Below are 57324 nucleotides of genomic sequence, written 5' to 3'. Positions count from 1 at the left end.
ACGCGGCAGCCGGTTTCATATATTCTGAGTCCTCAAACATATCACCAAGTACTGTTGCAATTTTAGCCATAATGCTTACCACTCCTTATGTGATGTTCTGTAAATACTATTCCACATTATAAAGAGTCTAAACATCATCACCCGTGATCTAGTTATTCTATAATTAGTTATTGGATATATTTGTTGCTAAGTGGAATTCTTCCCTATCCGTATAATTCTGTCTGCATTAGGGTTACTATATAATAGTGTTGCATGTAGACAAGCCCCTCTTAAAAACATGAATAGGAATGTTTTTAAGCTGTAAATACTAAATAAAGGTGATGAATGCTGTGGGAGTACACCAATACTTTAAAAGCTTATCTGATTTAGAACTAATTATTCGTTGTCCTGGAAAGTTCAAATTTCAGGAGCATTCTGTCGCTAGCCATTCATTTAAAGTAACAAAAATTGCTCAGTTCCTCGGGACAGTTGAAGAGGAATCTGGACAGAATGTGGATTGGAAAAGCCTATATGAAAAGGCTTTGAACCATGATTACGCAGAACTATTTACAGGGGATATTAAGACACCTGTAAAATACGCTTCGAAAGAATTGAAAAAACTATTCGGTGAAGTAGAAGAAGAAATGACAAGAAGTTTTATAGAAAAAGAATTTCCTACTGAGTTTCAAGCTATATATTTGGAGCGGTTAAAAGAAGGAAAGGATGAAACATTGGAGGGGCGCATTTTATCCGTTGCTGATAAAGTTGATTTGCTTTATGAATCATTTGGCGAGATCCAAAAGGATAACCCAGAGCCATTGTTTATAGAAATCTATGAAGAAGCATTAAGAACCATACTGATTTATCAAGATATGAACTGTGTAGAATACTTTCTAAAACATATACTTACAGATATGCTCAGTGAACGTTTTACTGAGCATGATGAATTAACTGGAATTACTGTACGTATCATCGAAGAACGGGGAAATTAATAGACATTGACAAGCGAATTATGAAATTCTGATTTTCTGCCATTTTACTTTGAATGACACTTCTATGATGCTTTTAATCAAAACTGCGAATACATTAATTGTGGCTCTAGCTTGCCCTCGCTTGTTGCGCAAATCAATATCGCGTACAGGTTTCTCACGGGAATCGTACATCCCAATAAACTCTGTACGAGCGTAATTGAAACAGGCGTAATATATGTCAAAATCACTAGCTTTTTAACATAACCAGCAAAAACTATATGTCCACCATTTTTTTAGCATCACGCAGAGGTTTTTACTAAAAGAATATTCCGACTATAACTAGTATAGCAATAATAATTCCACCAATTTGACCGATGACTGCAGATGAAACGATGGGTTTCTTTTGAAATATATCAATTAGCTCAATATCTTCACGAAGCTGTTTTACTTCTTTACGAAGTTCATCCACTTCCTGATTCAGTGTACTGATTTCCCGTGTCTGTCTTGTAACCAATTGTTGTTTTTCCGAGTTGTTTTCATGCTGTTCCATACATGATCACTCCTGTCTTTTCATTTCTATACGTTCTAACATACGTTTTAGTTTCAATAAACAGAAGAACTTTCCATTGCATTTTCGCTTTTACAGGTGTAATATAAATCTACAAGCTGTATTGTTCGTATGACATTAAGTTTTAACCTTTAAGCTGTAAAAGGGAGTTTATTACGAAACGGAAATGGCATGCTGGATTCCTTATAGCAATCCAGACATACAGGAACGTTTTCCGCAAACACCCACTTTGAGGAGTGGTGGTTTAAAACTTTCTATGACTAAGTACGGCAAACACGGCTTACATAAACAGAGAAAAAACCTTCCATACTTGTATGGAAGGTTTTTGTTTTGTATGTAAAATGATTAAACAAGGAGAAGCCAACTCATTGCAAACAAAAAACACCCTCATAATAGCGGAAGGTGTTTTAACTGTATATACGAAATTAAGCTACATTGCGACAAGCTTCTGCACATTTGCGGCATGCTTCAGCGCACTGCTTACAGTGATCATGATCGTGTTTGCCACATTCTTCTGCACACTGCTCACAAATTTCCGCACAAAGTTGCAAGATTTTATCGGTAAATGGACTTTGTCGAGTAATCGACTGGATTGCATATGAACAAATGTCTGCACACTCTCGATCGAGTCGAATACAGTCCGACATCATACGAACATCTTCTTCTTTTAGACACGCGTCAAAACAATGATTACACGCCTTTATACAATCCTCTAATACCGCTAGTACATCTGCATATTTTTGATTCATTTGATCGCCTCCAAAAGCATTTTCCTTACTCTTCCCTGCTATTTCTGAACTTAAACCAATAGAACTGTTTGCTTATTCATTGAAAGCATTTTCATTTCTCCGTTATACTATGTTGTAATCAACAAAATAGAAAAGATGAGGTGTTTGAAATGAAACTATTTAAATGGACAGGCCCACTAGAAGATGCAGGTAACTTACCAGAAGAAGCGCGTGCGTCATTAATGAATAATGATGAAGAAGTGCTTGTGCTACAAGAGGCCGAAACGACAACTCTCAACAACGCCGTCGAATACGATATTTTGGATCAAAGCGGAGATTTACCATCTGGTCGTTTTGCTGTATTAAACAATATTCCTGTAACTGAAGAAGGAAGAGAAACTTTTGAACAGCGCTTTAATAACCGTGCACGTCTAATAGAAGCAGAACCAGGATTCGTGGCGATTCGTGTATTGCGACCAGTACACTCTGGCACATATGTGATTTTGACAATGTGGGAAGACGAAGAGTCCTTCAAAAACTGGCAAGAGTCACAGGCTTACGGGAAAGCGCATGCGAAACGCGGCACTCAAGATGGCGTCGATCAGCGACCTAACATTTTCTCAGGCCCTTCATTTGTTACGACATATAAAAAATAAGTATAAAAAAACGATATCTGTAAAGACTACTCTTGAAGTGAAAACAATGATGAGGAGTGTGTTTTTATGGGTATTTTAGATGGCAATCCAAAAGATCAGCCTATGCATTACGGAGAAATCACAGCTATCTGGGCGTTCATGGGTGCAAATAACGGTCTAATCAGCGGATATGAAGCATTCGTTAATCACGCGGAAGATACCGATCTCATTAGTCTGCTTGAAGAAGCAATTAAAACTATGAAAGCGGAGAACAAAGATTTCGGCAAAGTGCTGAAAGCAAATGGCATCACACCGCCACCTGCACTTCCTGAAAGACCAAAAGCAAATGCTGAGGACATTCCTGCGGGCGCACGCTTTATGGACCCCGAAATTAGTGGAGCTATGTCCATTAATGTTGGACAAGGACTCGTTTCATGTAGTATGGCAATGGGACAATGTCTACGTGAAGACGTGGCAGCTATGTTTGCAAAGTGTCATATGGAGAAAGTAGCATTCGGTGCCAAATTACTAAGCTTAAATAAATCAAAAGGTTGGATTTTCCCACCACCATTGCATTTGCAATAATCACCACAAAACTTCGCCAAGCGTATATCGCTGGTGAAGTTTTTTCTTATCATGAATAGAATCTGTAGTTGTGCTCATCCTAACTTGGCCAAAGTAATTCATCTAAAAGGTAGGAAGGATGCAGAATCTCATGAAGAAACGAAAGCCTGAAAGAACACAACAAGAAAGACCTGTACAGCTTGAACAACCACAGCGGCTGGATAACATGGAGTTCGGTGAGGAGTTTACCTTCGATCAGAAACGCCAGCAACCAACTAACTTAGACAATCAAGAGCGACGTAATCATAGAAAGTAAAAAGAACGTTCATAAAAACTAATAGAAAAACGTCATCCGATACTGTGATGGATGACGTTTTTCTACTCATTATTCTATCGATCCTGTCCCCTGTAATTTGACATCGACAGTTACTTTGAATTCGATATCAGGGTATGCTTTTTGCCACGTAGTAAATATATCTTCTGTATGCAACCGTGTAGCTCGGTAACGTAAGCCAAAACCAAAAGGATCCAGGTTTTCCTCTTGCATTTTAGTTAGAAAGTGCATGACTTTTTGTTTCACTTCTTTTGAGGCTAATCTATTATAGTCATCCAATTTAGCAATAGATAAATCTTTATTGGCTTCGCCTATCGTTCCTTTCATCATAATGTGCATATCTATCGCACGCGGCACTCCACTTCCTTTACTCGGTACAAATTGATACGTCATTTTACTTTGGCTAATGTTCAATAATAATTTGAGGCTTCCTTCTTTGACTAGATAGGTAAATCCAGTTGAATCTTTCAATAAAGAATTAAAATACTTCGTATCAATAGCAGATAGAACAGCCGGATCCTCTCTCTTATCAACTACTACGGAATTATTTACTATTAGTTCATCGCCTCCTGCAATTGTCTCAATCAAAGGCAAAACGGGATTTATACCATCTGCAAGGATGTCTCTACGCAATTGAAACAGATAAGTCGTCACAACATATGGATTATCATTCGCCGTTGCTCCAAAAAAGTTGATTAAAGCAACCGATGCCGGTGCTTCAGTATTTGGCTCTACTTTTAAAATCGTTTCGGCTGAAGGCCTGGCCCCTGCAACATACGCGATTAATTGGATATCACCGCGTCGAATAAAATAATCCATGAATGACTGCATATCATCACTAAGAAGTTTTTCATGAACAATAATTGTTTTCATATGACCCAGTTCCAATACTTTGTCTACATGTGTTTCCAGCATGCGAATCGCTTCGCCTATTGATTGTCCTTCGCGTGATAGATAAGCAAAACTCGGCCTCTCAGAATCCTTAATAGCCCCAAACGGTAAAGCGACTTTCAATGTTACTTTGTATCCGTTCTCTACATTTTCGGCAGGATCAATCCCAATCGCAGACACAAAAAGGCGTTTATCAATATCTTTGAACGCACAGCCATATTGAAGCAAAACACCACTCATGCATAAAACCACCATAAACCATTTACTCACTGAGAGGAATTTCAAAACTTCGCCCTCCTATTTACTACAAGCATTAGAGTTATCAGAGCAGTCAACACAATTGGAATAGAATTAAAGTAATACCCACTAAAAAGAAACAGATCGTACTCGGTCACTTTTAATGTTGTATAGATCGCTATGGACCAAAATACTACAACCATTATTACAAGACTGATTTTTTCACGCCACTTTATTTTCAATTGTTCTATACCAAATGCACTTTGAAATAACTTACAAGCAACATGCCAATGAATCGTAATATTTAAAAAGGCAATCGCCAAGAATAGTAGCAAAAAGATAAATATCACACGCTCAATTACCCCGAACTTCATTCGAATAGAATCACTAGTCAGAATCCATGGGTACAGAATACTTTCTACTTGATCAAATCCTAATACTCCAATCGGAATAAAATAGGTAGTAAAAAGTGCAAAAGCGCCCAGAATGAACACAATTAAAGCCTGTTTAATACCGAAAGTCATTTTTTTCTTCAGGAGCGAATTGAAAATAATGATATCAAAAGTTCCTGCGAATAAATAAGTCGTAGTAGAAAACACTGTATAGTCTGGCGGATTATCAATAAAAGTCATTGCAATTGCCACATGATCCCAGCTGACCTGTTCAGCAAAAAAGAGTTTTACTACGTAATATGCTGCAGCAGGAAACGCCAAAACAAACACCAATTCAAGTGTAAATAATATATTTCGACTCTGCATGATTACTCCAAAAGTGATCACTGGAATGAACATCGCAATGACTAAATAAACAGACATCTCTGGGGTTAAAAATCGCAATAGAATATCTATATAAGTAATCAGCGTCTGAAGACCTGATACATACCAAATTACTCCTAAGATAATTAATGCTGGAATAGAAATCCATTTCGATAGATATAAAGATAAAATTTGCGGTAAGCTCTTTCCTGGAAACGCTTTAAAAGAAGTGATCAATGCCCAGTTCATAAATACGCCAAAAAACAACGCAATGATCATCGTGATAATTGCCCCTTCTTCACTTTTAGCAAAAAAGATTCTTGGACTAGCAGCAATGAGGTTGGCGATCATATTGGATATGAGTAAAAAATAAACAAAGCGGCTCATGAATCATCCGCCTTCAATTCTTCTTGTCTGTTTTTCCAAAACATCCGTAAATACGGCTCACTGAAACTGTCTTTGTTCACCAAATACAACAACAAACCCAGCATTCCGAGTACCATACCTGCTAGACCAAATGCCGTCGTATATAACAATAGTAAAAAACGGCAGACCCGGACAGCATAATTCATTTCACTTATTGGGATAACAAAGGTGGAAATCGCTACAAGGGAGACGACGATGACCATGATGTTTGATGTCAATGCAGCCTCTACTGCTGCAGTTCCAAGTATAAGCCCCCCAACTGTTGTAGCCGTAGCGCTGATACTATTTGGCAACCGCATACTAGCTTCCGTCAGCAGTTCAATAAAGATCAACATGAAAAATACTTCAATAAACGAGGGATACGGAACGCCAATCCTGCTCGCAGCCACCGTCAAGGCAAGCTCTGTCCTGAGGACTTCCGGTGTATAGGAAGTAACACCAACATATATAGATGGCAGCATAATACATGTAAACAATCCTGCATATCGAAGAAACCGTATTAACGATACTACCCAAAAGGAGTAATACGCATCTTCCATCGAAAGCATAAAATCAAAAAACGTTGTAGGTGCAATAATTGCATGAGGGCTACCATCTACTAAAATAATAACTTTTCCAACCGCCATATTATGAAGTATACGATCCGGCCGCTCAGTCAGAAGACTGGTTGGAAACAAGCTGTATTTTTTATTGTTCATGTAATACTGTAAGTCTGAGCTTCCCTGAACTAGTTCTACCTCCAAGGTGAGAATACGTTTTCTGATTATCTTCAATAGCTGGGGTTTTACTCTTTCTCCATCATAAATTAATGCAATATCACGATTCGAAGCATCTTCCAATTGCATTGGTTCAATAATTAAGGACGGCTTATGATAACGTTGCCGCATTACGTTAATATTCGTCTCAATACTCTCACTCAGTCCAAGTTGGGGACCATGAATGGTAGGTTCCATAATGGCTTCTTGCACCGCATTGGCTGCTACTAATTTTAACTCAAGTAACGTTATTTGCTTGTCGATCATGACAAATACATTACCCTTCGTTATTTCTATAAGAACCTCTTCATCCCCAGTTGGCATCTTGGTTTCATAAGGTAATGACTGAATATACTCCGCAAAATTCTGTTCGGCTGACATCTCATAGAAAGGTTTCACCACAATTTCTTGTAGTTGCATCATATCCACTACACTTTTCAAATATAAAAGGTGCACTACTCGATCTCTACTTTTTAAGGTTTTTTTCACTATATCCGCGGTTGGTTCCAGTCGTGTAGCCAAACGTGTAAAGTATGCAGGTGGTTCTATATGACATGTTGCTTCATCCATACTCATCACTACTTTCTGATCAAACAAGTTATTTGTTAGTTTGTCCAATCGTTGGAAATTTAATCATAAGAGTATAGAAATGCTCTTCTTCAATTAAATCCTTAAATAGTGTTTTATGAGATCAAATATAGGTTATGATGTAAAGAGGACTACATTTTTTAAAGTTACGAGAGGAGGAATCGCTATGAACTTAGCCGCAATTGGAGTACCTGGCTTAATTATTATTTTAGTGATTATTTTAATTTTGTTCGGCCCCCGTAAATTACCCGAAATTGGTTCAGCAGTAGGAAAAACGTTGTCTGAATTCAAGAAATCGGCAAAGGACATTATGGATGACGATGATGATGAGCCCAAGAAAATAGAAGTGCAAAAAGTAGAAACAAAAGAACAAGTGAAATAAAAATTTACACAAAAAATCCAATCACGTATGTGATTGGATTTTTACGTATTATGGTCTTTACCTACAGTCATAATCGCACCATATGGATTACTGCCAGTCATGGGTAATGTCGGTACGTATAGAATCTACTAACTCCCAAAAATGAGATGTCGCTTTAGAAACTCGTTCACCCTTCGTCTTAATCATGACTGGCTCAACACGGAAATCAAATTGCTTTAATTCATAGATCTTTAATTGTTCCATTGGTACCGCATAAGCTACTCGTGGAATAATAGAATAGCCTAAACCTTTACTAACCATTGCGATTACGGTGGTCAGATCCTTGCTCTCCATTACAATGTCTGGAATAGTATGTGCTTCTTGAAAAGCTTTTAGGATGTTTTCATAATACGAATGGCCTTCCATTGCAGCAAGCATAATAAAAGGATGCTCGGCAAGATCTTGAAATGTAACATGCTCGGATGAAAAAATATCTCCCCAGCTCCGCGGACACACTACCACATACTCCTGTTGTTTTAACGCCAATACATCGCAGTGTGCACTATGTTCCAGTCGCAATAACAAAGCGACTTCAACTTCTTTATGATCCAGCTTCCTCAGCAATTCCTCGGAATTCCCTTTTTCAATACTGATTTTGACATCCGGAAACTGTTTACGATATATGCTGACGTAGTCGACGAGCAGATTTAAACAGGCAGACGAAACACCAATACGCAATGTTCCTGCACTCCCTTTTTCAATTTCTTCGATTTGTCTCTTAACATCATCCAAGCTAAGAAGTAATTTTTTTGCATATTGATACAGAATATGCCCTGTTTCTGTTAGCTCCCATTTTTGTCGATAGCGATGAATCAACGTTGTGCCAAGCTCCATCTCTAGCTTTTTCAATTGTTGACTGAGTGGTGGCTGAGCTATGTGCAGATTGAGGGCAGCTTTCGAAATACTTTCCTGATCTACAATTTCCTTGAAATAATGAAGCTGTTTAATATCCATGATTTTCACTCCGTTATACACTATTTCATATGTCATCTTTCACTATTATATATTATTTATATCTCACTTTACATGATAAAATTAATTGTGTTAGATAACGAAAGCAGAGGTTTTTCTTACATATGAATACTATTTCCAAACGACTTACCCTGTATGTAATAGGGTTATTTTTATTATCACTAGGCGTTAGCTTCTCCATACAGGCTAACCTTGGAGTTTCTCCTGTTTCATCATTAGCTTACGCTATCTCCCTCACATCCGGATTAACGATAGGGATCACGACAATACTTGCAAATATCTTATTTGTTTTCATGCAGATTCTTTTGAATACAAAACGTGTTGGATTACGTGAATTTGTTGTTCAATTAGTTATCGTATTCCTATTTGGTGTTTTTATGGATTTGACATTGGCCATCGTACAATTACTTCCTGCTCCTGAAACATTAGTAGGTAAGTATTTATTTTTATTGATAAGTTTTTATATTATATCAGCTGGTTTGTTAGCCTATTTTTCAGCCAAATTACCCTTAATGCCTTATGATGCATTAACCTACGTTGTGAGTGACCGTTTTAATATGATATTTGGCAAGGCGAAAGTCTCCAGTGATTTAGTAAACGTCGCACTTGCGGGTATTGTTTGCTTAGTATTTATTCAATCACTTGGAGCCATCGGGATCGGAACCATTCTAGCTGCATACTTTATTGGGAAAATTCTCGGTAATATCATGCCACGTTTTCAGCCACTACTTCAGAGCTGGGTGTATAAAAGTAGAGATAATGTAACAGTAGAAGAAATAGAGGTAGTTGAACCTATTCAGCAAAAAAAATTATGAACAAAAAGAGATGCTGAATGCCGTAACAAACCGGCCTCGGCATCCCCTACCCCTACAAACAGAAGGATTTTTTTGCACTCAATTTTTGCTATGGATATTTACTGTTAGCTCAATAACTCCCCATGACTAGCTTAATTCTTATATAATAATTTAAAAGTCTCACAAACTACTGGCATTTCATAATGAAAATCTAGATTTACTTCTTTTAATTCATTCGTGAAAAAATCTTCGTGAACTTCTTGCCAATAACGCAATGAACGATCACCTTCACCTTCCAAATACGCATGTTCTTCTGTCACTTTATTAAAAGGCACTACTTTTACTGAAATAGTCTCCACGACTGCGACTGCCATTCCCTTGCCGTCAAGAATGATATTATGAAGACCTACCATCGGTAGTGGTTCATCTTCTAATTCATAGAGTCTATAGTTAGATGAAGTCGCTGTTTTAGTTCCCTTCACTACCAATTCTGCAAGTTCATCCGCCATTTGTTTCGAATTACCGAATGACCAGGCTTCATACTGTTCAGGTGCATCGGGATGAATTTCCTTAAATTCTTTCCAGATTCGTTCAATTGATTCCTGACTAACGTATTCTTTCCATGCGGTTATTCCGCCCTCTAATACAGTAACATCGTAATCTCTACTAGAAAGGATATTTGCACATGTAGTTGCAGAATTTCCTGTTGTGCAGGTAATAATCATTTCTCTATTTTTCGGTAACTGTGAAATTACTTTCTCCATTTCATCTTTTAACGAAAAAATCTCTGTTTTCGGCATATTTATATCTTCTACCGTATTCGCTTCGATATGAAAATGGCTATATTTATCCTCAGCACGTACATCTACAAGTACAAGTGCTTCCTCGGCTTTTATTTTCCTGAACAATTCCTCTGCAGTAATCGTTTTAACCATAAACGAATCATCTCCTTACTTCTACTATGGTACCTCTCATTATAGCTGTAACTAACTATATTTTGATACGTGAAGCTGTTTATGTAGTTGATTATATTTTATAACAATAAAAAGATAGGTATCCTCCAAGAAAATTAATTAGAGAACGTCCTATCTATTCGTAGTATGTAACAAAGTATTAAGTTTTATACATCTTTTTATAAAAATACTCAGTCAAACGTAGTTGACTGAGTATTTTATGCATGAACTTGTGCCGGATCATGCCACGGATAGTTATTCGTTAATACTGAGGCCAAATCTTTACTTTGCTGTTTACGCATGAGACGAATTTCCGCCCGCTGTGGCGCAGTTTCATGTAAATATATTTCTTCTTCTGTTTCAGGAATAACACGTGGAACCGTTAGTGGCTTTTTATTTTCATCCAATGCAACAAATGTTAACAATGAGGTGGCCGCAATTTTACAACTACCAGTTGCCAAATCCTCCGCAATAACTTTCACAAAGATTTCCATGGAAGATTTTCCAGTCCATGTCACGTATGACTCAAAGCAGACTGAATCGGAAGGACGGATTGGATACAGAAAGTCAACGGAATCCATAGATGCCGTAACACAATCTGCTCTGCTGTGCCGAGCTGCTGAAATCGATGCAATTTGATCAATATCGCTCATTAAACGTCCGCCAAACAATGTATTATGGTTGTTTACATCATTTGGAAATACCCTGCTCGTTCGTACGACCCTAGATTCCCGACACTGCTTTTCTAGTTTCATTGTAAATATGGCCTCCTCCAAGATGTGAACCAAATTACTCTATAAGTAATTTGAAATATTAAAATATTCCCTTTTTGTATATCATCTAAATATACTCTTCGTTCACATAACTGTCAACAATGAAATCTAATTCACGCCTTTTGACTCACTGCTTAATACTATCATGCAGTAATGGAATATCTTTTTCCTTTAGTAAACCTACCTTGATTAAGCCTTTCATAATACCATCATCTGAACAAGATGCAGTGATGAAATCTGCTACTTCTTTTAATTCCGGTATGGCATTCTCCATCGCTACTCCGATACCTACCGTCTCGATCATTTGCATGTCATTCGCACCATCTCCAAATGCATAGCTATTTTCAATAGGTATATTCATGTGTTCTAGCATTTTTTGAATACCAATCGCCTTGGAAGCCCCTTCCGGCAACATATCCACCGAGTTTTCATCCCATCTTATAAAGGAATAATCCTTGAATAACTCCATGTACTTTTCCGTTTCTTTAGGAGTGGAGTAAATTTGTACTTGATTCACGTCAGAGTGAGAATATACTTCAGGATCTACAGGGGGATAAGGTATTTTTAAACGTGCGGTTCCCTCTTGAACAAGTGGATGTTCTTTTGCGTTCGTCACGAATGACTCAAACGTGGAGTATGTCAATCCATGCCCCTGTTTATGTGCATAATCAGTAAGTTGTTGTATAACCTCAGGCTTCATAGGATTCGAGTAAATTATCTCCCCATCCAATACCACATGCTGTCCATTCATGGAAATATAGGAATCAAACGATAGTTCTTCTAGTAACCATTTGAACATAAGTGGTGCCCTACCAGTACAAATAACGGTGTATATGCCTTTGTCCCGCAATGCCGCGAGAGATTGTTTCGTCGAGTCTAAAATTGTTTTGTCATGATTCATTAATGTTCCATCTAAATCAAAGAACACGATCTTTTGATCTTGATTCATTTTACATACTCCTTTCATTACTCGTTGTCTACCATGTAGTCTATCAATTACCCATCACATATGCTGTGAAGTTGCTTGAAACTTCAATATACGATCACTAAAAACAACAAACTGTATTTGATATTTTCGTAATGGCACGTTATTCTTTTTTGTAGAACGTATTTTTTATTAAAAGTAGACGGAGGGTTATTTAATACATATCTTTGAAGATGGGCATCGACAGGTAGATTGATCGATCCATTAACACAAGATGCTTGTGCATTTTACACTAATCACTCTGTATTGGATGAGTTTTTCGGTGTTGTGTATGAAGAGGATGAAGGAGTAAAAGTCGCAAATGCATTAGTGGACAGTAAAGCGGTATCCATGAACAACCACGGCCCATTAACGGTTGGACAAACGGTTAATGCTACTGCACTTTGGTTTATTAGGCTCGAACGTTCATGCCAGGTTCATTTACTCGCGGAAGCCGCCGGTATGGTAAGTCCTATTCCTCCAGAGCATGCCGCAAGCATTGCAAAACAAGTAGGTAGGGATATTGACCGTTAGGAAAATCTCCACCCACAATGGGAAAAATCGTAAGTGAAGAGCCCGACCTTTTGAATTGATTTCCGTACGTTAACAATCATTGTATACCGTAGAGAGAGGAGAATCGTATGTACTCAGATACATTCATTCGTGGAATACGTTTAAAGCGTGATCAAGTTCCTTCATTTGAAGAGTATCCTTTTCATTTGCCAAGTATCAACACGCTAACTGAGCTAGTTTTGCATCCGAACGTGACATTTTTTGTCGGAGAGAATGGTATGGGAAAGTCGACATTACTTGAGGCTATTGCCGTTTCCTTTGGTTTCAATCCTGAAGGTGGTTCACTGAACTTCAACTTTTCTACTTATGATTCCCATTCCGTATTGGATGAATATATCACGCTCATCAAAGGCGTCATCCGACCGACCGATGGATTCTTTTTGCGTGCTGAAACTTTCTACAATTTAGCAACGACAATTGAAGAGTTAGATAATGCAGAAGGTCCTAACCCTAGAATTATAGATGGCTACGGGGGGACTTCATTGCATGAACAGTCCCATGGCGAATCATTTTGGGCGACTTTCATTCATCGCTTTAGAGGGAATGGTATTTACTTACTGGATGAGCCAGAAGCAGCTTTATCACCTATGCGTCAACTATCCATGTTAAGCAGGATCCACGATTTAGTTGGTGAAGGCTCACAGTTCATGATTGCAACACACTCCCCACTTCTACTATCTTATCCAGGTGCAAAAATCATCGAGTTTACTGATGAAGGTGCGCAAGAAACGACGCTGGAAGAAACAAGTCATTACCAAATTATGAAGCAGTTTTTTGATGATAAGGACCGTATGTTACATTATTTGCTAAAATAAATGAATAGGATGAAAAAGCGATTATTTCCGCGGAAATAATCGCTTTTAAACTTTATTTATTTTCCTTTTTCACTTGTTCCCTTGCATCTTTCTTTATTTCTTCTACCTGTTCTTCAGCTTTTTTTGCTGCATCGTTAGCTACTTTTGCTGAACTCTTATCATGATCATCTTTAGGTGTATCTGCATAACTCTTTGTCATTTTCCACACTCCCGTCTAATTTATGTAACTTTATTATTCCCAAGAACTACGAAATAAAAACACGCATTTTAAATTCCTCGTTTTTTCATGATACAATGAGGGTAGAACTTAAGAAAGGTGGACTACTTGTGTCGAAGAAATTGGCTATGTATTTGTCCATGCTTGTAATCGGCTTTACATTTTTATTTTTAGCGATTTTTCTCGATTTACCTGAGAAATTGAAGTGGTTATTTTTAGCGATCGCAATCATATTAAATGTTACGTGCGCGATAGCTGCGATGAGAATTGGCTTAAATGAGATGAAACCTAGTAAAAAATAAATATGTATCTTGCAGAAAGAAGGACTGCCTATGAAGCGTTCTGCTGGCTATCGTATTATACGTATCGTCTGGATGGCGGTCGTGTTTTTTATTCAAGTACTTTTATTCCAGAAACGTCATCGAGGCAATTTCACACCTGCTGTCGCCGAAAAATGGAACAAGCTTGTTACGAATCAAGCAAAAATCTATAAAAAGACAGCTCTTGAATTAGGTGGATTACTCGTCAAACTAGGGCAGTTCCTTTCTACACGTGCAGATATCATGCCTGCATCATTCATTGAGGAGTTAGAGGGTCTGACTGATCAAGTAACACCGGTCCCTTCTGAATTGGCATTACAATTACTAGATGATGAATGGGGTAAACCGCATAACGAGTACTTACGAGATATCACGTCAAAGCCTGTCGCATCCGCGTCTATCGGCGAAGTATACAAGGCAGTACTACATAATGGATTAGAAGTTGCTATTAAAATCCAGCGCTTTGACATTGAACGGATTTTGCGCGCGGATTTTCAAGCGGTACGAATTGTGATTTGGCTTGCGAAAAAGTGGTCTTCATTAAGTAAACAAATCGATTTGAATGTACTTTATCAAGAAATGACACCCTAATGCAAACCGTAAAGTGTTGTTAAAGCATATGAAACGACAGACTTATATGACATGAATAGTATGGTTGTAGAAAATCTTCTACAAGATCTGCAAGTCATTGTCCGAACACAACCTGTGCAAATGCCTGCTGAATTTGCATTTTTAGGTCGTGCAGTCTCTGTTTTTGTCGGTGTGCTATATATACTAGATCCCGAAATAGATCTGCTCGCTATTACACGCCCCCGTTTAGTTGAATGGGCCAAGAAAAAAAGTATAGAGAAGAATCCTTTCACGAATAGAAAAGAGTACCAACGCATAATATTAAATAGCCTGGGACAGATTCGCAGTTTCCGACCAAAAATCTCTTCGTTTTTGGATCAAGGTACATTTCAAGTGAAGATGCAAAACCGTCTATTCGCTGTAATTATCGCGGTTGGATCTTCCGCAACACTAGCCTATAGCTTGATAGATTCCTATACCGAACTGGCGATTGGGTCAGGTATTATACTGCTTATTTTATTTTAGAGATATCGTCACTTAGGAAAATAAAAAATCAGGGGCTCCGTAGCCTCTGATTTTTTATTTACGCTTTAATCCGCTGTTGAACGTAAGTCTTTAGCCCATCAACGGAGTATACATCTCGCTTTGGAATAATATATGCACTCACCGTACTCGTATATATATAGAAATAATCCGGGTCTTCTATTAGCTGCTTCACACCAGCCCATTGTACCTTTGTTTCATCAACTGCTGTCTGATCTGCTATGCCTGTCTTATTCAGCTTCATAAAATGTTCTCCAACAAGCCCTTCATTCTTACCGCCTTTGAGCATCTTGCTCACTTGTCGTGTAATATGAAAGTAAAAATATTTAGGATAAAAAATCACCCATAAAATCGCAGTTAGCCCAAACGTAACAAATAACGGACCTTTCGCCATATCCGTAAAAATAGTTAAAAAATATGCAAACAGTAAAAATATTAGCGGTGATATATACCGTTGCCATTGCAATGAATTTTTACCGACTTTAGAATTCTTCACATGATATAAATTAAACGCTATCACATCTTGTTCCGTTAATTCATAGTGGATTTCCATTTAGTCCTCCCGTTACATGTAGTGTGTCATTTAACAGCAAGCAACTTTTCTTTTCTATATTGATTATAGTCAATGAAGCGTTATCGATCTTGACTGTATATTTTTCATCTTCCATCAAAGCCACAATCACCCGTTTTATAAAACTACCATGACTTACGACGAGTAGACGTTGATTGGGATTCTTTTGGACCTGTTCATTCACAAATTCAAGACCTCGGGCCACAACATTTTCTCCCGTCTCGAACTGCAAATCTAGTTCTCTCCACTGAGGCCCCCACTTCTGCTGTCGTTCTTGCTCCGTCGTTCCTTCGATCAAACCGCCACTTCGCTCGCGCAGTCGATCGTCTTCCATAACTTCAATTCCCGACTGAGCGGCAATTAAATCTGCGGTCTGTCTAGCACGTGTCATAGGGCTAGTGAATATGAGGTCCCAATCCTCATCCGCCAAGCGCAATGCCAGCTTCTTTACAGTCTCCATACCTTCTTCGTCCAACGGAATATTCGAACTCCCTTGTGCACGCCCTTCTTTATTCCATGCAGTCACACCATGCCGGACAAAACCAATAATCGTCAATTCAATTCCCCCTAGATATTAGGCCTGAAAGATGGCGTTCGTTTAATCCATAGATAATTCAATACTGCGCCAAGTAATAATACAAATGCTCCGAAATAAAACGGATAATCGACATCTACATCAAATAACGCTCCACCGATGATTGGACCGAAGACATTTCCGATACTCGTGAACATCGAGTTCATGCCACCAACAAATCCTTGTTCATTTCCCGCGATTTTCGACAAATAAGAAGTTGCTGCCGGTCGTATCAAGTCAAACCCTACAAAAATAATCATTGTAACAGCCAGTACGGAAAAGTAGCTTTGCACGAACGTTGTCAGAAAAACTAAAATGGATGAAAAGATTAAACAAAAAAAGATCAGACGTTTCTCTCCTATCGTTCTCGCAAGCTTGTCAAATAACACTACTTGCGCGACTGCTCCGACCAGACCGCCTCCTGTAATGATGATTGCAATGTCTTTCGGCGTAAATCCAAACTTATGATCAACGAATAAACTGAAAATCGATTCAAATGAAGCGAGGCCAAAAGATAAAATCAATATAATAATAAAGACGATAAAATAATGACGTGCAAAAATCCGCTTCAACCCAGGTCTAGTTACATCCTCCGCTACCGCTTCTTGATAACGTTCTGGTTCACGTAATGCAATAAAGGAAAAAATCGCCGCAAACAAAGCTAATCCTCCAGCAAAGAAGAAAGGAACCCGAGTACCATATGTCGCTAAAAATCCGCCAACTCCTGGACCTAATATAAATCCAGTAGATATGGCAGCAGACATAAAACCTAATGCCTTAGAACGAGTTTCCATCGTTGTGATATCTGCAATAAAGGCAGTAACAGCCGGCATAATGAAAGCCGCACTAATCCCGCCTAAAATCCGGGATGCAAATAGTACTGGCAATGTCTGTCCAATCCCAAACAAGAATTCGGAAGAACTAAAAATGATCAAACCTACGACAATCATCTTTTTTCGACCAAAGGTATCTACCCATCTTCCTGATAGTGGTGAAATAAGCAGTTGGGCCATCGCAAAAGTCGCGACCATATAACCAACCACCGTACCCGATATATGTAATTCATTCATTAATCTTGGCATGACAGGTATGACTAATCCAATTCCTAAAAATGCGATTAGTAAATTGGTTAGTAGCAGACCTAACGTGATGGATTCCTTTTTCATGTACTCTCTCCTACGCTCATTCTAAGTTAATATTGGAATATCATAGCAACCACCGATTGAAGTTACAAGAAGAAAAGTTCCAGTATTTCACTGATTTCACCACTTTAATATCATGAACTGCTGAATGAGTTGCTGACGTGCATTTTCAGGTAATGGCCAGCTTTCAATTTCAGTCACAATTTGATCACGCGTGCCAAAACCTTTGACAAATCCATTCAATCTTGCCGCAAACGTTGAATTGATAAGCGACTCCTCAGAAGGATATAGCCAATATAACTTATCCAAGACATTCGGATAACGCTTCAAATAGTATTTCTGATGGCGGTCTTCAGCTAAAGTAAAATGACCTACAGGGGTAATTTCCGTTTCAATTGGTTCACCAAGCTCTTTCTCCATTTCACTTTTTACTAAATCGATTATCCGTTTTTGTTGTTGGTTATGAAAGCGCAATGATGAGACATACTGTTGTCCTCTGTATTGATCACGATTCGGATAGTGATTACGCCAAAAATGAAGAAGTATTTCTTCATAAGAAATACTTGTAGGGTCATAATCGATTTCCACCGTTTCAGTATGATCTTCTATCGTCTTATAGGTTGGCGCCACTGTAGTCCCACCTGTGTAACCTACTCGTGTTCTTATGACGCCTTGCAAGCTACCAAAGCGTGCTTCAGGCCCCCAAAAACATCCCATTCCAAATGTTGCAGTTTCTAACTTTCTATTCTTCGTCATTTCTCTATCCATTTCAGTAGTAGTTAGCAAGGCGCTCCATCCCTTTATGTTAATTGTACTATACCCGAAATGAAATTATAAAAAACAGAGTCCAGTTTGAGAAGGACCCTGCATGAAACGTATTATGATTTTTTCACTTTTTCCACTCATCTTCTAGCATACCGTATACGATTAAATCATGATAATGATCATATAGAAACTCTCCGTCACGAATGACTCCCTCTTTCTTAAATCCTAATCGCTCAGGAACTGCCTGACTTCTTTTATTCTCCGCAGCACATCGGATTTCTACGCGGTGTAGATTATATTCGTCAAATGCATAGTTGACTAGCGCGGACACTACCGCAGTCATAATTCCTTTTCCCTGATAATCTTGTGCCAGCCAATAGCCAATACTCGTTTGCCTATTTGTATAGTTAACTGAATGGAAGCCAGCAAAACCTGCCAAGTCTCCTTTATACATAATACCTGCTTGGAACCCATCTTCTTCAGCGAATTGTTGTAACCATGCATTTATGATTGATCCATACTGTTCCGCGTTCGTCATGGAATCAACCCAGGGTAACCACTCACGCAAGTGTTCCCTTGATTCATCCACGAGAGTGAATAATTCTACTGCATCTTTCTGTCCTACTAATTTCAATGAAATATCCTCTGTTACTTGATGTATAAACATAGCATAGCCCCTTTAATAGTCATTATTTTATTCCATGAACATTCACTAACACTCCTACTTTAAGGCTGTTGAAGAGAAAGAAAGTAATTCCTGATTATAAGTATACGATATCTTATTTTCCACAAGTATTTTTAGTACCTCATTGTGTCGCTTTATTCATCTTGAATATCTAACCCCAACATGGCAGCGAATTGAATCGCTTGTAATGATGATACGACACAACCATCCAAATCTTTCATAGACACTGTCATGCTCTCGAATTTTGAAGTTTTAATTTCTACGCCTTTTAGGGGTGTCTCGTCAAAGCTTGCAGAATCCAGATTGCACTTCATAAAATATGTATTTTTTAGTTTACAATCGAAGAAATCTGCATCCTTCACTTGGCAGTGATCGAACCGCACTCTCTCCCACCTTGTATGGACAAACGCAGAAAGATTGCAAATACACTCCTCAAATAACACATCCGTAAATCGGGCGTTTGTAAAGTTGACACCAAGCATTTTGCAATTATGAAAACTCACTCGATGAATACTTATACCCGTCAAGTCTGCATTGGAAAAATCACAGTTTTCAAATTGAATATCTGTAGCGAATAGATCTGGTAGAATAGCTCCTTGGAAACTGGAATTTTTAATGAGCATACTTGTTAATTGGGCACGTTCTATTGTTTGCCCATCTATTCGTGAATCGATAATACTTGCATTTTGCAGGAATGGGTCTTCCTCGTGTAGTAAGTCTTGTAACTGTACCGGCGTTAAACGACCAGGGATTTTAGGTTGATTTGGTTTCATCATTTGAACTCCTATTCTTCAAGCTTTTAAAAAAGATTAATTGTCTAGTCAGTGATACTATGATAAAAAGGGGTGACGACTATGGAAATTAATGATCAAGCACGTAAAGAGCTTTTTGCACAAGTAGAACACCTGTCAGATGAAGTGATTAATCGAAAACCAGCTGAAGACAAATGGTCCATTAAACAAATTTTACAGCACCTGTACTTAATGGAAGGTAGTGTCGCTAAATCTATTCAGACCCAGCTTGCTAACGACGGCCAAAGCATCACTACAGTTAAGCCGATTCAACTTACTGTTCATCGTTCTAAAAAAGTAGATGCACCTAAATTCGTGACACCGACTTCAGAATTTTCTACTCTCCATGACTTGAAAATCAAGCTCTCTACTACTCATTTAACTTTACATGATGTAGCTAAAAACGCACTAGAAGATCAATTAGCAGTGAAGTCTTATCCGCACCCTGTTTTTGGCGAAATGAGCCTTACGCAGTGGATTCCATTTGTAGGCTACCATGAACTGCGCCATATCGAACAAATTAAAGAAGTAAAAGAACAACTCGGTATCTGATAAAGACCTCTACTCTAACTTTTCGTTAGGGTAGAGGTCTTTTCTCTATCGCTGAATATAGTAAATTGCTTGCTGAACACTTGAAAAGGTTTTTAATTTTTGCTGAGGATCTTTAGCTGCCGCTAATTTATGTGCAAGTTCTGGCGAGATGCCTGTAATATAAAGTTGACACCCTATAAGCGTCAGTACTTGCTGTATTTCCAACAACCGATCAATTGAAGTCCCTTGTTGCCAGTATAAACCTGTTATATCAATCATTACATGATCCACTTCATTCGAGTGAACATAGTCACTCAATTTTGTAATTAATAGATTAAAACGTTCTTCCGTCATTTGACCAATTAATGACACGGCCGCCAAATTATCGTAAATTCTCATGATAGGTAACATTAGCTGTTCTATTTCATGGTCTTTCGTATGTAGCTCTTCTATTTGTCTGTATTGTACTGAAACATCAGTTTGCGTACCAATATAATAGGGTACTCCGTCAATTATAATTGGACGAATACTAAGTCGATTCCAAAATAATGTACCGTCTTTTTTATAGTTTTTCAAAACGACTGTTATAGGCACTCTTTCTGAAACAGCTTTTCTGATCTTCGATACTGTAGTTAAATCTGTATCTTTGCCTTGGAGAAATCTACAATTACGCCCAAGTGTTTCTTCTTGAGTATACCCCGTCATCGTTTCGAATGTTTTGTTAGCAAAAATTATCGGATTATCCTCTTGCGAAGCATCTGTTACCAGAGCTCCAACTCTACTACCATCGATGACCGCTTCCATCAATTGTCTTTGAACTGTCTCCGTTAATTTATTTATTTAAAACACACCCTATCGATTCAAATGGTATTTATTATTTCAATACTAGCACAATGTTCGATGAAACGTACAAATTATCAGGTAAACTGTTGGATTGAATTAGATAAAAAGAAAATCCCCCTGACAACTATATAGTCAGAAGGATCATATCTTATACACGTGTAGCTTGCATCTCGGCGAGTTCTTTCTCTGAACATAATACAAAATGTTCAGGAGCAACTTCACGAAATTCCACTTTTTCGTCTGGTCCATATTGATGGTCCTTCGGATTATACGGATGGCGCACACGAGAACGTTCATAAATAGGATCGGGTAACGGAATCGCTGACAGCAAAGATTTTGTATAAGCGTGCATGGGATTTCGATATAACTCATCCGCTGGAGCCATCTCCACCAATTTACCGAAATACATCACGCCAATACGATCGGAAATGTATTTAACCATCGATAGATCATGAGCGATGAATAAATACGTCAGCCCTTTTTCTTCCTGTAGTTCTTTCAACAAGTTGACGACTTGCGCTTGAATTGAAACGTCCAGCGCAGAGATCGGTTCATCCGCAATGATGAACTCAGGCTCTACTGCTAATGCACGTGCAATTCCAATACGCTGACGCTGTCCACCTGAGAACTCATGCGGATAACGCTCAGCATGCTCACGGTTTAAACCAACAGTTTCAAGCAAGTCAATTACTCTTTGTTTACGCTCCGTTTTACCTTTTACTAGACCATGTATATCTAATCCTTCTGCAATAATATCCAAAACTTTCATACGTGGATTCAAAGAAGCATAAGGGTCTTGGAAAATCATTTGCATCTTTCTATTCAATTCATGATTTTCCTTTTTGCTTTTTGGCGCGTGTACATCTACACCATTGTAGAGAACTTGACCTGCTGTCGCATCATATAATCGGATCATAGTACGCCCTGTTGTCGATTTACCACAACCTGACTCGCCTACTAAACCGAATGTTTCTCCGCGCTTAATAGTGAAGCTAATATCATCAATTGCACGGACTTCAGTAGATTTCCCTGCATTAAAATATTGTTTGAGGTTACGTACTTCAATTAAATTGTCTGACATCACACAGTACCTCCCGTCTGATCAACATAGTACCGGCTACCTTTAAATGCTTTCATACGGTCAATAATAAGGGCAGGCGGTTCAACCTGTGGTGCTTGCGGATGCAATAACCATGTCGCCGCGTAATGTGTATCACTCACTTGGAAGAAAGGCGGTTGCCGCTCCATATCGATCTTCATTGCATATTCACTACGCAAAGCGAATGCATCCCCTTTTGGAGGATTTAATAAATCAGGCGGTGTACCGGGAATTGCATACAGCTTTTGATCTTCTAAATCCATAGACGGCATTGAACTTAGTAAGCCCCATGTATAAGGATGCTGTGGATTATAGAAGATTTCATCTACGGTGCCTATTTCAACGATTCGGCCGCCATACATAACCGCTACTCGGTCGGCGACGTTTGCTACTACACCAAGGTCATGCGTGATAAATATGATAGACGTATCGGTCTTCTTCTGGATATCTTTCATCAGCTCAAGGATCTGCGCTTGTATCGTGACATCCAGCGCTGTGGTCGGCTCATCCGCAATCAATACTTTCGGATTACATGCAAGCGCAATCGCAATAACGATTCGCTGACGCTGTCCACCAGAAAATTGGTGAGGGTACATCTTGTAACGATTTTCGGCATTCGGTATACCGACCAAATTCAATAGTTCAATCGTCTGCTTACGCGCTTGTGATTTATTCAGCTTTTGGTGTTTCAAGATGGGCTCCATGATTTGTCTTCCAATTGTCATAGTTGGATTTAACGAAGTCATCGGATCCTGGAAGATCATCGAAATATCTTTCCCACGAATCTTTTGCATACCTTTTTCAGGAATTTTCGTTAGATCTTTTCCTTCAAATAGAATTTGACCATTCTTATATTCAGCACTTGATTTAGGCAGGAGTCGCATGATTGATTTCGTCGTTACAGATTTACCCGATCCCGACTCACCTACAATAGCGAGCGTCTCTCCTTTATGCAAATCAAAGTTTACGCCACGAATCGCTTTCACTTCACCTGCAAATGTGTGGAAGGAAAGCTCGAGGTCTTTTACTTCTAATATTTTTGTCAACTTGCTCTCCTCCTCTTAATCTTTCATTTTAGGATCTAGTGCATCGCGTAGTCCGTCACCTATTAAGTTAAATGCAATCATAAGAACGCTGATGACAATGGCCGGGAACAATAGTACGTATGGTTGATTCTCCATCACTTTGTATCCGTCATTGATCAATGTACCTAATGAAGCAGCTGGTGGCTGGAGTCCGATTCCGATAAAGCTTAAGAACGCTTCAAAGAAAATCGCATTCGGAATCGTGAACATCGTATTGATGATGATAATCCCAAGCATGTTCGGCAATAAGTGTTTCGTAATGATTTTTCCATCCTTGGCGCCTAAAGTACGTGAAGCCAATACGAATTCCTGCGATTTATATTTCAATGTCTGTGCACGTACAATACGCGACATCCCGATCCAACCAGTTATGGTGATCGCGACAATGATAGCGGCTATCCCGGGGTCCATAATCATAATCATCAAAATAACAACGATCAGCGTAGGAATACCGATTAAGATCTCAACAACCCGTTGCATAATATCATCTGTCCGTCCACCAAAGTACCCGGAAATCCCTCCGTATGCAACACCTATAACCATATCAATGGCTGCGGCTACGAATGCAATGAATAGCGATACACGAGTCCCTTCCCAAAGTCTTGTAAACAAATCTCGACCTAGTCCATCCGTACCGAACCAATAATATTCATCCACTTTTTTCATTTCATATAAATTGACTGTCTTCCCTGCCAGCTTACCATCTCCATCAAAAAGCCCTGTAGCTTCAATACCAGGTATTTTCGGCGGTAAGTTTGCATGGCGTAAGTTTTGCGCGTCACCCGCATGTCCATTTAAAAGTGGACCGATGAGTGCCATGAGTATAACTAATAAAAGTACGACCATACTGACAATAGCCGCTTTATTTTTACGTAGACCTAACCATGCATCTTGCCAGAAACTTAAACTTGGCTTCTCTATTCGTTCTGCCTGATCCGCGTCGATAGTAATCCGTTCAAAATCTTGTGGGGTTAATTTTTCTTGTTCGATTTCATTGCGCATTATCCTTTACCTCCAGACACACGGATACGCGGATCGATAACTCCGTATAAAATATCCACTATAAAAATAACCAAAATGAGGAAAGCAGAGAACAATAATGTCGTACCCATGATTGTGGCATGGTCATTCGTCATGATCGACGAAACGAATTGCTCACCTATTCCTGGAATAGCAAAAATTTGTTCTACAACGAGTGAACCTGTTACCAAACCAGCTGCGAGTGGTCCGAGAACTGTGATTAAAGGTATTAATGCATTTCGGAAAGCATGTTTGAAAGCAATTTCAAAACCATTGGCACCTTTTGCTTTAGCCAAAATAATGTAATCTGAATTCAATACTTCTATCATCTCAGTCCGTATGAAGCGCGCGGATAGCGCAAGCGGCCCCATAGCGAGTGCAAGCGATGGCAGGACACTAGATTTCCAACCGTCATTCCATAAACCGACTGGTAATAGATGCCATTCTGAAGCGATCCAATACTGTAGCAATGATGCAAATACAAAGGATGGAATGGAAATACCGAGTATCGCTAAAAAGGTGCTTCCGTAATCCCAAAATGTATTATGCTTTAAAGCGGCAAGCATACCTAGTAGGATTCCGACAATAGTCCCGAAGACCATCGCTTGCGCTCCCAAGATTAAAGAAGGTTTTAATCTCGTAGCCAATAAATCGTTGACACTTTTGCCTTTAAATACGAAAGATGTTCCCAAATCACCTTTTGCCAAGTTTTTCATATAGATTGCATATTGCACAGGCTTAGGCTTATCGATTCCATACTTCTTTTCAACAATCGCTTTCTGTGTATCATTCAATTTGTTGTAAGAAGCGATCGGTGAACCTGGCAAAGTTTGCATGAGGAAAAAAGAGGCCGTTGCAATTAAAAACAGCGTTATGAACATATATACTATGCGTTTTCCAATATACTTAACCACGGTACGTTACACCTCCAAAAAAGTTTCTTACTTGCTATGCAAGTAACCACATGACATTTTTCGACAGGAAATTAAATATTCCAACTATTCACTGTTACTAAAAAGAGAGTATATGGATAGTGATCCCATATACTCTCCCCTATTAAACTTGAATCCTTACAACATTGCAATTATTTACCTGAGATATATGCCCACTTGTAGCTATAGTCTGCGCCAAACGGATGATCTACTAAGCCTTTAAAGTGAGGCTTGTGTAAAAAGATCAAACCACGCTGATAAATTGGTGCAATAGCAGCGTCCTCATCGAGTAGAATTTTTTCAGCTTTTGCGAATGCTTCATAACGCTCTTCTGGTTTAAGAGCTAATTCTCCTTTTGAATCTTCAATCAATTTATCGTACTCAGGGTTAGAGTAAGACATTAAGTTGTTCGTACCATCTGTTACGAATAGGTCCAAGAATGAAATCGGATCTTGGAAGTCTGGTCCCCAACCTGATACTTGAATATCATAATCCTGGTTGCCATCTAAATCCAAACGTACAGAGAATGGTACTTCTTTTAATGAAATTGTAAGTCCCTCTAGGTTACCTTCTAATTGGGACTTAAAGTACTCGTCCATCTTCTTAGAAGCTTCAGTATCTCCACCTAGGATTTCTAAATCAAGAGATTCAACACCTAGTTCTTCTAGACCTTTTTTCCAGTGATCTTGTGCTTCTTCCACGTTATATTCCAAGTGATCGCCGCTTAACTCGCGGAAATCTTTTTCATTTTCATCAAATGCAAAGTTTGTTGGTACTAAGAAGTTTGCAGGTAATGAACCGTTAGCTAGTACTACGTCAGCCATATCCTTCTTCTCGAATGATTTGGCAATGGCTTTACGGATGTTCTCGTTCGCAAGTGGAGTTTCTTTTCCATCTCGCTCTTGGTTGAACTTGAAGTAGAATACAGATGTTTCTGGTTGAACCACAGCTTCTTCATCATCACGATATTGTTGAGCCAGATCACCCGACATTTCTGCACGATCCAACTTGCCGTCTTGATAAAGCTTAACTGCAGTAGCAGGGTCTTTTACTACGTTGACATGAATTTCTTCAAGTTTCACGTTTTCTGCATCCCAGTAATGTTCGTTCTTAACATAAGTCCAGCTATCGCCAGTTCCATCCCATTTAGATAAAACGAATGGACCGTTAGAAAGAAGGCTATCAGAGTTTGTAGCATACGCATCTGCTTTAGAAGTTACGAACTCTTCTTTAAGTGGATAGAAAGTTCCGAATGACATAAGTGACAAGAAATAAGGTACTGGACGCTCAAGCGTTACTTCAAACGTCTTCTCGTCTATAGCTTTAACTCCAAGTTCAGATACTTCCATTTTTTCTTCAGAGATTGCTGTCGCGTTTTTCACTACACCAGACATCATAAATGGTCCGTAAGGTGAACCAGTCGCTGGATCAATTGCACGCTGCCAAGCATAAACGAAGTCATCTGCTGTAACTGGTGTTTCATCAGCCCACATTGCGTCGCGAAGTTTGAATGTATAAATCAATCCATCTTCACTAACTTCTGCTTCTTCAGCAGCCATTGCAGGTTCAGCAATATTTTCTTGGTTTAAACGATATAAACCTTCATTAATGTTATTTAATACGTTGAATCCAACCTGATCTTCTACGATTGATGAGTCAACAGATGGGATAGCAGCACGTTCAGCTAAGTATAGTACTTGCTCAGCGTCTGGCTCCCCTTCTTCGTCTTTGGCATGCTGTTTTTCTTCTGGTTCTTCAGTTGCCGCATCTTTATCCTTGTCATCCCCGTCTGCTGGCTTTTCTTCGTCTTTCGAACCGCCACATGCAGCTAAGAACATACTTAGCACTAATGTTAGTGCCATCAATAAAAGCCACTTATTATTCTTCAAATTGTTGATCTCCCCTTTGGTGTTTTTGAAGTACTAGCTTTTTCATTATACAAGAAAAACTTATAAATGTAAACGCTAACAATGTTATTATCTTAATTTTAAACTATTATAGAAGATTCTACACATTCTGACTCGTATATTGTATGATAGACAGTAGTTTCAAACTTTATATATGAAAAGAAGGATTTCTATGAAACGTAATATTATTGTATTTCTCATATCTCAATTGGTGATTGTTATTTCTGCCTATTCAGTATACGAAAAAATCTCATTACTCGGCTATATTAATGCTTCCTTTTTCGTTAGTGGGTTCCTGTTATTTATTGGTGGGATCGTGTTTGTAGTACGTACTGGCTTTTTTGACTTTTTTATGAAGAGTTCGCGCAAAGTATTTGCTAGAAAAGATCAAAGAGAGGCAATCGAATCAATGCGTGCACCATCCGAAGTACTGTCGGCGAGCCCCACTTGGTTGTTTCTTGCAGGGATGCCAACCTTCATTTTAATGTTGGTGGCACTTGTTTTATACTATCTGTAAAAAATCTCGGCACTTCCTTTAAAGGAAATGCCGAGATTTTTAGTTTACTGATATATTTTATTCAAGGATCCTGGGTCTTTCAATCTGCCATCTTTGATATGTCGTAATTATTTACGATCTTCTACTTCAAGCTTACTACCGTCGTTGAATTTGATTTTCACTTCGAATTTTTCATAATCCGCTTGAAGGTTAAAAGCTTTAAGTATGCGATCAATGGTCTCTTGTTGTGAACTGTCTTTTGTCACATCTAGATTTTTCACTTTTGAATAGACATCATCAAATGCTTCCTGACCTTTCAAATAGATTTCATTTAGTTCATCTTCTACTTTGGCTTTAATTGGTTCATTTTGATCTTGTTCAATTTCCGCTTCATACTCTTTGTCTTTCCCGTATGAAACATCTAATTCGATTTCTTTAAATGAAAGCTTATCCATTTCAGCTTGCATATCTCCTGTCGTAGAGTCAGTCGAGGAATCTGTAGTAGTATCCGGTACAGCTTCATCAGTATTTTGATTCGTATCATCAGTAGCCGGCTCTAGCGGTTGCTCCGCCGGTGGATTAACTGCATTAGAATTCTCTTCTATTTTATCATCTGTCGCATTCGTTCCACATCCCGCCAATGCTAGCGCTATGACTGATGCTCCTGTTATTACTAAACGTTTCATAAAAATATTCCTCCTAAAAGTCGTTATTACTTTTAATGGTTCCCTGTTTTGCTACTTTCTAAACGGTTAATTCCATTTCATGAAGGGTATGTTGGTAAGTAAAGGAGTGAAATCAAATGAACAATCAGAATCCAGTAACGGCTATCGAAGCAATTGATTCGATTGAATCAACGTTCCATACAGAAAACAATTTACGACGTGCGCATTCGACCGGAGTCGCATTTGATGCGATTTTCCAACCATCCGGAGCGGCTGTTTCTTGGACAACAGCCGCTCATCTACAGAAAACGGAAGTTCCTGCTGTTGTACGTTTTTCTCACAGTTCTACAAACCCAAATCCAAATGAACGGTTGAGCCCAGTTAAAGGTATGGCCGTGCGCTTTCAATTACCTAATAATACATACACAAATTTGACAATGGTCAATGTACCGATATTCATCAGTAAAACTCCAGAAGCCTTTATTCGTCTGATACAGGCATTCGATTCAAACAGTACGTGGTCACAACGAATAGATGCACTTATGCATAATACAGAGTACAAAACATTTGGTACCATTTTGAAAGAACTGAAACCGTTTCGTAATTTTGAGACCCTTCATTACTATTCTATCCATGCTTATTTTTTGAAGAACGCTGATCTAGAGAGGCAAGCTGTTCGATTTGAATGGCAACCTCTTACACAAAATGATGATGCTACTAGCAATTGTATGGAAAATGAACTCATTCATAAAGTGCAAAAAGGACATCCTGTACGTTTTCGCTTACTTATGCAATTAGCTGAACGAGGGGATGCAACGGCTGATCCCACCATCGCCTGGCCTGATGATCGAAAGTTAATTGAAGCAGGAATTCTTACATTGCACTCACTTCGTACAGATAACGCAGAGTCCATTGTATTTGATCCAACAGTTACTATAAAAGGTATAGAATGCAGTGATGACCCCGTATTACACTTTCGTTCCGCCGCGTACAATGAATCCGCCAAGCGACGCGGTGCTAATAAAGCCGAGTAATAAATTACCAGATTAACATCATACGAACAACTACAATATAGTATTATTGTTACTATTTTCACTAAATAAATTACATTATTAGGGATGACTTGTTTTTGTTTTTTTCCTAGAAAGACTATAATCATTTAGAAAATCATGCACTTACTCTGTTACTATCACCAAGTCATCATAAACTTGATTTTTTCATTATGTTTTTGTTAAACTAATAAGGTGTCAATTCAAAGGACGAGCCAATTTCACCATCCTATATGATTAAGAACGTGCTAGCTAAGCTGGCAGAAGGGGTTGACTACTTACTACAAGGAGCTGATGTGTATGACAACGGAAGAAGAAAAAGTACTGAGTACTATGGAAGATGATGAAATAGAAAAGGATTACTCCTTAGATCGTGTACCTTTAGAAGACCGTAATAAAAGTTGGCTGAGCATTACGAATATCACATTCGGAATCGCAACTGCCATCTTTTATTTCCAAATGGGTAGCGTCATGGCTTTGCAATTCGGTGCACCAAACGCTATCGTATCGGCTATTTACGCCATCATAGTAGCTGGTTTGCTTGGTACCGTGATTGCGTACTTATCCGCAAAATCAGGCATGAATGTTAACCTTTTATCACGGAGTGGCGGATTTGGCTATATTGGCTCATCGCTAACTTCATTAATATACGCCTCAAACTTCATTATGTATTGCGCGTTTGAAGGGTTAATTCTCGTATCTGCAGTTCACTATTTTACGCCTGACTTTCCTAAGTGGATTTTGATTGTTATTTTCGGAACGCTTGTTATTCCACTGAACTGGTTCGGAATTGAGCAGCTAGACAAACTTCAAAAATGGTCCATGCCAGTATTTATGATATTCCTAGTTACAGCCATTGTCGTATCGTTCATTAAACCGGCTGTTTATACAGGATCTGTCTTCTCCTATATGCCCGAAGGTGTTCAGTTTGGAGGAACGGCATTATTGTTCTGTATCGGGATGCACAATGGAATTATGGGACTGACCGCTCTACTCGCTTCAGACTATGCCCGTTTCCTAAAACCATCTGATCGAAAGTTCGGTTCAATTGCAATCGGTTTCATTCCGCAGATTTTCTGTTATGGAGTAATGGGCGGACTTGGTATTTGGTTCGGTGTGCGATTCTTGGAAAAAGATCCAGGCGTATACATCGTCCTATTGCTAGGAATCGGTGGCGCATTGTTTACAATGCTGACTCAGTTACGAATTAACGTAACCAATATCTACAGTAGTTCCCTATCGCTATCGAATTTCTTTGAGAATGTGTTCCGATTCACGCCTGGCCGCAGATTCTGGGTAGTAATCTCAGCTACAAGTGCGATCTTACTGATGCTCGGTGGAATTGTGGATCATTTAGATACTGTCATGACATTCCAAGGTGTGTTTCTATTTTCCTGGGCTGCCATTCTTGTGACGGATGCATTGGTTGTCAAAAAGTGGCTGAAGATAGGTCCAACTTATTATGTTTCAAGGCAAGAATATTTGTATAAATGGAATCCTGTCGGTGTCGCTTCGTTACTGATAGCCAGTACATTTGGTGCCATCGCGGCATCTGGTTATCTTGGCGTATTCCTACAATCCACAGCCGCATTTGTCGCTTCCATACTGGCCGCGATATTGACAGTAGTAATCGCTATATATACTAAAGGTAAATATTACTTAGTACGCGAACCAAATGATATTACAGCGGATGATAAATTAGGGTAATAATGAGCTACTCTTAAAAACAGGACTTCTGAACAGAAGTCCTGTTTTTTATTTCAGGTAAAAAAACAACATACCAGTTGTACGCAAAGAGAAATGAACTATGCTAGCACTGCTGGTAAGCAAAAGCGTGTAGCTATAGATACTAGTAAATCTTCTAAAGGTGACATATGAAAAAAGCCGTCTCGCTAAGGAGACGGCTTTATATATAGGACTACATGCTTCAAATTTACGCTTTGTCATCTTGTTGGTAGAAAACAGGTGGCACAGACCCAAACACTCTACGGTGATACAACATAGGGTCTTTATTTTTCTCCACTTGCAGATCTACTACTTCACCAATAATGATCGTGTGATCTCCTGCTTCAATCGTTTGGAAAGTCTTACACTCAAACACACCAAATGCATCTTCAATAATTGGTACGCCATTATCCGACATTTCCCATTCACATGTAGAGAAACGATCTTCTACACGGCTCGCGAATGTATTACAAAGCTCTTTTTGATCTCCTGCAAGTACGTGTACAGCAAATTTACCGCCTTCCGTGAATGCTTTAATAGAAGAAACTCTATGATCAATAGACCATAAAAGAAGCATTGGATCCAAGGATACAGAGGCGAACGAGTTTACTGTCAGTCCAACTGGTGTGCCATCTTCAGTTACTGCAGTAACGACTGTTACACCAGTTGGATAATTCCCCATAATTTCTTTGAACAAATTTTGTTGTTCTTCTTTTTTCATGAAATATTCTCTCCTTTATAAATAAGCCCATTTGAGTAACAGATCTAGTCCATCACTATGTGAGTTAGGCATGTCTATATCCATCATAGCACTTTCAACACCATTCTTCAGTTTTCTCCTCTTGTTATATAGTTTTCTTATAGTTTATGTACCTTTACAACTGTTTGCTATCTCTCTCGCTAATTTTGTTATCAGTACTAAAGAATCACTTCTAGTTTTATATGTTTACAAAATATAAATAGGGATATTATTAGTATATGAACGATTATCAAACATCTAGAGGAGGATATTTATAATGGATTTAAATAAGCTAAAGAAAAATAATTTATTAAAAGTGGGAGCAGCTGCAATTCTTTCTGTTGGTGTCCTTAGCGCTTGTGGAGACGATGATCCAGTTATCGATGAGAATGACGATGTTGAAGTAGATCAACCAGCAGATGTTACTCCAAATGAAGATGTAGATGTGAATGAACCAGCAGATGATACTACAAACGACGACGTAGATGTGGATGAGCCAGCAGATGATACTACAAACGACGACGTAGATGTAGATGAGCCAGAAGTAGATCCAGAAGTAGATATGGAACAAGATGCTGAAGAGAAAAACTAATTAAAATAAATCAATAGTAAAAACGTGAAGCCCCTGAAATCGCTTAAGTAATTTCAGGGGCTTTTTATTCCACAATATTTATTCGTAATATTCAATTATTTAATAAACTACATTATTTCAATCTACAAAAACTCTTTATTATGTATAAACTCTACACATTCAACACAATATGATACGTAGTAGTGCATTGGTAAAATTTGAAAGTCGTATGTACAAGGAGGAGAACAAAGTGACAGAACCTAGACAACCTGAGGATACACAAAAAGGGATCAGTCGTAGAAATTTCATGAAGAATACCGGCTTATTGGCTGGAGGTTTAGTTGGCGGATCATTATTCGGTGGCTTATTGACTAATCAGCTCCAAAAACCAGGCGAACCTACAGACTCAGGGAAAGAAGTTGGCCATTTACTCGAAGCTCGGACTTTTTTCAGTAATGGCGAGGACTTTCTTATCCTATCCGCTGCTACTGAAAGGATATTTCCGAAAGACGATTTAGGCCCCGGTGCTATCGAACTGGGTGTACCTTACTTTATCGATCGACAACTTGCCGGCGAATGGGGTATGAACGGAAAAGAATATATGAGAGGGCCGTTTTTACAGACAGGTGCCGTAGATGCATATGAAAACCAAGCAGACACGAACCAAGACACAGGTCCAAACGCCGATACGCAAGTACCTACACCAGCCGTTAGATATCAAACTCCTATGACAAGAGGAGATATCTTCCTAGAAGGTGTACATGCATTAGAAAAAACGGCACAAGAGAAATTCGAAACAAATTTCCCTAAGCTAGAGCCGGAGCAACAAGATGAAATTTTGCAGATGTTCGACGATGGAAAAGCGAAGATGAACGGTGTCGCTTCGACGACGTTCTTTAATCTACTATTACAAACAACTATTGAAGGTGCGTATGCTGATCCGGTCTATGGTGGGAACCGCAATATGGAAGGCTGGAGGATGAAGGAGTTCCCTGGTCCACGTATGAGCTATACAGCAGATATCGAAAAAGAGGACTTCATCGTAATGAAGCCTGAAAGCTTACGGAATTACCAAGGACACTGATAACAGGAGGAACTCATATGGCGAAAAAACTAAAAAAAGTAGATGTAGTCGTAGTAGGAAGCGGTTGGGCAGGTGGTGTAGTTTCTGCCGAGCTAGCGAAAGCTGGCTATCAGGTAGTAACACTGGAACGGGGTAAAAAGCAGGACCGACAAGATTATATAGGTGTTAAAGATGAATTACGTTATACAGATCGTTACGAGATGATGCAAAATCTATCACCTGAAACGATTACATCACGGGTGAAACTGGAAGACACTGCTCTTCCCGTCCGCACAAGAGCAGAAATGATGGCTGGGACTGATTTAGGTGGGGGTAGTGTGCACTGGGCAGGCGCTACATATCGCTGGAGAGCTATCGACTTTGAATTACGTTCCAAGACCATTGAACGGTATGGCAAGGAAAAAATTCCTGAGGGCATGACGATTCAAGACTGGGGTATTACGTATGATGAGATGGAACCTTATTACGATAAATGGGAGAAAACTGCCGGAATTTCAGGTGAGCCTGATCCGCTTGGCGACAAGCGTTCAAATGATTATCCTAACCCTCCTATGCTAGCATCACCTGCCGTGAAACTGTTTAAAGAAACAACGGAGAGAATGGGTTATCATCCATTCCAAGTCGCTTCCGGTAACTTATCACAAGCCTACACCAATCCGGACGGTGAAAAATTAAATGCTTGTATGTTCTGCTCTTATTGTACGATGTATGGCTGTGATTTCACGGCTAAATCGGATCCATTGGCTACAGTTATTCCGACTGCACGCAAATCTGGAAACTGCGAAATTCGGACCAATTCTTTAGTGCGTCGCGTACTGCATAAAGACGGTAAAGCAACCGGTGTAATGTTTACTGATACACGGACAGGAATTGAATATGAACAACCAGCGGACGTTGTCGTATTAGGTGCATTTTCATTCACCAACAATCGCTTGTTGATGCTGTCAAAAATCGGGACACCGTATGATCCAACAACACGTAAAGGAACTATTGGTCGTAACTTTAATGGGCAATTCAATATCACATTCCTTGGGGCAAGAGGATACTTTGAAAAGAAGAAGTTTAACCTCTACATGGGTGCAGGTGCGCTTGGTGGTACTATGAGTGACTTTGCCGGTGATAACTTTGACCACTCTAATGTAGATTTCATCAATGGTGGCGGTATCGAATTACGTCAATATGGCGATGGGGCTATTGCATCAAACCACGTCCCAAGTGGCACGCCGAAATGGGGACCTGAGTTCAAGAAAAACTCGATCCATTATGCGAATCGTTCGCTAGTAGCATGGTATACTCCTGCTGTTATGTCATGGTGGCATAATTACGTGGATTTAGACCCAACATACAAAGACGAATATGGAGATCCCCTATTACGTATTACAAATCGTTACACAGATCATGATCGGAACATGGCCAAATTCGGAATTGAAAAGTGTAGTGAAATCATGAAAGAAATGGGCGCTGATATCGTCGATGAAGATGAAGTGCCTGAAGAGTTTGATCATATATATTCGGGTGGTCACTATGCGGGCGGAATTATTATGGGGGCCGACCCTGAAACATCCGCAGTGAATAACTACCTTCAAATGTGGGAAATGGATAACTTATTCGTAGTGGGCGGTTCAGCATTCCCTCAATTCGGAGGACATCACCCCACTTCAACCATCGGCGCGTTGGCATATCGTGCAGCTGAAGGCGTAGAGAGGTATTTAAAAGAAGGCGGCCAGCTTGCAGAAGCCAAGCAGGAAACATTAAACGCATAACGAGCCAGGCAGTCCGAAAGACGCCGTTGCTTTTGTTCTACGCTTTCCATAGTTTACGCAGTATATAAAAATTGGTATATTTCATAAATTTACGGGGTTGTTGCATAAACCTCTTACCGTCGAAGACTTACGTAAGAACCATCTGAATGTATATAGCAAGGCTCATCCATCCCAGACGATAAAGAAAAGCTCGGATCGGCAGTGTAACACTGCCAATCCGAGCTTTTCTTTATCGCACATTAGAAACAACATTGCCTAATCGATCACGCTCAATAGTACTCAACTTGTACATATGATGGCGGAAACAAGACATGACAAACGCGTGCATATTGGCTTGTGTGACGTAATAGACAAACAATGGTATAGATGGTAAATAGTCATGAATCGCAATGATTACTTCATTCGATCCTGGAATCTTTCGGAACTCCATTCTGCCGCGTTCATTGGAATCAGGATCCATCAATAAACCGCCCGTTATATAGTAAAGTGAGCGATCTTTTGTACTACGATCTGCAGAATAACTTAACTCGAGCAATGTCCGATTTCCGAGGAAACCGATTCGGCAATTTAACTGGTCGTCTACGTCGGTTTTCACCCAAGGATTCAAGAACGTAGAAAGCCATTTTACGTAATAACGTGCAGTTTCATCCGCAGTCCAGCTATGAGGTAATTCAATTCTCTGCACTGAACGAACATCTTGCTTAAGCGGCCCGATTATCGGCTTCTTCTTTGACACTTCTTTTTCTTTCAATTCCGCCTCCAGTGCTACAGGCTGTGTATTGGAGCGTGTCCATTTAGGTAAAATCATTACTGGAAGTCTTCTAACTAGCTTCGATAAAACCGGGAAAGAAGAACCTTTTGAACCGACAATTAGCCATGCACGTAATGCGGTAACAGGAACGTTATATGAGCGTAAAATCCTTTCTACTTCTAAACGGCTTTTCAAATGGCGTGATAAATCTTTTTCATCTTCATCGGGGCTAATCCCGCCCAAATAGACAATTTGTTTAATTCCTTGTTTTTTAGCTGCCTGCGCAAAGTTATCCGCTAAAATGACATCCATATCTTCAAAAGCACCTTGAGATAATTTCGCTGATTTTAGCATAGAATGTACGAGGTATACCGCAATGTCCGCACCAGCCAAGCTCTTCTCAGCATCTTTCATAGAAAATAGATCACAAGACCGCCACTCAACGTCTTCCGTATTCTCCCGCCGATTTCCATTTCGCGACAGACCAATAACTTTTGCTTTTCCTTTTAGCTTTTTCAATAGATTATTGCCTATATATCCACTAGCACCCGCAACGGCTACAACCAATTTCCTTTCTCCCATACAACCCCCACCCTCTCTCGTACGTGTACAGTAAAACTACCCTGTATAAGGAGTTTATAAGCCTATATAATTAAATAATATTGTTTTTAAGTAGCGGTCTTTGCTTTTTATATTAAAAGTACTTATACTAGATAAGAACGATGAAAACTGTATATGTTTTTTTAGTTTTCATTCGGTATATAAGGATAGGGGTACGATAAATGAAAGCACGTATTATGAAAGCTTTCCTCGAAGAAGTTCATGAAAAAAGTATGAAGTTTACGATGGATGATCTAGCCAAAAGACTAGGTATCAGCAAACGGACATTATACGAACACTTTTCTTCGAAAACGGAAATTTTAGATGCGATGATCGACTCGACATTACAGGAGTTCGACGAAAAAACCGATATCATTATGAAAGACGATGAACTACATCTTGTCGATAAGATTAAGAAAGTCATTACGGTCATACCGAAATACAATGACTTTTATAACTGGCAAATACTTGATCAAATGAGAAAAACACATCCCCAACAATGGGAGCGAGTACACGCTGCACTTCATGAATGGGATGAACTTCGTGAATTAATTGAACAAGGAATTCATGAGGGGATCATTGCAGATCAAAACGTAGAGTTACTTATGAAGTTGATTATAGATGCGACCAACTCTACACTTGATCGAAAGTTTTTCTATGAAAATCGTATGACGGTAACCGAAGCATTGGATTCCATTGTTGATATCCTGTTGTTCGGATTTATTAAGAAAAGTGACGACTAAATAAACTAATAAAACAAAAGAAGTTTTACTGTTTTACAAAAAAATGAAAGCGAGATGGAATTATGAGCCTCCACGCATGTGAGGTAACGAATGAAAATTGGCAGGATGTTGCCTATTTATCCGTACACGAAAACCAAAAGAACTTTATTGAAAGCAATTCATTTTCACTAGCACAATCTCAATTCGAACCAGAATGGAAGTCCATTGGATTATATGATGGAAAGGAATTAGTCGGCTATGCTATGCACGGACGTGAAGCAGATGGCAACGTATGGCTTGATCGCTTTATGATAGATCAGCATCACCAAGGTAAAGGTTATGCTAGTAGATTTCTTAAACTTCTACTTACGAGAATGGAAGAAAAGTATCAATGCAACAAGATATATTTAAGTATTTATCCAAGTAATAAAGCCGCACAGCATTTATATGAAAAATTCGGTTTTAAGTTAAATGGTAAAATTGATGATGTAGGTGAATTCCCTTGTCTCATCATGGAACTTGATCTTCAAAGGAGTCCTGTGCAATGAGTTCTTCTTCACCCAAGTTTAATAAATTGGATACTGAGCCAGTAGGACGTATCTTTTTACGTTATTTAATACCGTCAACTGTCGGTATGTTGCTGATGGCAATCAATATTGTGGCGGATGGTATCATGGTCGGTAATCGATTGGGTGCAGAAGCATTGGCGGGAGTCGGAATTTCGGCTCCCGTTTATACCATCTTTTTTGCTATTTCCTTATGGATTGGTATAGGTGCCGCCACAAAATATTCGATGGCAATGGGTGCTAAAGATGTGCTTAAAGCTCGTTCGATTTTCACACATGCAATCATTTCCATTTTCTTATTAACCATTATATTAGGCTTAACCGCCTTTATTTTTAGGGATTCGCTAGCATACGCACTTGGTGCGAATACCACTACATTCCCTTATGTATCGCAATACTTATTTGTGATTTTACTATTTGGCTTTATCTTTACTGTAGAAAACACATTTAGTATTTTCGTACGTAACGACGGAGCACCGAACCTCTCAATGGCAGGGCTAATTGTGACGTCAGTCATTAACATCATTTTGAATTATGTGTTCTTATTTATTCTTGATTACGGTGTTGCCGGTGCTGCAACCGCTACAATTATCGCTTCCTTTATGGGCATGTTAGTACTGCTCGCCCACTTCTTTAAGAAAAACAATAACTTAAAATTGATTCGCTTACAGTTCAATAAAAAGCTGTTCATAGCCATTCTTTTCATCGGATTCCCGAGCTTCCTTTCCGAGTTGGGAATCTCCTTTTTTACCATTACACATAATATTGCGTTCGAACGGATGGCCGGTACAGAAGGTGTTGCGGCATTCTCTATTTTGAACTATGTGCACAGTGTCATGCTTATGCTATTCCTCGGGATGGGTGGTGCGATTCAGCCGCTGATCAGTTATTATCAAGGCTCTGGTAACCGGATAAGGATGAAGGAAACCGTTAAAAAGGCCACTCTCACAGTCGTCATCGCGGGTGCTGTGTTCTTCCTCGTCGGACAGTTCGCAGCAGGTCCTATCGTATCGATTTTCGGAGACTTCCCGCAAGCCGTCAGAGAATTGGCTACTACCGGAATTAATCTATTCTTTATTGCCTATTTGTTCACAGGTACGAACTTTGTCATGATGACTTATTATCAATCTGTCGGCAATGTACGGATGGCCACTTGGATTACCGCTTCACGTGAAATCATCGTCATGTTGATTTTCTTGATGATCTTGCCACGCATATTCGGATTGAATGGTATTTGGTTATCCATTCCCGCTTCTGAGCTTGTCGTATTTATTGGCGTGTATTTATATCAAAGGAACGCTACTCGACATTCGTTAATCGGCTAAGCATTGGTCTATAGAACAGTACGGAAACATAAATCATTGTTCTAAGCAGCGCGTTCCATAGAATTAGTGTGAGTACGTGTTGTAGTAAAGAATGTTGCACTATTTTTGTTCCTTTCATCAATAAGAGTGCTATACTGAAAGAGCAACTGAATATCGTGTTAGAGATAGGTGCGTTTATTTTTTCTTAAACGCTTAAAAGGGAAATCGGTGAAAAACCGATGCTGTCCCGCAACTGTGAGTTGGAGTATAATTCGTTACCACTGTTTCACCGCAAGGGAAATGGGAAGGTGAATTATACGTTGAAGACGAGCCAGGAGACCTGCCTAGATCAGTACACACCAATACCCTACGCGGATAGGAGGTGTCAAGTGCGGCTTATGAAAAATCACACACAAGCCGACGTACGAAAAAACGGAATCAGGACATTCATTAGGTGGCTTCGAAATAGTTTCTATCGATCCAACATATGTGTATTTCCTGCCGAACCGTTTAATTCGTCATGGCTTCCCACTTAACATCCTTCCAGGTATTTACCGGACGGATGTTTTTTTATGTCAACGAACCCATACAAACACGATGAGGAGAATGAATTATGCCCAATCAAACAATCGATGACTTTACAAACTTATTAAAGGACACATTGATGTCGGATAGAGTGAGCACTCACTCTACCCCCCTTCCTATACTAGTGGAAAATGTGAAGAAACAAATTGCTGAAGACACTTCAAATGACTCTGCAGAAAAAAGTAAACAACTAGCTAATTTAGATACAGCATATCAAATCGTAGTTGCTGAATTAGTAGGTAGTAACTAGATCGCAATAAAACACCCCTGACCTTAATGTGTCAGGGGCGTTACTATGTTATAAAGAATCTTTAATCACACGCTTGTAATTCAATACGGAAAGTAAGCCAAATATAGAATATAGTGCCGTATAGATGAACATCACAATAATCGTGGGCGCCAGCATTTCAGTACCGAATAAGAACCAGCCAGATTTCACCGCGAAATAGCTGTGGAAGAGACCAACGACTAACGGAATACCGAAATTAAATAGCTGCTTTCGTTGAACCCCTTTTAGCAAATCTGTTTGTGTATAGCCCAGTTTACGAAGAATGGTATAGTTCGATTTTTCATCTTCACTTTCGTCCATTTGTTTAAAGTATAAGATGCAGCCAGAAGTGACAAGGAAAGCGAGGCCGAGGAATCCCACGATGAACATGATCATGCCAGCACCTTGCATTTGTTTCGTTCTTTCCTCAAACTTCGATTCATGTCCTGCCCAGTCGTTTATTCCCAACACATTAAATATATCATTCGCTTTTTCTAGATCATTCTCATTCTCGATATCCACTCCATGATATTCCGTAAATTCGGATTCTACGGAAGGATCTATATCTACATTCATCTGCTGGAACACTTGATCATCCACTACCGCCACTACAAAACCATAGGTTACACGTATGGGCAAAACAACTACCCTTTCTGTCCCTTTCAGTGTTAGATCATACTCATGCTCTTTGCCTTGGAAAACGACTTGCTGATCTTCTTTGAATTTCATGAAGTTTTCCGTTAAATTATCAGAGTTGACGAAGAGCACTTCCTTTTCTGCTACGTCTAACTCTGGCAATGCTTCATCACTAATGACGATCATTTCTGTATCGGTATAACTCACATCTTGACTATCCCCACCCGGAATAGATAGAACTCTTGATAAACCAACAGGTGTAGACAATAGATCAATAGCTGTCTCTGTATAGGCGATGCCTTTACTTTCAAGTGCCTGTGTAAATTCCATTGCACGCGTAGTATCAGGAATAGTAAAGTCGGCCGGAATAGTTCGCTCTACTGACTTCTCTACTGAGTAATACGAAATATAACTTAACGAGAGTAATGCGATGGATAGCGCAGATACGGATGTAATAATCATTAATAGAAGAGAATTCGATTTCATTCGAAACATAATTGAAGAGAGAGACAGCACGTCGTTAACGTTCAGATATCCTCCTTTACGTTTACGAATCAGGTTAAAGATAAAGCTAACGGAGCCTTTATAGAACAAATACGTTCCCATGACGACAGAAGCTAGTATGATGATCATCACCAGAAATAGCTGATCGCCTAGGAACACACTACTAAATAATCGGGATGATAAATAATAGCCGAATACAATGAGTAGAATACCGAACACACCGACAACCGCCTGAAATACTGTCATCTTTTTGACCCGCTGTTGCGTTACGGTTGTTACACGGAACAAAGATAATATACTTTGTCGTTTAATGAATAGCGCATTCATGATCAAAATCAATACAAAGATTACTGCAAATACGATCAGCGTTTGAAGTAATGCTGCTGAAGAGAAACGTAAAGTTGCAACATCCGTTACACCAGTGACCTTAAATAGAATGAGCATGAGTAATCGTGACATCGAAAATCCTAAGAGTATCCCTATAACGAGAGAGCCGATATATAACACGAAATTCTCTACACTTAAAATACGGAAAACGGTTACTTTCGTCATCCCGATCAATTGGAATAATCCAATCTCCTTACTGCGTCGTTTAATAAATAGATTGTTAGCATATAGCAAGAATACAGACACGATAACAATTAGAAAAACTGAACCTGTTTTAATAGCTGCAGCACCTTTCACTCCTCCTGTTGCATCGTCCAATGCTGGATCAAATTGCAGCGTTACAAATGAAAAGTACAAGCCCACGCTAAAAACCAAAGCAAAGATATACACATAATAATGTTTAAGGTTTTTCTTGATATTGCGGAAAATCAGCTGATTAAGCGTCATGTTGCACACCACCCAACACACCTTGCGTTTTGATGATGTCATTAAAAAATTCGTTACGCGTTTGGTCTCCTTTATTCAGTTGCGTGTAGATTTGTCCGTCTTTGATGAACACTACGCGCTCACTAAAACTTGCGGCGAGAGGATCATGAGTAACCATGACGATAGAAGCATTTCTCTTCATATTGAGATCACTTAGTTTGTTCAACAAATCGGATGCTGCTTTTGAGTCAAGAGCGCCTGTTGGTTCATCCGCAAAAATGATGCTTGGATCATGGATAAATGCTCGTGCGGCAGACGTTCTTTGCTTTTGACCACCTGAAATTTCATTTGGATATTTAGTAGCGATTTCGGAAATACCCAATTCCTCCGCCACTGCAAGGAATTTTTCATTGGCTAGTTTTCTTGATACTTTCTGCACCGATAGTGGAAGCAGTATGTTTTCTTTTACTGTTAACGTATCGAGTAAGTTATAGTCCTGAAAGATGAAGCCCAAATGACGTTTTCGGAATTCCGCCATTTGCTTTTCTTTCATATCGTTGAGGTTCTGCCCTTCTATGCTGATCGTTCCCTGGCTAACGCGATCAATGGATGAAAGGACGTTCAGTAGAGTTGTTTTCCCCGATCCCGATGCCCCCATGATGCTGACGAATTCACCCTTTTGTACTTCAAGGTCCAACGCGCGTAATACTTCCTGTTTATTGAATTTATTGCCATATATTTTATAGATTTTCGTTGCTTGTAAAATTACCATGTCCATCACTCCTTGTGTATTCTATCATAATCAATGTACAAATTTTTCTCCTGTCTTTGATATGACAATTAGAAAAAGCATGTGACGATACTGTCACATGCTTTTACATACGCGCTATACGTATCATTTCGTTTTCTTTTGTAAAGATCAAAGAGAACCGCGTACCTTTTCCTACTGTTGACTCTACTTTAATCGTAATCAAGAGAGATTCTGCTACTTGTTTTGCTAAGTACAGCCCCATTCCTGTAGCCGCATGATTTTGATGGTTTGCTGTTCCAGTGAAGCCCTTATCGAATATACGAGATAAGTCCCTCGGAGCAATACCCTGCCCAAAATCTTCGATCGATAACGTGGTGATACCACCCTTGCTAGTACACCGGATACGTATGTCCGAATCCTCACTATATTTTACCGCATTCGTCAGCAATTGCCTTAGAATGAAGCCGAGCCATTTTGCATCGGTCAATACTTTTTCTGCTTCCAATGATACATTAAAACCAATCCGCTTTTGCATACACCATTGCTTTAACGATTTTATCTCCTGAAATAACAACTTTTGTACATCGACCTTTTCAATATATAAATCATTCTGGATAAATGGGATACGCTTTTGATGTAGTTGCTGGTCGAGTAACAAATGGACGCGAAGCCACTCGAACATCAACTGTGATCGAAGCACATGGTCTTCCGTTCGTTCGATCATTAATTGCAGCGTTGTCAATGGTGTTTTCACTTCATGTATCCAATTCAACATATCATCTTTCTCTTGCTCTAAACTGATTTGCAATTCATCCAACTGGTGTTTAAACACTTGAATTTGTTCGGACATCCTTTCAGAAGTAATGGCTTCAAAAGGGCTGTCAGCTTCAGGTATTGCAGTTAGATCAAATGATGGTTCTAATGTTTCTAAGCGTTTATAGAATCTCGATTCTTTTTCATAACGCATGACTATAAAAATAACGAAAGATAAACAGGAAATGAATGCAATATAGACAGTAGACAAAAATGGAATGCTCGTGTCCAAATAGCCCATTGCTAGAACGAGCAGTTGCGAGAAGATGAAGAACAGTATCCAACTACCACGTTCCTTAAGAAATAACCGGATCATATTTGTTCTTCCTTCGCCATATACCCTTGCCCCACTTTAGTTTCGATCACATCTACCAAGTCGATTTCCGCGATCCGTTTACGCAAACGGTTCACGTTGACTGTCAGCGTATTATCGCTGACAAATCGTTCATCATCCCAAAGACTCGTGATGATTTCTTCCCTTGATACAATTTCATTCTTTCTTTCTATCAATATTTTCAAGATGTATATTTCATTTTTCGTCAACTCAATAGTTCCTTTTTCATTGGTGAGCGTACCTTTCACAAAATCCACTGCGGCATCACACCACGTTTTCACTTCCAATGTCTGATCAGCACTATAGTTATACACACGGCGTAAGATCGCTTGAATCTTTGCAATCAATACATCAAAGTGAAAGGGTTTTTGAACGAAATCGTCGGCTCCGAGTTGCATCGACATCACCATATCAGTCGGATGATCTCGTGAAGACAAGAAAATAATTGGAACATTCGAATGCGTTCGGATCATCCGACACCAATGAAAGCCATCGAACTTCGGCAATTGGATATCGATAAGGACAAGATCCGGCTTGATTTCCGTGAATTCTTGCAGTACATTTCCAAAGTTTTGAATTCCCACCACTGAGTAAGACCATTGTGTTAAACGTTCTTTTATTTCCTCAAATAATGTCTGATCATCTTCTATCAGCATAATTGTAAACAATGAACTCACCACACTTTTCTTATGTGTTATTAGTTTATCTTATATTCACACATAATGAAAATAACCCAGTTGAACAGATACTACATCTGTTCAACTGGGCTACTAGTAAACTCTAATTAATTCTTTTCAACGACATCAAGTTCCGTCCAATCAAATTCACCGTTTCGAATCTTTTGACGACGTTCCTTTGTAATATAATCACGCTCGGGATCTTTATGGTAATCTCCAACCTTTTTAGGATCACCTTCCGGGCGATCATGTGATAACACAAACGCAGCTAAATCGGCCGCCTCTTGATCAGTCAGCGTACCTGCCTGACCTTTAGGCATATTGTTTTGAATGAAACCTGTTGCTTTATTGATACGGTTAATACCTGCTGCTTCATTAAATGAACCATCACCCCAAAGTGCCGGACCTGTATGGTCACTTGTACCTGAACCATCTCCTGCATGACAAGAAATACAGTTTTTATCTGTAAACAGTTGCTGACCGTTTTCGACATCTGGTTCAGGAATTGAATCTTTATTGTTATTCATTCTCCATGTAATATCCTCATCCGTCTTTACATCTTTTGAGATGAACGTCAAATATTCAACCATCGCCTTCATTTCCTCACTGCCTTGCTCAAGTTCCGCTCCATTCATACTGCGGATAAAACACCCATTGACACGATCTTCAATCGTCGTCCATTTTCCATGATGCTCTTGCGGATATTTCAAAGTCACTCCGACCATCGGTGAATTTGCTGACAGTCCGCCATCTCCATGACAGCTGATACAAGACAGACTATTACCCACGTTTTCAGGAAGTAATGCATTCGTATCATCAAAAAGTTCTTTCCCTCGTTCGATTTTTGTAGTTTTTGGATCATCAGGGTCTAGGTTTTGTAAGTTTTCGCGGATATCTGTTTCGCTATATCCTTTGTCTTGGCCACATGCACTTAAGATTATCAGTAACAATAATAGCATTGTGCCGACTGATTTGCGTATATACACCAATATATCACCCCTTACATTACATGCTCTAGTAATCACGTACCCGTTTCTACATTTGATATAACAACTTTATTCAAAAAATAAATATTTTTCTTTAGTTATGTATCACCAAGCCTTCTATTAAGCCTTATTTTCCATGAAATATCTTTCTCTCTTTATGAATTTAGTAATTCTATGTTTTATTCCAAGTAGACAGGGAAGGGCATTTAAGTAAATAGTATTACATATAGGAAGGAAGTTATGTGAGTGAAAAAAATCCGTTTATTGTTTCCGCTTCTACTACTTTCCGGCTGTTCAAATATCACTGTACTAAATCCTAAAAGTACTACAGGTAAAGATCAGGCTTTTCTAATTTGGCTCGGTTTCGGTATTATGTTTCTAGTGCTTGCAGTTGTGTTTTTTTTACTCATCAAGATCATCATTACATATCGATATAAGAAAGAACGGGAACATGATCCCACTCACTATTTGAATGATAAGCAAAAAAGACATCTTCAACTAGCTTGGACAATCATTCCCATTATACTACTCGTCATATTATCTATTCCTGCTCTCTGGATTTCATATCATCAATCCCCAGTGGCTGAAGCTGAATCCCGCCATGAAGGTGTACATATTCATGTTTCCGCCAAACAATTTCAATGGACATTCACTTATGATACGGATAAAACAGAAGAAAACTTACTCATATTACCTGAAGGTGAATCAATCATTCTCCATCTGTCCACAGAAGATGTGATTCACTCATTCTGGGTACCGGAACTTGCGGGAAAAGTTGATTTAATCCCTAACAAGCCTATTGTCTATGAGATTAAAGAGCCTGAAATAGGTGTCTACAAAGGTAAATGCGCCGAGTATTGTGGTATTCAGCACGCGAATATGACATTTACTGTTAAGGTTGTTTCCAAGGAAGAATATGAAAACTATATTAATAATTAAGTAAATGGTAGCATCCCGATGTTGCCATTTACGCATACTGTTAGGAGTGAAAACTATTATGCACATCCCACTTTTCGGAAAATCGATCTTTCTGACGATCGATCTGGTCATCGCTTGGAGCTTGCTCATTATCTTGCTTGCTACTGCTATCATTTATGTAGTCAGAAAACATAAGTATCCCGTCATTTGGGAGTACATACGAACAACCAATCATCGGAAAATCGGTAGATTGTATATGATATTCGGTTTTCTATTTTTCCTGAGGGCAGGTCTTGACGCCTTACTCATCAGAATGCAACTAGCCTTACCGAATAATAACTTTATGGTCTATCAGTTAGAGAAATATAATGAAACCTTCACGTCACACGGTACTATGATGATCTTTTTCGCAGCAATGCCTTTATTGCTTGGATTAATGAACATAGCCGTACCATTACAAATCGGGGCACGTGATCTAGCATTTCCATTCTTGAATGCATTGTCCCTATGGCTGTTTGTAGCAGGTGGTGTTATGTTCGGTTCAGCCTTTTTCCTCGACAGCTCACCTGCTGTTGGCTGGACAGGCTATGCACCTTATTCAACGGTTCAGTATACACCAGGAGCCGCCACCAACTTCTATGTTTTTGGTATCCAGATTGCAGGCTTCGGTACTTTATTAACCGCGCTGAATATGATTGTCACTATCATTAGGAACCGTGCGCCCGGCATGAAATTAATGCGCATGCCTTTATTTCCTTGGGCTGCTTTAATCACTTCTTTCTTGATCTTGATCGCATTTACAGTACTTGCAATTGCACTGTATTTACTAATGTTCGACCGACTCTTCGGGACGACATTCTTCTCAGGTGAAGATGGTGATCCTGTCTACTGGCAACATTTATTCTGGTTCTTCGGACACCCCGAAGTTTATATTCTGGCATTGCCGGCATTCGGACTGTTCTCGGATATTATCTCGACCTTCTCAAGAAAGAAAGTATTTGGTTATCCAGCAATGGTTGTCTCTTTACTGATGATTGGTGTGTTAGGATTCATGGTCTGGGTACACCATATGTTTACTGTCGGTCTCGGGCCAATCATCAATACGTTTTTCGCTGTGACTACAATGGCCATTGCGATTCCTACAGGTCTGAAAGTATTCAACTGGCTATTTACTATGCGTGGTGGAAAAATTGTGTTTACTGTTCCTATGCTATTTGCCATTGGTTTTATTCCATCGTTCGTTATGGGTGGGGTGACAGGCGTAATGCTCTCACTGACTGCAGCGGATTTTCAATTCCATGACACGCATTTCGTTGTAGCACATTTTCATTACGTCATTTTGGCTTCTACGATCTTAGGGATTTTTGCAGGGCTATATTATTGGTATCCCAAAATCACCGGCTTCAGGCTGAACGAAACATTAGGGAAATGGCATTTTTGGTTATTCCTCGCAGGTTATCACATGACATTCTTGCCAATGCACATCACGGGTTTACAAGGAATGCCTCGTCGGGTCTACACGTATGGTTCAGATGAAGGTATAACCGCTTTAAACTTTACAAGTACGATAGGTGCATTCCTGATGGGGATCAGCATCATCGTTTTCATAATCAATATCGTAAGAACCAATCGCCACGCCCAGCCGTCAGGAAACGATCCATGGAATGGTAGGACTCTAGAGTGGAGTGTCGCCTCTCCATCGCCTGAAGACTCCTTCACACCTATGCCGTTGGTTGAAAGAACAGATGCTTATTGGTATGCAAAGAAACATAACGAAAACATGAAAGTAGCAGAAAATCCTCGTCACGCTCCGATTGCGAAAGATACGGTATTACCATTCCTTATGGCTTTGGCGATATTCGTAACAGGATTCGGTTTGATCTATCAATCTTATTGGATTTCCGCCATTAGTGGCGCTACCATATTCGTTCTATTCATCGTCCGCTCATTCAATGATGAACGGGAATCGGTTTACGGAAGGGGGGATGTAAAATGAATAATGCAGAGACAGCTTTATTTAAAGATAAACAGTTAGGCTTCCTTATCTATCTAGGCGTGGAAGCAATCATGTTCATGGTATTGTTTATCACCTATTTCATTTATACCCCTGCTTCAAGTGGCCCACAACCTTTCGATATTTTCAATTGGAAAACTGTTGTATTGGCTTCAGTCTTCTTACTTTCGAGTAGTGGAACGATTTTCATGGCGGATCGTTATTTAAAGAAGGACAATGGGAAAGCTACAATCATTTGGTTGCTCATCACACTTTTGTTAGGCCTCGCTTTCCTTGGGGTTGAAATCAATGAGTTTGCGTCTTATATTCAGGCAGGCTATACCACAAGAACTAACGTTTTTATGGGTGCTTTTTATGTATTAGTTGGTCTCCACGCAGCCCATGTGGCATTCGGTTGCGGTTGGCTCACGATCATACTTATTCATTTCAAAAGAAAGATTCCATATACCTTGTTTTTAGAGAAGCAAAAGATTTTCTCTTACTACTGGCACTTTGTGGATCTTGTTTGGATCGTGATTTTGGTGATTGTTTATATCCCTTATTTATGAATAAACAGAATAATGCGCTGTTGAAAGTTATTTACACTTTCAACAGCGCATTTCTTATTTCAAATAAAATAACCCACCATTCACAACATCCACCGTAATCCGGGGTTTAAAACGTTCTTCCATCGCCTGCTTCTCCCTCTCATAACATTCAGGTTTAGGTTCTTGTCCCTCGTAGAAATAATCTAATACCGCTTGGTCTTTCCTCCATCGCTTTTCTGCTTCCTCCACCCACGTTAGGTCTTCGTCTTCAATTACTTTAGAAATTACAGCATCCAATCGATCAAACGCGCGAATAGGTGTGATGATATATGGCAAATGAAATACTTGTTCAGATGACTGATCGGACAAATTCCGCATACTAACAGTCTCCTGGAACTCTTTTATGACTGCCCCTGTCATCAAATTTATACCTATTGAATACAACATCTCTTTTGTTTGATGACTGGTAAATGACACTTTATAATTGACACCAATCCAGGGAGTCAATATCAGTTGCTCGCTAGTATCCTCCTCTGTACGCTCATACATTTTCACATATTGTCCCATTTCCTTAGTTACTTGAAATAATTGATGCAGTCGCGGTGACCCAAGGTGGATTACTTCCCCCTTCATTCCGTTTTGCAACTGTTGCATATTTGTAATTAGCGTGAGCTGTGCCGGGTTTGGTATCTCATTGACGCTTTCTATATACCTCCAATAAAAAGGGCGGTTCATAATTCTTTTATCCATATCGATTGTTAGTTGCACAGTTAGATAATGTTCGTTTCCATGAAGTATTTCACAGTCATTCTCTGTAAAGAATTTGTGAAGATACGTATGGATTTCTGTCGAATGCATACATTCTCCTCCTTCACACAGACCGTTCTTTCATTTCCAAAATATCATCTAGTTCGCCTACTACTTGTTCAAACGTCTCAATCTTTCCTTGCAGCACTTTCATCACATGGTCATCAATCGTTTCTTTCACAGCCAGATTATAAATCTGGACATCGTGTTCCTGTCCTAATCGATGAACACGACCAATCCGCTGTTCCAACTTCATCGGATTCCAAGGGAGATCGTAATTGATGACGTGATGGCAAAATTGCAAGTTAATTCCCTCTGCTCCAGACTCTGTCGCGATCAGCACTTGTGCTTGTTGCTTGAACAAATGCTTTATCCATTCACGGCTACTTTTGCTTAGCTTGCCATTGAAAATAACATTCGTTATGCCATTCGCATACAGATAATCACTTAAATAAAGCTGTGTCATCCGATACTCAGTAAAAATAATCACTTTTTCATTCGCTTGTATAATCAATTCCGTTGCCTTTTTAGCTTTTGAATGAATCGACAATTTCTCCAACTGTCCAATGACTTCTTCCACATGTGTAATTTCTTCAACTTGCTCACATTCCGGCAATAACCTCATCAACGTACCGATTGTCGCCTCGGGGCTGCTACACATTTCCCTTTGTAAGGTCATCGTGGAAAATGCACCTGAAAATACCGGAGATATCTGTTTCAGATTAGATATAGCTGTGTAGGCCTGTCTTTCATGGTCCGTGAATGTGATAGGAACTGTATGAACTTTCCGTGTGGACCATTCCACACCCGTGTCCTGTCGCCTGTTACGTACCATGACTTGGCTGACTAGTTCCTTTAAATAACTATCTCGTTCTTCATCGCGATTTTTAGCAGAGAACACTGAAGAAAACTCGTCATAGTTTCCTAAATGACCTTGTTTAAGTAACGTCACTAGATAAAACAATTCAAACGTATCATTTTGAATCGGTGTGGCTGTCAGCAATAAACAAAATTTCTTCTTTAAACTTTGTACAAATTCATAACTGATCGTCTGATGATTTTTTAATTTATGCGCTTCATCTACAATAATCAAATCATAGTCTTGCGCAAAGATTTTCTCCTTATGCGGACTGCGTTTAGCTGTGTCCATACTCATGACTACTACATCCACATAGTCGAGCTCATAATTCTTTTTGTAAAACAGCGCAGGAATGTGGAATTTTGTATACAACTCTTCCACCCATTGATTAACGAGCGAAGCAGGTACTAGAATTAGCACTTTTTTCACAAGGCCTCGCAGCAAGTATTCTTTAATGATGAGACCTGCTTCAATGGTTTTACCGAGCCCTACTTCATCTGCTAGAATCGCTTTGCCATTCATTTGTTCAATCACTCGTTCAGCCGCCTCTATTTGATGGGGTAACGGTTTTACGTTTGGTAAGTAGGCAAGTGACTGCAATCCAGTAAAATCAGTAATTAAGTTATTTTTTGTGATGGTATAGCTCAAGTTATACAGCACCGAATTATTCCATGGTTCATGGTTTTCAAGTCTTTGAATAAATCCTTCTTTCCAAGAAGACGATCGTTCAATTAGCATTCCAATCACCTCAACTAGCTTGTATGTTTTGATTAGAATACCCGGAAAAATTAATATTATGATAAACAAAAAAGACCCTCCGCATACTGAAGGGTTTTAGGACTTGCATCGATCAGATTTCAAAAGCGATAAAGCTTCCTTCGTCATCAAAATCGGTTATATGGAGGACACGGTCTGAGAATGATTCTGCGACGGCTGTATCTTTCCCTATTGCTAAAGTCAGTACATTGAATTCCTTTTGTTTTTTCTTATCGTTAAATTCAATTAGAAAACTTTCCCTAATCTCGTCTTCTCCATCACTAACAAAAATGACATCTGCATGTTTGAATGTACTGTCTTCTATTACTTCAAGGGCACCTTGCAGTGACAGTGTAAAGTCTGTTCCCCCGCCCAAAAACGTTCTGGCAAGTCGTGCAAGTTCATTTGACGTGATCTTACCTTTAGTGAATACTTCTTTTTGAATGGTCGTAGAAAATAATAAAACGCATAAATCCCGGCGTTGTTTCTTGGCGATTGATAGAAGTGCCAAGATGAACCCTTTTGACTGATTATCAAGCAACTTCATACTTCCCGATTGATCAAGACAAAAAATAATTGGACCTTTGCCAAGATTCTTTCGCTTCTTCTGTTCAAACTGCATCGTGTTACCTTCTGCAAAGCGGCGCAAGAAATCTTTTTTCGTCGAGTCATTTGAATATAGTCCTAATTCCATCGGCAAGAGACGTTCCATTTCATTCCCATTAGTTACGCCACGCCTCTCGATCGCCTCCACATAGTTCGTCTTCTGCTTTTCACGCGCTACTTCTTGAAAACGTCCAGCCCACTCTGCAATTTCCTGCATTTTGGGATCCATCGCTACTTGATCGGCCACTACAAGTTGTTCACGCAACGGCACTTTCTTTAACTCTGCATCCCCTTTGCCAGCACTGCTACCTCCCATCAGAGAAATCAGGCTGTCTTTTACTTTGATTGACTCTTCAACCGCTTCATCGATCGCTTGCCAAAATCGTTTGCCATTCGTTTCAAGTGTTAATTCGAGCTGATCATTTAACTTATCCGTAGCATCGGCTAGTTCTTGAATAGGTCCATCTTCTATTTCGTCCTGTTGTTCATCCAAATGCTCAATCGGCACGTCATCTTGTAGCGCTTCTACGGCTTCCATTTTCTTCAGTAAGTCTTCATCCATAGCTTTTGCTTCCGCTAGCCATAAATTAATCATCCCAACCAATTTCACGGTACAGACAGTCGCGGCCAGATCGTCCAGGCGGGTGAAGTTTCTATATTCTTCAAAATGTTCATCTTTCATTAGCTTTTCTATAATGGTCTTGTTCGGTTTCAGTGCTGGATCCATTCCCTCTAGTAAAATCCGTGGTTTCATTTTATACAGTGATGCCCAAACATCACCAAGCAATGCTTCTGTAGTAGGTAATTGTCCTTCTTCCCTGACCTTTTGCAAACCATCTGACATCTCGAACAGTTCTTTAAAACGTCTTTTATCAAATGCATCTGTATTCAGTACGGAGCGATGATCTCTAATTATTTTACTTCTTTTCATAGAATATCACTCCTTTTACATTCTAAAGAAGACTCCATATTGCTCGCCATTTTCATCATTCTTTCCATTCGTTTCACCATAATAAGCAGCATCCATACGACTACTTTCCACTTCGTTTTTTAACGAAGTAATTTGTTTTAGTAAATGATCTACTTCTGACGCACGGCTTGCATTTTGCTCTTTCAACTCATTTAATTCCGTTGATAAAGCAGAAATTTTCTGGATTGCTTCCATACCCGCTTCAGTTGAATGATCACGTACTGCGGAATCATAGATTTCATTCGCTTCATTTTCAATGGCTGAAAGCTTTTGTGCTAATCCATCTTGTGAATGTCTGCGAACAATGTTGCAAACAGTCTCTTTTTGATCCAAAGTCTCCCAGAGTGCATTCTCAAGAATCACCATATCATCTGTCTGTACAGATTCTCTTTGATGGATCAAAGCTCTCGCTTGCAAGATACTCAAAGATTGTTTGAATCGACGATCAGACGGCTGAATTCCTTCGTCTTGAAGTTCTCTTCGAATGGTAGACAATGTCTCATATACTTCATCTGGAATATGCACCTTGTTAGTCATATTTTGAAGTTGCACTAGGTCGTCCAAATGCATCGTCGGAATTTCGACATGTTCACCTTCATCTTTCATCATCGATACAAAGTTAGATTCATCCGCGATGAAATTGATTTCGAAACGTAATAGGAAACGGTCAAATAAAGCTTCAAGTCCTTCGCCATCCTCTGGATATTCGTTGGAAGCGCCAATGACCGATATTAATGGTGCTTCAATCGGTTGTCCATCATTATAAAATAGTCTTTCGTTAATTAAAGTCAATAGACTGTTTAATATTGCAGAGTTTGCTTTAAAAATTTCATCCAAAAACACCAAATGTGCTTCCGGCATTTTAGTAGCAGTATTGCGCTTATATACACCTTCTTCTAAGTCTTTTAGCGACAGCGGTCCGAATACCTCTTCCGGGGTACTGAATCTTGTCAGTAACCATTGAAAATAAGACGTTCCATTCACAATCTTTGCTAACTCTACTGATAATGCTGATTTCGCTGTCCCTGCTGGCCCGATCATTAACATATGCTGTTTGGAAAGGAGAGCTACTAAAATTCCCTCTACTTCGTTTTCACGTTCAAAAAACTTTGCGTTTAGTGCTTTTTTTATTTCATGTAACTTTTTTATATTCATATCCATATAGACATCCCCTCAAATCATAATAACGAATCATTGTTCTCTTTATGTAACAGTGTGACTGTAATATGAGGATTTTAACCGCCTACACCGTAATTCTTTCATTGATCATGCAATAATTCATTTTATATTCTTGTCTAACTTTTCACATATAGTTAGAGTTCTGTGATTAGTAATTATTTACAGTAACCTATTTACTTCTCTTACCCCTTTTACCCCTTATTAACTCATCTCATTATTACTTTTATCAATATGTTTTCATAATACTATGCAAAGATTAGATACCAGCTAACGTACTTCGAGACAACCGCTGATCATGGAAAAAAGGCAATGATTCCGGTATCTCGATTAGTTAAATACAGTCATAATAAAAAGGCTACCCATGATGGGCAGCCTTTTCTTTGTAGGAATCTTAATACTATAGCGGGTCTACTACTACATCCCCATTCTGATCTAGTAAAGCAGTAATCCCACTTCTTGAACAACCCCCGAATGGAGATAGTTTACTCCCGTATTCCAATCAACTAAAACCGTTATTCTTGCAAGCGACGGGATGTCATCTGTTGATTTCACATAGAATCGCTTCTCTTTTTCTTCTTTTTGTCTCCAAACATATAAAACACCCTCTCTTTAGTCAACTTCCTACGGTAATCGCATTTCCTCTGTTTTGTAAAGTAGATACTATACTCAACGCTGCAAGATAGCTTGTTTTAGGGTTGTTTGGCATTGGCTCATTTTCAATTAATAAATTCATTTTGCCAAAATCACCTTTTGCTTCAATACTATGTGTGTTTCGTTGAATATTCGGATCTGCTATTACGCGTACTGCCGTTTTATCTGCGCCCAATCCTGCAATTGATAGAAGTAATGCAACATTGACGTTTTTAGGGAATTTTTCAATGGCATCTATTGCCATACCATCAAAAATGCATTCTTCTACATGCTTCACATCAAGTCCCAGTGATTGGTAGGACTTCCTAGTCGTAATGCGTACTTCCTGTAATCCACCAAGAGAATTTGCAGATTGCAGAAGATCCAGTCCACCAATCGCTCCTGAAGGTAGATATATATGTTGCTGATTCTTCCGCGCCACTTCTTTCATTTCATTTAAATACTCAATATTCTTAAATGTCCCAATACTACTCACTATCAGGTCTTTCTTATTGTCCAGCACTTCTTCCATATGCTCCATCGCAACTCTAATCGTTGCAGCTTCCACGACTACATCCATAGATGATTGAATGAATTTTTTAAAGTCTGTATAGAACTTTGCGCTATACTGTGATTCTAGCCTAGGTCCTACTTCTTGATTACGTCCGAATATCGAGACAATTTCAGCGTCTACTCTGCCATTCCTATTGATACTTTCTAATAGATACTGCGCAATATTGCCAGTTCCAATTATACCGATTTTCATTTTTACAACACCTCTTTCATCAGTATATATACTATTCCAAGAAATAGCTGACTTTCTATTACCATACCCTTCCCATACATAAACAACACAAGGAAGGAATAAGATGATACGGATTTAGATAGTTAAACTAGGGGGTATGTAGGGATGGCTGGTTATACAGATAATTACGAACGAGATACGTACGGTCTTATCGATTTTTGGATGCGCAATAACTTCGAACATGGAGAGTTTTTCGATCGAGAAATCAGTCACCACGAGCTGGAATTAGCACGCGCCAATCAAGAAATGATCGACCGCATGGGGAAAATCTTTAAAAAGACTGAATCCAAAACTGGCGATATCGGATTAATTATCGATGAGGCAAAAAGCTCTACAAAAGAATTCGCTGATCTACTAATTCACACGATGGACCGCGCATTGCATTGCGACGTTATTATTTCAACTCCTACTTCCCTTCTTGATCACATGATTCGAGAAGCTGAAGAAGCAGAACGTGTGTTCAAATTGATTGAAACGAACTCTTACATTACGCCAGCTGATGCGACACTGCATGAGAACAACTTCTGGCTTCGTCAAATGCTTGACCACCTCTTATTCATCAGTCATTACGTAGATGCTTCTAACTATGAATTACATGATCAAGTTCGCGCAATGACAAGGAAGTTTGAAAACCTACTGTTACAGGCTCAAGCTTTGAAAACGATCATCCGTAGACCACGCAATGAAGTTTCACCCGTGTTGAATACATTCAATCAAATGGTGATAAAAGAAGCAAAAGCACTGGAAGCTTTTAAGTTGGAATTAAGTGAACTGATTAAAGCATGTGCCGCCGTTACGACTGCCCCGCCTGATTTGTTAGAACATATTGCGAGAGAAGCCCACCATCTGTGGAAAAACCTCGAAGATCAGGTAGTAAACTAATTTTCATGAAAACATGACGAGAATTTACTCGTCGTGTTTTTTATCCTGTAAAAGTCTAGTCGATTAAAACGTTGTGTCATACGGAACGTAAAAGGATTAGATGATGACGAGGAAATCAGTACACTCAACCCTTTCTTACCTATAGATCGTGCATACATTATCATTCCAAAATTACTTGTTGATTACAAAGTAGCACGGGAAGCGAATCGACTTCCACGTAAATCACTATTTGTTAGTTTAGTCAGACCTTATTGGATTTGGGTGATTGCGACCGGGTTGCTGGTGTATTTCCGACCAACTCCTTTTGATATGGTGCCTGGTGGATCATCTCCAACATTTTACTGCTTATGCTAATCACGTATCGAGTTATGAACTATTGGAACACAAAGTCTTTACTTGCTCTAGATTGAATGGTAGTGATTTACGAGTAGGTATCCTCTAATCTTTGCAAAAAGGAGATTGTCTACGCTGATATAGCGTGACAATCTCCTTTTTTATTTCACTATGGTCACAGGACACCCTACATGCTTCATTACCTTATGACTGACGCTACCTAAAACCATTTCTTGAAATGAATTTAGACCACGGCTACCGATGACTAGTTTGTCAATTTTCTTTTCATTTACATAGTTGATTATTTCCTGGATAGGATTCCCTTTAAGCATGATTACTTTCGCA

Annotated in this window: 62 protein-coding genes, 1 other RNA gene, 1 pseudogene and 1 riboswitch (2 of these 65 running past the window's edge); of the genes and pseudogenes, 27 read left to right on the top strand and 37 right to left on the bottom strand. The window is 39.2% G+C overall.

Annotated features, from left to right (window positions below; all coding sequences use genetic code 11):
• Positions 1-70: the 5' portion of a type 1 glutamine amidotransferase domain-containing protein gene (locus tag CSV80_RS10715; RefSeq protein ID WP_099670843.1), read on the bottom strand. Its footprint begins 446 nt before the window's first position; 70 of the gene's 516 nt are visible here — the first part of the coding sequence; it begins with the start codon at positions 68-70; its stop codon lies beyond the left edge, outside the window.
• 259 nt (positions 71-329) lie between these two features.
• Between CSV80_RS10715 and CSV80_RS10710 the strand changes: the two genes are divergently transcribed.
• Positions 330-971: an HD domain-containing protein gene (locus CSV80_RS10710; RefSeq protein ID WP_099670842.1), complete on the top strand. Its 642-nt coding sequence runs from the start codon at positions 330-332 to the stop codon at positions 969-971.
• 295 nt (positions 972-1266) lie between these two features.
• Here the strand turns inward: CSV80_RS10710 and CSV80_RS10705 are convergent, their stop codons facing one another.
• On the bottom strand, positions 1267-1500 hold the full coding sequence (locus CSV80_RS10705; RefSeq protein WP_099670841.1) for a hypothetical protein: 234 nt from the start codon (positions 1498-1500) through the stop codon (positions 1267-1269).
• Positions 1501-1610: 110 nt separating this feature from the next.
• Here CSV80_RS10705 and ssrS point away from each other — a divergent pair.
• Positions 1611-1804, top strand: a non-coding RNA gene (gene ssrS, locus CSV80_RS10700) — 6S RNA.
• A gap of 139 nt (positions 1805-1943) precedes the next feature.
• Here the strand turns inward: ssrS and CSV80_RS10695 are convergent.
• On the bottom strand, positions 1944-2267 hold the full coding sequence (locus CSV80_RS10695) for a four-helix bundle copper-binding protein (RefSeq protein WP_029054188.1): 324 nt from the start codon (positions 2265-2267) through the stop codon (positions 1944-1946).
• A gap of 149 nt (positions 2268-2416) precedes the next feature.
• On the opposite strand from CSV80_RS10695, the gene CSV80_RS10690 reads away from it, so the two are divergent.
• The 3 genes from CSV80_RS10690 to CSV80_RS17530 all read left to right on the top strand — a co-directional run bounded on the left by CSV80_RS10690 (position 2417) and on the right by CSV80_RS17530 (position 3761).
• Positions 2417-2902 (top strand): antibiotic biosynthesis monooxygenase family protein, encoded by a 486-nt coding sequence (locus CSV80_RS10690; RefSeq protein WP_099670840.1) that lies wholly within the window; start codon positions 2417-2419, stop codon positions 2900-2902.
• A 66-nt stretch (positions 2903-2968) separates the two neighbouring features.
• Entirely contained in the window at positions 2969-3466 is a 498-nt protein-coding gene (locus CSV80_RS10685; RefSeq protein ID WP_099670839.1) for a DUF3231 family protein, read from the top strand.
• Between the two features lie 130 nt (positions 3467-3596).
• The gene (locus CSV80_RS17530; protein ID WP_158231889.1) at positions 3597-3761 is read left to right on the top strand and encodes a hypothetical protein; all 165 of its coding nucleotides are present in this window, start codon (positions 3597-3599) and stop codon (positions 3759-3761) included.
• Between the two features lie 69 nt (positions 3762-3830).
• Here CSV80_RS17530 and CSV80_RS10680 read toward each other — a convergent pair whose 3' ends face one another.
• Genes CSV80_RS10680 through CSV80_RS10670 form a run of 3 tightly spaced genes read right to left on the bottom strand, consistent with a single transcriptional unit; the run spans position 3831 to position 7461 of the window.
• Positions 3831-4925 (bottom strand): Ger(x)C family spore germination protein, encoded by a 1095-nt coding sequence (locus CSV80_RS10680; protein WP_255407651.1) that lies wholly within the window; start codon positions 4923-4925, stop codon positions 3831-3833.
• 26 nt (positions 4926-4951) lie between these two features.
• Positions 4952-6049 carry a GerAB/ArcD/ProY family transporter gene (locus CSV80_RS10675; RefSeq protein ID WP_099670837.1) on the bottom strand — a complete coding sequence of 366 codons (1098 nt, stop codon included), beginning with the start codon at positions 6047-6049 and terminating at the stop codon, positions 4952-4954.
• Positions 6046-7461, bottom strand: a complete 1416-nt coding sequence (locus CSV80_RS10670; protein WP_233208478.1) for a spore germination protein — start codon at positions 7459-7461, stop codon at positions 6046-6048. Before CSV80_RS10670 ends, CSV80_RS10675 begins: the two co-directional genes overlap by 4 nt.
• Positions 7462-7597: 136 nt before the next feature.
• Here CSV80_RS10670 and tatA point away from each other — a divergent pair, with 136 nt between their 5' ends.
• Positions 7598-7813 (top strand): twin-arginine translocase TatA/TatE family subunit, encoded by a 216-nt coding sequence (gene tatA / locus CSV80_RS10665; RefSeq protein WP_099634380.1) that lies wholly within the window; start codon positions 7598-7600, stop codon positions 7811-7813.
• An 87-nt stretch (positions 7814-7900) separates the two neighbouring features.
• Here tatA and CSV80_RS10660 read toward each other — a convergent pair whose 3' ends face one another.
• Complete coding sequence (locus tag CSV80_RS10660) at positions 7901-8806, bottom strand: LysR family transcriptional regulator (RefSeq protein ID WP_099670835.1); 906 nt, start codon at positions 8804-8806, stop codon at positions 7901-7903.
• Between the two features lie 122 nt (positions 8807-8928).
• Here CSV80_RS10660 and CSV80_RS10655 point away from each other — a divergent pair, with 122 nt between their 5' ends.
• The gene (locus CSV80_RS10655; RefSeq protein ID WP_099670834.1) at positions 8929-9639 is read left to right on the top strand and encodes a YczE/YyaS/YitT family protein; all 711 of its coding nucleotides are present in this window, start codon (positions 8929-8931) and stop codon (positions 9637-9639) included.
• 131 nt (positions 9640-9770) lie between these two features.
• Here the strand turns inward: CSV80_RS10655 and CSV80_RS18180 are convergent, their stop codons facing one another.
• The 3 genes from CSV80_RS18180 to CSV80_RS10640 form a co-directional block, all read right to left on the bottom strand.
• On the bottom strand, positions 9771-10553 hold the full coding sequence (locus CSV80_RS18180; RefSeq protein WP_099670833.1) for an ASCH domain-containing protein: 783 nt from the start codon (positions 10551-10553) through the stop codon (positions 9771-9773).
• Between the two features lie 236 nt (positions 10554-10789).
• A complete protein-coding gene (locus CSV80_RS10645; RefSeq protein WP_099670832.1) occupies positions 10790-11326 on the bottom strand; it encodes an acyl-CoA thioesterase in 537 nt (178 codons plus the stop codon).
• 145 nt (positions 11327-11471) lie between these two features.
• Positions 11472-12293, bottom strand: coding sequence for a Cof-type HAD-IIB family hydrolase (locus CSV80_RS10640; protein WP_099670831.1), 822 nt, complete (start codon positions 12291-12293; stop codon positions 11472-11474).
• A 225-nt stretch (positions 12294-12518) separates the two neighbouring features.
• On the opposite strand from CSV80_RS10640, the pseudogene CSV80_RS10635 reads away from it, so the two are divergent.
• Together CSV80_RS10635 and CSV80_RS10630 are read left to right on the top strand one after the other, a co-directional pair.
• Positions 12519-12842: pseudogene (locus tag CSV80_RS10635) on the top strand (class II aldolase/adducin family protein); the annotation flags it as partial.
• 107 nt (positions 12843-12949) lie between these two features.
• Entirely contained in the window at positions 12950-13696 is a 747-nt protein-coding gene (locus CSV80_RS10630; RefSeq protein ID WP_099670829.1) for an AAA family ATPase, read from the top strand.
• A 52-nt stretch (positions 13697-13748) separates the two neighbouring features.
• Here CSV80_RS10630 and CSV80_RS17525 read toward each other — a convergent pair whose 3' ends face one another.
• A complete protein-coding gene (locus CSV80_RS17525) occupies positions 13749-13895 on the bottom strand; it encodes a hypothetical protein (RefSeq protein WP_158231887.1) in 147 nt (48 codons plus the stop codon).
• Positions 13896-13990: 95 nt separating this feature from the next.
• Between CSV80_RS17525 and CSV80_RS10625 the strand changes: the two genes are divergently transcribed.
• Genes CSV80_RS10625 through CSV80_RS10615 form a run of 3 tightly spaced genes read left to right on the top strand, consistent with a single transcriptional unit; the run spans position 13991 to position 15328 of the window.
• A complete protein-coding gene (locus CSV80_RS10625; RefSeq protein WP_158231983.1) occupies positions 13991-14215 on the top strand; it encodes a hypothetical protein in 225 nt (74 codons plus the stop codon).
• A 30-nt stretch (positions 14216-14245) separates the two neighbouring features.
• Complete coding sequence (locus tag CSV80_RS10620) at positions 14246-14824, top strand: AarF/UbiB family protein (protein WP_099670828.1); 579 nt, start codon at positions 14246-14248, stop codon at positions 14822-14824.
• Between the two features lie 51 nt (positions 14825-14875).
• Positions 14876-15328 carry a hypothetical protein gene (locus CSV80_RS10615; protein WP_099670827.1) on the top strand — a complete coding sequence of 151 codons (453 nt, stop codon included), beginning with the start codon at positions 14876-14878 and terminating at the stop codon, positions 15326-15328.
• Positions 15329-15386: 58 nt separating this feature from the next.
• Here CSV80_RS10615 and CSV80_RS10610 read toward each other — a convergent pair whose 3' ends face one another.
• From CSV80_RS10610 to CSV80_RS10585, 6 genes are all read right to left on the bottom strand, one after another.
• The gene (locus CSV80_RS10610) at positions 15387-15899 is read right to left on the bottom strand and encodes a YcxB family protein (RefSeq protein WP_099670826.1); all 513 of its coding nucleotides are present in this window, start codon (positions 15897-15899) and stop codon (positions 15387-15389) included.
• A complete protein-coding gene (locus CSV80_RS10605) occupies positions 15883-16473 on the bottom strand; it encodes a histidine phosphatase family protein (protein ID WP_099670825.1) in 591 nt (196 codons plus the stop codon). Before CSV80_RS10605 ends, CSV80_RS10610 begins: the two co-directional genes overlap by 17 nt.
• Positions 16474-16484: 11 nt before the next feature.
• Positions 16485-17657 (bottom strand): MFS transporter, encoded by a 1173-nt coding sequence (locus CSV80_RS10600; RefSeq protein WP_099670824.1) that lies wholly within the window; start codon positions 17655-17657, stop codon positions 16485-16487.
• A gap of 96 nt (positions 17658-17753) precedes the next feature.
• Complete coding sequence (gene msrA, locus CSV80_RS10595) at positions 17754-18389, bottom strand: peptide-methionine (S)-S-oxide reductase MsrA (RefSeq protein WP_233208477.1); 636 nt, start codon at positions 18387-18389, stop codon at positions 17754-17756.
• 133 nt (positions 18390-18522) lie between these two features.
• A complete protein-coding gene (locus CSV80_RS10590; RefSeq protein WP_099670823.1) occupies positions 18523-19065 on the bottom strand; it encodes a GNAT family N-acetyltransferase in 543 nt (180 codons plus the stop codon).
• A gap of 152 nt (positions 19066-19217) precedes the next feature.
• A complete protein-coding gene (locus tag CSV80_RS10585; RefSeq protein WP_158231886.1) occupies positions 19218-19856 on the bottom strand; it encodes a pentapeptide repeat-containing protein in 639 nt (212 codons plus the stop codon).
• 81 nt (positions 19857-19937) lie between these two features.
• On the opposite strand from CSV80_RS10585, the gene CSV80_RS10580 reads away from it, so the two are divergent.
• On the top strand, positions 19938-20426 hold the full coding sequence (locus CSV80_RS10580; RefSeq protein WP_099670821.1) for a DinB family protein: 489 nt from the start codon (positions 19938-19940) through the stop codon (positions 20424-20426).
• 45 nt (positions 20427-20471) lie between these two features.
• Here CSV80_RS10580 and ytvA read toward each other — a convergent pair whose 3' ends face one another.
• The 6 genes from ytvA to CSV80_RS10550 all read right to left on the bottom strand — a co-directional run bounded on the left by ytvA (position 20472) and on the right by CSV80_RS10550 (position 27273).
• Positions 20472-21209 carry a YtvA family blue-light photoreceptor gene (gene ytvA / locus CSV80_RS10575; RefSeq protein WP_099670820.1) on the bottom strand — a complete coding sequence of 246 codons (738 nt, stop codon included), beginning with the start codon at positions 21207-21209 and terminating at the stop codon, positions 20472-20474.
• Positions 21210-21396: 187 nt separating this feature from the next.
• Positions 21397-22329, bottom strand: coding sequence for an ABC transporter ATP-binding protein (locus CSV80_RS10570; RefSeq protein WP_099670819.1), 933 nt, complete (start codon positions 22327-22329; stop codon positions 21397-21399).
• A complete protein-coding gene (locus CSV80_RS10565; protein WP_099670818.1) occupies positions 22329-23393 on the bottom strand; it encodes an ABC transporter ATP-binding protein in 1065 nt (354 codons plus the stop codon). Before CSV80_RS10565 ends, CSV80_RS10570 begins: the two co-directional genes overlap by 1 nt.
• Positions 23394-23408: 15 nt before the next feature.
• The gene (opp3C, locus tag CSV80_RS10560) at positions 23409-24434 is read right to left on the bottom strand and encodes an oligopeptide ABC transporter permease (RefSeq protein WP_099670817.1); all 1026 of its coding nucleotides are present in this window, start codon (positions 24432-24434) and stop codon (positions 23409-23411) included.
• Positions 24434-25366, bottom strand: coding sequence for an oligopeptide ABC transporter permease (opp3b, locus tag CSV80_RS10555; protein WP_029054212.1), 933 nt, complete (start codon positions 25364-25366; stop codon positions 24434-24436). The genes opp3C and opp3b overlap by 1 nt, the downstream gene beginning before the upstream one ends.
• A gap of 170 nt (positions 25367-25536) precedes the next feature.
• Positions 25537-27273 (bottom strand): peptide ABC transporter substrate-binding protein, encoded by a 1737-nt coding sequence (locus CSV80_RS10550; RefSeq protein ID WP_099670816.1) that lies wholly within the window; start codon positions 27271-27273, stop codon positions 25537-25539.
• Positions 27274-27445: 172 nt separating this feature from the next.
• Between CSV80_RS10550 and CSV80_RS10545 the strand changes: the two genes are divergently transcribed.
• Positions 27446-27808, top strand: a complete 363-nt coding sequence (locus tag CSV80_RS10545) for a DUF3899 domain-containing protein (RefSeq protein WP_099670815.1) — start codon at positions 27446-27448, stop codon at positions 27806-27808.
• A 107-nt stretch (positions 27809-27915) separates the two neighbouring features.
• Here CSV80_RS10545 and CSV80_RS10540 read toward each other — a convergent pair whose 3' ends face one another.
• On the bottom strand, positions 27916-28473 hold the full coding sequence (locus tag CSV80_RS10540; RefSeq protein ID WP_099670814.1) for a YusW family protein: 558 nt from the start codon (positions 28471-28473) through the stop codon (positions 27916-27918).
• Positions 28474-28589: 116 nt separating this feature from the next.
• Here CSV80_RS10540 and CSV80_RS10535 point away from each other — a divergent pair, with 116 nt between their 5' ends.
• Together CSV80_RS10535 and CSV80_RS10530 are read left to right on the top strand one after the other, a co-directional pair.
• On the top strand, positions 28590-29486 hold the full coding sequence (locus CSV80_RS10535) for a catalase (protein WP_099670813.1): 897 nt from the start codon (positions 28590-28592) through the stop codon (positions 29484-29486).
• 315 nt (positions 29487-29801) lie between these two features.
• Positions 29802-31208 (top strand): purine-cytosine permease family protein, encoded by a 1407-nt coding sequence (locus tag CSV80_RS10530; RefSeq protein WP_099670812.1) that lies wholly within the window; start codon positions 29802-29804, stop codon positions 31206-31208.
• A 226-nt stretch (positions 31209-31434) separates the two neighbouring features.
• Here CSV80_RS10530 and CSV80_RS10525 read toward each other — a convergent pair whose 3' ends face one another.
• Complete coding sequence (locus tag CSV80_RS10525; RefSeq protein ID WP_029054218.1) at positions 31435-31947, bottom strand: flavin reductase family protein; 513 nt, start codon at positions 31945-31947, stop codon at positions 31435-31437.
• Between the two features lie 295 nt (positions 31948-32242).
• Between CSV80_RS10525 and CSV80_RS10520 the strand changes: the two genes are divergently transcribed.
• The 3 genes from CSV80_RS10520 (at position 32243) to CSV80_RS10510 (ending at position 35383) form a co-directional block, all read left to right on the top strand.
• On the top strand, positions 32243-32557 hold the full coding sequence (locus CSV80_RS10520; RefSeq protein WP_099670811.1) for a hypothetical protein: 315 nt from the start codon (positions 32243-32245) through the stop codon (positions 32555-32557).
• A gap of 229 nt (positions 32558-32786) precedes the next feature.
• Positions 32787-33620 (top strand): gluconate 2-dehydrogenase subunit 3 family protein, encoded by an 834-nt coding sequence (locus CSV80_RS10515; RefSeq protein WP_099670810.1) that lies wholly within the window; start codon positions 32787-32789, stop codon positions 33618-33620.
• A 17-nt stretch (positions 33621-33637) separates the two neighbouring features.
• Positions 33638-35383, top strand: a complete 1746-nt coding sequence (locus tag CSV80_RS10510; protein WP_099670809.1) for a GMC family oxidoreductase — start codon at positions 33638-33640, stop codon at positions 35381-35383.
• Between the two features lie 229 nt (positions 35384-35612).
• Here CSV80_RS10510 and CSV80_RS10505 read toward each other — a convergent pair whose 3' ends face one another.
• On the bottom strand, positions 35613-36716 hold the full coding sequence (locus CSV80_RS10505; RefSeq protein ID WP_099670808.1) for an NAD(P)H-binding protein: 1104 nt from the start codon (positions 36714-36716) through the stop codon (positions 35613-35615).
• A 200-nt stretch (positions 36717-36916) separates the two neighbouring features.
• Here CSV80_RS10505 and CSV80_RS10500 point away from each other — a divergent pair, with 200 nt between their 5' ends.
• The 4 genes from CSV80_RS10500 (at position 36917) to CSV80_RS10485 (ending at position 40161) form a co-directional block, all read left to right on the top strand.
• A complete protein-coding gene (locus CSV80_RS10500) occupies positions 36917-37477 on the top strand; it encodes a TetR/AcrR family transcriptional regulator (RefSeq protein WP_029054223.1) in 561 nt (186 codons plus the stop codon).
• A gap of 62 nt (positions 37478-37539) precedes the next feature.
• Positions 37540-38004, top strand: a complete 465-nt coding sequence (locus tag CSV80_RS10495; RefSeq protein ID WP_099670807.1) for a GNAT family N-acetyltransferase — start codon at positions 37540-37542, stop codon at positions 38002-38004.
• A complete protein-coding gene (locus CSV80_RS10490; protein ID WP_099670806.1) occupies positions 38001-39347 on the top strand; it encodes an MATE family efflux transporter in 1347 nt (448 codons plus the stop codon). The genes CSV80_RS10495 and CSV80_RS10490 overlap by 4 nt, the downstream gene beginning before the upstream one ends.
• Positions 39348-39496: 149 nt before the next feature.
• Positions 39497-39688: riboswitch (cobalamin riboswitch) on the top strand.
• Positions 39689-39939: 251 nt separating this feature from the next.
• A complete protein-coding gene (locus CSV80_RS10485; protein WP_099670805.1) occupies positions 39940-40161 on the top strand; it encodes a hypothetical protein in 222 nt (73 codons plus the stop codon).
• 48 nt (positions 40162-40209) lie between these two features.
• Here the strand turns inward: CSV80_RS10485 and CSV80_RS10480 are convergent, their stop codons facing one another.
• The 5 genes from CSV80_RS10480 to CSV80_RS10460 all read right to left on the bottom strand — a co-directional run bounded on the left by CSV80_RS10480 (position 40210) and on the right by CSV80_RS10460 (position 45693).
• Positions 40210-42153, bottom strand: a complete 1944-nt coding sequence (locus tag CSV80_RS10480) for an ABC transporter permease (protein WP_099670804.1) — start codon at positions 42151-42153, stop codon at positions 40210-40212.
• Positions 42143-42904, bottom strand: coding sequence for an ABC transporter ATP-binding protein (locus CSV80_RS10475; protein WP_099670803.1), 762 nt, complete (start codon positions 42902-42904; stop codon positions 42143-42145). The genes CSV80_RS10480 and CSV80_RS10475 overlap by 11 nt, the downstream gene beginning before the upstream one ends.
• 103 nt (positions 42905-43007) lie before the next feature.
• Positions 43008-44012: a sensor histidine kinase gene (locus tag CSV80_RS10470; protein ID WP_099670802.1), complete on the bottom strand. Its 1005-nt coding sequence runs from the start codon at positions 44010-44012 to the stop codon at positions 43008-43010.
• Positions 44009-44698, bottom strand: coding sequence for a response regulator transcription factor (locus CSV80_RS10465; protein WP_099670801.1), 690 nt, complete (start codon positions 44696-44698; stop codon positions 44009-44011). Before CSV80_RS10465 ends, CSV80_RS10470 begins: the two co-directional genes overlap by 4 nt.
• 116 nt (positions 44699-44814) lie before the next feature.
• Positions 44815-45693 carry a c-type cytochrome gene (locus CSV80_RS10460; RefSeq protein ID WP_233201569.1) on the bottom strand — a complete coding sequence of 293 codons (879 nt, stop codon included), beginning with the start codon at positions 45691-45693 and terminating at the stop codon, positions 44815-44817.
• 246 nt (positions 45694-45939) lie between these two features.
• Here CSV80_RS10460 and coxB point away from each other — a divergent pair, with 246 nt between their 5' ends.
• The 3 genes from coxB to CSV80_RS10445 are packed head-to-tail and all read left to right on the top strand — an operon-like array spanning position 45940 to position 49173.
• Complete coding sequence (coxB, locus tag CSV80_RS10455) at positions 45940-46632, top strand: cytochrome c oxidase subunit II (protein WP_099670800.1); 693 nt, start codon at positions 45940-45942, stop codon at positions 46630-46632.
• Between the two features lie 58 nt (positions 46633-46690).
• Positions 46691-48607, top strand: a complete 1917-nt coding sequence (locus tag CSV80_RS10450; RefSeq protein ID WP_099670799.1) for a cytochrome c oxidase subunit I — start codon at positions 46691-46693, stop codon at positions 48605-48607.
• Positions 48604-49173 (top strand): cytochrome c oxidase subunit 3, encoded by a 570-nt coding sequence (locus CSV80_RS10445; RefSeq protein ID WP_099670798.1) that lies wholly within the window; start codon positions 48604-48606, stop codon positions 49171-49173. Before CSV80_RS10450 ends, CSV80_RS10445 begins: the two co-directional genes overlap by 4 nt.
• A gap of 54 nt (positions 49174-49227) precedes the next feature.
• On the opposite strand, the gene CSV80_RS10440 is transcribed toward CSV80_RS10445, so the two are convergent.
• The 5 genes from CSV80_RS10440 to nadX form a co-directional block, all read right to left on the bottom strand.
• Positions 49228-50010, bottom strand: a complete 783-nt coding sequence (locus CSV80_RS10440; protein WP_099670797.1) for a YqhG family protein — start codon at positions 50008-50010, stop codon at positions 49228-49230.
• 13 nt (positions 50011-50023) lie between these two features.
• A complete protein-coding gene (locus CSV80_RS10435) occupies positions 50024-51556 on the bottom strand; it encodes a DEAD/DEAH box helicase (protein WP_099670862.1) in 1533 nt (510 codons plus the stop codon).
• A 112-nt stretch (positions 51557-51668) separates the two neighbouring features.
• Complete coding sequence (locus CSV80_RS10430) at positions 51669-53111, bottom strand: VWA domain-containing protein (protein ID WP_099670796.1); 1443 nt, start codon at positions 53109-53111, stop codon at positions 51669-51671.
• A 15-nt stretch (positions 53112-53126) separates the two neighbouring features.
• Positions 53127-54311, bottom strand: coding sequence for an AAA family ATPase (locus tag CSV80_RS10425; protein ID WP_099670795.1), 1185 nt, complete (start codon positions 54309-54311; stop codon positions 53127-53129).
• Positions 54312-54942: 631 nt separating this feature from the next.
• A complete protein-coding gene (nadX, locus tag CSV80_RS10420) occupies positions 54943-55725 on the bottom strand; it encodes an aspartate dehydrogenase (RefSeq protein WP_099670794.1) in 783 nt (260 codons plus the stop codon).
• Between the two features lie 144 nt (positions 55726-55869).
• Between nadX and CSV80_RS10415 the strand changes: the two genes are divergently transcribed.
• Positions 55870-56646, top strand: a complete 777-nt coding sequence (locus CSV80_RS10415; RefSeq protein ID WP_099670793.1) for a DUF2935 domain-containing protein — start codon at positions 55870-55872, stop codon at positions 56644-56646.
• A gap of 494 nt (positions 56647-57140) precedes the next feature.
• Here the strand turns inward: CSV80_RS10415 and CSV80_RS10410 are convergent, their stop codons facing one another.
• Positions 57141-57324, bottom strand: partial view of a universal stress protein gene (locus tag CSV80_RS10410; protein ID WP_099670861.1) — the 3' end only. Its footprint extends 230 nt past the window's final position; the window shows 184 of its 414 coding nt (coding positions 231-414); its start codon lies off the right edge, out of view — the gene reads right to left on this strand; its stop codon occupies positions 57141-57143.

This window comes from Sporosarcina sp. P12(2017) (assembly GCF_002743035.1).
GTDB lineage: Bacteria > Bacillota > Bacilli > Bacillales_A > Planococcaceae > Sporosarcina > Sporosarcina ureae.
This window is presented reverse-complemented; position numbering and strand designations above follow the sequence as displayed.

Bases quoted from the DNA above. Each gene is read 5' to 3' on its own strand.
- CSV80_RS10705 (WP_099670841.1), bottom strand. From the start codon at position 1,500: ATGGAACAGCATGAAAACAACTCGGAAAAACAACAATTGGTTACAAGA.
- CSV80_RS10695 (WP_029054188.1), bottom strand. From the start codon at position 2,267: ATGAATCAAAAATATGCAGATGTACTAGCGGTATTAGAGGATTGTATA.
- CSV80_RS10690 (WP_099670840.1), top strand. From the start codon at position 2,417: ATGAAACTATTTAAATGGACAGGCCCACTAGAAGATGCAGGTAACTTA.
- CSV80_RS10685 (WP_099670839.1), top strand. From the start codon at position 2,969: ATGGGTATTTTAGATGGCAATCCAAAAGATCAGCCTATGCATTACGGA.
- CSV80_RS17530 (WP_158231889.1), top strand. From the start codon at position 3,597: ATGAAGAAACGAAAGCCTGAAAGAACACAACAAGAAAGACCTGTACAG.
- CSV80_RS10680 (WP_255407651.1), bottom strand. From the start codon at position 4,925: ATGGTGGTTTTATGCATGAGTGGTGTTTTGCTTCAATATGGCTGTGCG.
- CSV80_RS10675 (WP_099670837.1), bottom strand. From the start codon at position 6,049: ATGAGCCGCTTTGTTTATTTTTTACTCATATCCAATATGATCGCCAAC.
- tatA (WP_099634380.1), top strand. From the start codon at position 7,598: ATGAACTTAGCCGCAATTGGAGTACCTGGCTTAATTATTATTTTAGTG.
- CSV80_RS10660 (WP_099670835.1), bottom strand. From the start codon at position 8,806: ATGGATATTAAACAGCTTCATTATTTCAAGGAAATTGTAGATCAGGAA.
- CSV80_RS10655 (WP_099670834.1), top strand. From the start codon at position 8,929: ATGAATACTATTTCCAAACGACTTACCCTGTATGTAATAGGGTTATTT.
- CSV80_RS18180 (WP_099670833.1), bottom strand. From the start codon at position 10,553: ATGGTTAAAACGATTACTGCAGAGGAATTGTTCAGGAAAATAAAAGCC.
- CSV80_RS10645 (WP_099670832.1), bottom strand. From the start codon at position 11,326: ATGAAACTAGAAAAGCAGTGTCGGGAATCTAGGGTCGTACGAACGAGC.
- CSV80_RS10640 (WP_099670831.1), bottom strand. From the start codon at position 12,293: ATGAATCAAGATCAAAAGATCGTGTTCTTTGATTTAGATGGAACATTA.
- CSV80_RS10630 (WP_099670829.1), top strand. From the start codon at position 12,950: ATGTACTCAGATACATTCATTCGTGGAATACGTTTAAAGCGTGATCAA.
- CSV80_RS17525 (WP_158231887.1), bottom strand. From the start codon at position 13,895: ATGACAAAGAGTTATGCAGATACACCTAAAGATGATCATGATAAGAGT.
- CSV80_RS10625 (WP_158231983.1), top strand. From the start codon at position 13,991: ATGAGGGTAGAACTTAAGAAAGGTGGACTACTTGTGTCGAAGAAATTG.
- CSV80_RS10620 (WP_099670828.1), top strand. From the start codon at position 14,246: ATGAAGCGTTCTGCTGGCTATCGTATTATACGTATCGTCTGGATGGCG.
- CSV80_RS10615 (WP_099670827.1), top strand. From the start codon at position 14,876: ATGAATAGTATGGTTGTAGAAAATCTTCTACAAGATCTGCAAGTCATT.
- CSV80_RS10610 (WP_099670826.1), bottom strand. From the start codon at position 15,899: ATGGAAATCCACTATGAATTAACGGAACAAGATGTGATAGCGTTTAAT.
- CSV80_RS10600 (WP_099670824.1), bottom strand. From the start codon at position 17,657: ATGAAAAAGGAATCCATCACGTTAGGTCTGCTACTAACCAATTTACTA.
- msrA (WP_233208477.1), bottom strand. From the start codon at position 18,389: ATGACGAAGAATAGAAAGTTAGAAACTGCAACATTTGGAATGGGATGT.
- CSV80_RS10590 (WP_099670823.1), bottom strand. From the start codon at position 19,065: ATGTTTATACATCAAGTAACAGAGGATATTTCATTGAAATTAGTAGGA.
- CSV80_RS10585 (WP_158231886.1), bottom strand. From the start codon at position 19,856: ATGAAACCAAATCAACCTAAAATCCCTGGTCGTTTAACGCCGGTACAG.
- CSV80_RS10580 (WP_099670821.1), top strand. From the start codon at position 19,938: ATGGAAATTAATGATCAAGCACGTAAAGAGCTTTTTGCACAAGTAGAA.
- ytvA (WP_099670820.1), bottom strand. From the start codon at position 21,209: ATGGAAGCGGTCATCGATGGTAGTAGAGTTGGAGCTCTGGTAACAGAT.
- CSV80_RS10570 (WP_099670819.1), bottom strand. From the start codon at position 22,329: ATGTCAGACAATTTAATTGAAGTACGTAACCTCAAACAATATTTTAAT.
- opp3C (WP_099670817.1), bottom strand. From the start codon at position 24,434: ATGCGCAATGAAATCGAACAAGAAAAATTAACCCCACAAGATTTTGAA.
- CSV80_RS10545 (WP_099670815.1), top strand. From the start codon at position 27,446: ATGAAAAGAAGGATTTCTATGAAACGTAATATTATTGTATTTCTCATA.
- CSV80_RS10540 (WP_099670814.1), bottom strand. From the start codon at position 28,473: ATGAAACGTTTAGTAATAACAGGAGCATCAGTCATAGCGCTAGCATTG.
- CSV80_RS10535 (WP_099670813.1), top strand. From the start codon at position 28,590: ATGAACAATCAGAATCCAGTAACGGCTATCGAAGCAATTGATTCGATT.
- CSV80_RS10530 (WP_099670812.1), top strand. From the start codon at position 29,802: ATGACAACGGAAGAAGAAAAAGTACTGAGTACTATGGAAGATGATGAA.
- CSV80_RS10525 (WP_029054218.1), bottom strand. From the start codon at position 31,947: ATGAAAAAAGAAGAACAACAAAATTTGTTCAAAGAAATTATGGGGAAT.
- CSV80_RS10520 (WP_099670811.1), top strand. From the start codon at position 32,243: ATGGATTTAAATAAGCTAAAGAAAAATAATTTATTAAAAGTGGGAGCA.
- CSV80_RS10510 (WP_099670809.1), top strand. From the start codon at position 33,638: ATGGCGAAAAAACTAAAAAAAGTAGATGTAGTCGTAGTAGGAAGCGGT.
- CSV80_RS10505 (WP_099670808.1), bottom strand. From the start codon at position 36,716: ATGGGAGAAAGGAAATTGGTTGTAGCCGTTGCGGGTGCTAGTGGATAT.
- CSV80_RS10500 (WP_029054223.1), top strand. From the start codon at position 36,917: ATGAAAGCACGTATTATGAAAGCTTTCCTCGAAGAAGTTCATGAAAAA.
- CSV80_RS10495 (WP_099670807.1), top strand. From the start codon at position 37,540: ATGAGCCTCCACGCATGTGAGGTAACGAATGAAAATTGGCAGGATGTT.
- CSV80_RS10490 (WP_099670806.1), top strand. From the start codon at position 38,001: ATGAGTTCTTCTTCACCCAAGTTTAATAAATTGGATACTGAGCCAGTA.
- CSV80_RS10485 (WP_099670805.1), top strand. From the start codon at position 39,940: ATGCCCAATCAAACAATCGATGACTTTACAAACTTATTAAAGGACACA.
- CSV80_RS10480 (WP_099670804.1), bottom strand. From the start codon at position 42,153: ATGACGCTTAATCAGCTGATTTTCCGCAATATCAAGAAAAACCTTAAA.
- CSV80_RS10475 (WP_099670803.1), bottom strand. From the start codon at position 42,904: ATGGTAATTTTACAAGCAACGAAAATCTATAAAATATATGGCAATAAA.
- CSV80_RS10470 (WP_099670802.1), bottom strand. From the start codon at position 44,012: ATGATCCGGTTATTTCTTAAGGAACGTGGTAGTTGGATACTGTTCTTC.
- CSV80_RS10450 (WP_099670799.1), top strand. From the start codon at position 46,691: ATGCACATCCCACTTTTCGGAAAATCGATCTTTCTGACGATCGATCTG.
- CSV80_RS10445 (WP_099670798.1), top strand. From the start codon at position 48,604: ATGAATAATGCAGAGACAGCTTTATTTAAAGATAAACAGTTAGGCTTC.
- CSV80_RS10440 (WP_099670797.1), bottom strand. From the start codon at position 50,010: ATGCATTCGACAGAAATCCATACGTATCTTCACAAATTCTTTACAGAG.
- CSV80_RS10435 (WP_099670862.1), bottom strand. From the start codon at position 51,556: ATGCTAATTGAACGATCGTCTTCTTGGAAAGAAGGATTTATTCAAAGA.
- CSV80_RS10430 (WP_099670796.1), bottom strand. From the start codon at position 53,111: ATGAAAAGAAGTAAAATAATTAGAGATCATCGCTCCGTACTGAATACA.
- CSV80_RS10425 (WP_099670795.1), bottom strand. From the start codon at position 54,311: ATGGATATGAATATAAAAAAGTTACATGAAATAAAAAAAGCACTAAAC.
- nadX (WP_099670794.1), bottom strand. From the start codon at position 55,725: ATGAAAATCGGTATAATTGGAACTGGCAATATTGCGCAGTATCTATTA.
- CSV80_RS10415 (WP_099670793.1), top strand. From the start codon at position 55,870: ATGGCTGGTTATACAGATAATTACGAACGAGATACGTACGGTCTTATC.